This is a genomic window from Arthrobacter sp. S2(2024) (assembly GCF_036662515.1).
Taxonomy (GTDB): domain Bacteria; phylum Actinomycetota; class Actinomycetes; order Actinomycetales; family Micrococcaceae; genus Arthrobacter.
On sequence record NZ_JAYKZI010000003.1, the window covers coordinates 513,020 to 570,690 of the forward strand.

Below are 57,671 nucleotides of genomic sequence, written 5' to 3' on the forward strand. Positions count from 1 at the left end.
CATCGTCTCCCGGGTCGGGCCCGCCAAGGTTCGCTTAGGACCATTATCTGCCCTGCCTTGCCTCGTGGGAGAGCGTTTCCAGCCACGTACGGCGACGGCGCCGCCGGCCCAGTGACACGAACGGTCCTTGATAGCGCCCCCATTCCGGCATTGCCCAATCTGGCCGGCCGGTCCCGGGAATTCGGTTTCGCCGTCGATCAGGGCGTCGACGGCACCTACATGTACCTGATGGACGTCCGCAATGCCCCCGAGTTCGATCCGTCCGTGCACAGTTCCGGCACGAACCAGACCTTCATGCCCAACGGAATGATGGTCGCCCGGGTCATCTTCGGCACCCCGGCTTTCATCTCCCCAGACGCAGCCAGGTCCTGGATGGCTACCGAACAATACAAGCAGCTCAAGGCACTTCTGCTCAGCCTGAAGTACGCGTAGCCGGGATCTGCGGGCCGGCAACCATGCGGAGCGAGCGGCGAGTTTCGCGCCCAGGTTTTTTGGACGCGAGCGTACCTTTTCCGTGAACACAAACGATTAAAAGAGTGCGGACAAAACCGATCCAACCCTCGCAAAGGCCGCATGACAACGGCGCGCCGTGCAACCCGGGAAAGAACACATCGATGACACTCACTGCCGAGGCCATTCACACGCTAGAAGAGATCGCCGTTCGCTTCAGCCCCGACGGCGCCCCGTTGGCCGTCCGATATGACGGCCGCATCTGGGCCGTGGATCCCGACGCCGCCGCCGCGCATTGGTTCGGGCGCGACGGCGGGCGTCACCGCAGCGCGTCGGCCGCCTCCGACGGCGAAGACCCCGCAGCCGTTGAACACTGGCGGCTACAGGTCCGCCTCAGTTCAGACTCCGCATTGAGCACATTCCATCTGCAGCGGAGTCCGCAATCCCCGGATTGGTTTCTTGCCGACATTAGCGATGCATCGTAGAAGCCAGCCATGCATCACAGCCCACAGAGATAATGAGGGAGTCCCCGTCGAGAGGGTACTGGCAGTGACCCCGGGGGCATGCAGGGTTAGCCATCGGGCCTCCAAACTCGTCTATCGCGGATGTCGCCGCGTTGGCTGCGCACGAATGAGGTTTCGTGGTTGGTGGGGAATGGCTAAGGCGTGCCCTGATGGGCTTTGTGTGTATCTCCCGAAGCTGTGCGATGGAGCAGGGTCCACGCCCGCGCAAGCGATAGATCCACACGGGCGACGAGGAGCGCTGTCAGCAACGCTGCGGCAACGTGGGTGTCCAGCATCAAATCCGGAGAGTGCCCGGCAGGGGATGGCGTCGCGGTCAGCTGCCCAGGCTGCAATCTCGTCGCTGCATGCTGATGTTGGGCGGGCGCGCCAACCGAGAAGGTTCCAGAAAGTCGGTCGAAGGCCAGATGCAGAACCTGCTGGGCCACGCCGCAGAGAACGAGCAATAGCCAACTCGGTAGGTTGATCCGGGCGAGCAGCGAAGCGCACATGCTCAGCAGGGCCGTCAGCGCGATCAGCACAGGCACCCCCGGAGGCACGCCACCCGAGACCAGGTGGGCGACCAAGCCCAGTCCCACCGCCGCCGGTCCGACTTCCCAGCCCGGAAACCTCGGACGTCGACGGGATCTTCGCTCATCCATGCTGCTCTCCCTTCCATCGTTGGACGGGTTCTGCTCTACTTCATGGTGCCGCCGTTTCGCACCTGAAGGAAGACTTTCGGGCCGTTCCACGCCTGGGCGGGAGGTCAAAGGACCCCTACCTGTGGCGCTAGGAGATTAGGAATCCGGGCTTCTTCTCACGGGACGGCGTACGGTTGCCACAACCGAGCTGCTCAACCAGCGCTCACCACTGAAATCTGCGGGACCGATCCCGCCGCACGAGGAGGAATTATGAGTGACTTCAAAGGCAAGACCGCGATCGTCACCGGCGGAGGCTCCGGACTTGGGGAAGCAATCAGCAAAGACCTCGCGAAGAACGGTGTCAACGTCGTCGTCGTCGACATCAACCGAGACGCTGCAACGCGTGTGAGCAACGAGATCACCGCCGCTGGCGGCACCGCGGTTCCCTTCCAAGGCAACACTGCCGTCGCCGAGGACAGTAAGAAGGCCGTCGACTTCGCGGTCTCGCGCTATGGTGCCCTCAACTATGCCGTCAACAACGCAGGCATCGGCGGCGCAAATGCTCCTGTCGGAGACCTCGACGTTGAGGACTGGGACCGGGTCATCGCCATCAACCTGAGCGGGGTCCTCTACGGAATGCGCTACCAGGTCCCGGCCATCCTTGCCGCAGGTGCCTCCGAAGGTGCCATCGTGAACATGGCGTCGATCCACGGCGCCGTCGCTGCTCCCGGCAACGCCGCTTACACCGCGGCCAAGCACGGCGTCGTGGGCCTGACCAAGAATGCTGCGGCTGAATACGGAGCCCAGGGATTGCGCGTCAACGCGATCGGCCCCGGCTATATCGATACGCCGCTCTTGGCCGCCGCGCCGAAAGAAGTCCTCAGTGGGCTCGAGGCGAAGCATCCGCTCGGCCGCCTGGGACAGCCCGAAGAGATCGCGAACGTCACCACGTTCCTACTTTCCGACAAGGCCAGTTTCATGACCGGCTCTTACGTACTTGTCGATGGCGGCTACACCGCCGTCTAAGCTGCTGCCAGCCGGCGGCTCGTGGATCAGGGCGTAGTCCGAGTGTGCGACCCGTTCAGTGAGGGTTACCCGATACCTCCGCACACGCATCGGGCGCTCCGAGCCGGTTCACACCCAAAGTCCGTTCTGGCGCGGCGCTTCCCACCCGGCAAAATGTGACACCATTTGCTCCATGGTTCGTAAAGTTGCATATCAAGGAGAGCCCGGCGCCAACTCCAACATCGCCTGCCTACAGATGTTCCCCGACATGGAGCCAGTACCGTGCCCCAGCTTCGAAGATGCTTTCGAACTAGTGAAATCCGGCGACGCGGACCTCGCCATGATTCCGATTGAGAACTCCATCGCCGGGCGCGTTGCGGATATCCATGTGCTCCTGCCTGAATCCGGATTGCAGATTGTGGGCGAACATTTTCTCAGGATCCGATTCCACTTGCTGGGCATACCCGGAAGCACGCTCGAACAGGCGCGAGAAGTGCACAGCCACGTTCATGCCCTCGGCCAGTGCAGGAAGCTGATCCGGTCAATGGGGCTGAAACCAGTTGTTGCCGGCGACACGGCAGGATCCGCACGGGAGGTCCGCGACTGGAATGACGCTTCCAAAGTCTCGCTCGCGCCTCCGCTCGCCGCCCAGATGTACGGGCTGGACGTCTTGGCAGAAGACGTCGAGGACGACGCCACCAACACGACCCGGTTTGTCGCCCTGTCAAGGGAGCGTCGGCAGCAAACCCGCGACGAGTTGCCCGGTCCCGTGATCACGAGCTTCGTCTTCCGGGTCAGGAACGTACCCTCGGCCCTGTACAAAGCCCTGGGTGGTTTCGCGACGAACGGCGTGAACATGACGCGCCTGGAAAGCTACATGGTGGGTAACGAGTTTGCTGCCACCACGTTCATGGCCGACGTTGAAGGGCACCCATCCGACACACCCGTGCGACTCGCGCTCGAGGAGCTGGAGTTCTTCACCGATGAGGTCAGGGTTCTCGGCGTATATGCTGCTGCGCCTTACCGAAGCCTGGGCTTCACCGATTCCGGCAATCCGGGCACAACGCCTGCTGGCAATCCAAAGCCCACTTTGTCGCTTTAGTGGCTATCCCGCGTGCGTGAGCATCGGCAAGACCCACGCGATAATCACCGGAAGTTTGAAAACAGCAGTGACGAAACAGGCCGCGACGGCAAGCGCCCATACCGCCCGCCGTCGTCGGGCCCCCACGACTTCCGTCCTGACAGCGTCGAAGGCCCGCTGAAGAGCGACAGCGTCCCCGGGCCCCGCAGGCTGGCGGTGCCAGGTTCCCGGCAACGCGGCAACGGCGACAATGCGGGCGATCTGCTCCGGAGTGAGGACCGGTCTGCGCCGGTTAAGCCAGCGCAACAGCTGACCATCGCTCAGCACAGTTATGCTCTCGGGCCGTTCCCGGACCGTGATGCCCTTGGGCTCCACGAACACCAGGACACCGGTGACCTCCACCGCCAGACCTGCTGCTGCGGAGAGGAGCTTGGCGGCTCGGGCCGCCTCGTGCATGGCGTTGGGAAGATAGCGCTGTCTCGTGCCGGCCACCATCAGAGTGCGGCCAGCCACCCAGATTCTCTGGTTTGAATGATTCTTGGTGTTCACTGTGTACACCCCTGCCGGCCCGATCAACACATGATCAATGTCTGACGTGCCGGCCCCGGCCGGAACCGCATGAAGGACTGTCCATTCCGGTCCCAGCCGCGCCAGAACCCGAGCCACCGCCAATTCCCCGACGGCGCCCGTGTACCAGGGGCGGCTGTCTGCGGTCAGCGGGTCAAGCCCGAACACGCGCCCCAGCCGGGACCGCGGAGCGTCCCTTTCCCGCACGGCCAAGAGCTCGGCCATCACGGCCTGTCCCGGTACCCGGTCAGTCAGCAGCCCGGGACTGAGCTCGGTGCCTGGACCTTTGCCGGGAACCTCCGGCGGGTCCGGAGGCAGACCTGTACCAGTCGGGAAAGGGTCGGGGATCATGGGCTTTCGCATTGTCGTTGGTACACAGGACCGATCCTAACGGTGCCGGGCGAGAATACAGGCAGCACATTATCGGCGGCCCGACTGATCTGCGGACCGTGCATGGCCGTCGGGGCCTGCAACCTCCTGGACCAAAAGCCCAGGCGGGCCACCACCCGCTACACGCACTCCGGGCGATACCCCGGATCTGCGGGGCCGCTCTGGAGAAGCGCGTTGGAGACGAGAGACCACACGTTCGGGTCGTTGGGAGATTGATCGTGTTCGAATGTGTCGAGCGGGCAGTAGTCCTGCAGAACAAGGTTGGACATTTGCTTGAGCGGCCCAACAAGAGCCTGGCTCGTATAGGGCGTCACGACCTCGTCGTAGCGGGTCGAGATCACTGTGTACGACGGCCCCGGCACGGCGTCGCCGATCGAATTGAGCTCGGTCATGAATGCCGAGCCGGCATGCTGGTCCGCGCAGGCCTGGCACAGGGTGCTCGTTGCGGTCGTGTCGAGAATCATCCCTGCGGGCGACGGCGCGATCAGGCCTTGGGTGCCATGGTTCGACGGCGCAATGCCAACCAAATGGTGCACATACTTGGCGCCGTCGAGGAAGCCGATGTAATAGCGCGGCATCATCCCACCTTGGCTGTGGCCGACGAGATCTACCTGCTTCGCACCGGTTGCGCCGAGAACTGAGCGAACGAACGTCGCAAGCTCAGCCGCGGAGTCCCGAATTGGCCCGCTGGCGGGGACACCGTTGACTACTCCGTAGTTGAGCGAGAAGACGCAGTACCCCTGATTCTTAAGTACGGGCGAGAACAGCGCCCAGTTCTTGTACATCGTCTCGAACGTCCCTGGGACGAGGACTACCGGGTACGGATGCACGCTCGACGGCTTGCACGTCCAGTCATTGGCTCCGGGCGGGTCCGGCGAGATCGAGTCGGCCTGAGCCGCGGGTGCGGCGAAGAGTCCAATCGTGAGCGCCGCAGCGGCGAGGACGGCGGTGAGTCGGAATCGGCGCATGGCCTTGCCTTTCTCCTGGCCGCGAACCCCTATGTCCGCGGCATCCCTAGCTACTTTGGGGTAACTTACCGCCGGGTTGCAATACCGTGCTGCAAACTTGAGAAAACGTGCACCCCGCTGGTCAACCCCGGACCGTATCGAATGCCAGACCAATCACCGACTGATCGTCCCGCCCTGATCCCAATCCTCTGGACGGGTAGGGCCAGCGGCGCCTAGGCTGGTTGTGTTGCCCCGGACCCCGGCAGCGCGTCTTCAGCGCATCCGAGGAGGCAACCACTTGCCCTTGACCAACCAGCCTTCACCGTCCGTGCCCGCGTTGACGATGCCGCCACGACCCACTCCGCCAAGGGCACGGATCAACAAGGTCACGAGCAGCTATGCGGACCTCCTGAAATCCGTCCGGGAAGCGGGTCTGCTCCGGCGGTGCCGACGCTACTACCTCCTCCTGCTGACGATCCTGGCCGTGGTGGGAACGGGGATCTGGGTGGTGTTCTTCATCTTGGGAGACTCCTGGCTTCAGCTGGCCGTGGCAGGCGCCTCCGGCGTCGTCTTCACGCAGTTCGCCTTCCTCGGCCATGAAGCAGCACATCAGCAAGTGTTTGCGTCCCGTTCCGCGAACGAGTGGACTGCACGCCTCATTGCCACCCTGGTGGTAGGCATGAGTTTCGCGTATTGGACCGACAAGCACTCGCGCCACCATGCACGCCCGAACATGGTCAATCATGACCCGGACATCGCACAGGGTGTGGTCATCTTCCACAACGAAGTGCCAAGCAGCCGCGGAAGACTCGGCCGTGCCCTCGGCAAGCACCAAGGCTATTTGCTCTTCCCTTTGCTCTTGTTCCTCGGATGGACGCTGCATATTGACTCGTTGAAGTATTTGCTTCGGCGAGGGCCAGTGAAGTACCGGTGGCTTGAGATCGCCCTGCTGGGTCTGCACTTTGGCGCCTACGTCGGCCTGCTTTTCCTCGTGCTGTCCCCCGCGATCGCCGTCACATTCATCGTGGTACAGGTCGCCGTGTTCGGTCTGTACATGGGAGGAAGCTTCGCGCCGAATCATAAGGGGATGCCGATCTTGTCCGAAAACAGCCGGGTGGACTTCCTGACACGGCAGGTGGTCACGTCCCGCAACATCGCCGGAGGACGATTCGTGACCTTGCTCATGGGCGGGCTTAATCACCAAATAGAACACCACTTGTTCCCCGATATGCCCCGCCCGCACCTGCGAGAGGTCCGTCAGCTCGTCAAGGCGCACTGCGATGCCGAGGGGATCGCCTACACCGAAACGGGGCTGCTGCACTCGTACGCAATCGTGGTTCGCTACCTTAATACGGTAGGACTCGCGGCAGCGGATCCGTTCACCTGTCCCGTGGCCGGCGAATACCGGCGATAACCAGCGGCCGGCGGCACAGACCCGTCCGGAAGACCACGATGCTTGCCGCCGTTTCCGGTCCCAGACAGTCCACGCGATGAGTGCCGCAAAGACGATCACTGCCAGCGCGGCGGCTGGGTCCAAGGTCAAGGGATGCCCCAGACCATCACGCACCAGCACGGCGATGCTAGGTCCGGGCAAGAAGCCTGGTCAACAGGAACCGCAAACGGCGCAGCGGCCGGGGTTCCAGCAAAAGAGATTGCCTCTCGCCGCGAAAGGCGGCGGGACCTACTGTGGAGCTATGGACGCCACAGCAGCTCACGCTTTTGCGATTCCGCCGGTATCAGTCCACCGCCCCACGACTGCCGTTGAAGACGTCATTACCCTCGTGGCCGGCGTTTGGCTCCTCACCGGAACCTATGTTGACGGCTGGGCGCACAACAACCTCCGCGACCTCGAGACGTTCTTCACTCCGTGGCACGCGATCCTCTACTCGGGCTTCGCGGCGTGCGCCCTCTGGATCGCCGCCCTGACCTGGCGCCGCCACGCACCCGGCACACGGTGGACCGAAGCCATCCCCGCCGGGTATGGGGCCGCCGCAGCCGGGGTCGTCCTCTTCCTGATCTCCGGGATGGCGGACTTCGCCTGGCATTCGGTGTTCGGCATCGAGCAGGGCCTCAAGGCGCTATTCAGCCCGTCCCATCTGGGGCTCGCCACGGGAGGCTTCCTCATCCTCGGCGCGCCGTTCTCCTCGGCATGGCACTCACCCGAACGGTCATGGCCGCGGCTGATACCAGCCGTCGCGAGCGCCATGCTCTCCGGCATGGTCGCGGCATTCATCCTGCAGGAATTCACGGTCTTCGCCCGTCACGGGCTCATCCAGACGTACATCTCCGCTCCCGGGGCGGAGCCCGCGGTGACGGTGCCGACGTCGTCGTCCATCATCGTGTCCTTGGGATCGTTCTTTGTCTCAACGGCTGTGCTTTTCGTGCCCGTCCTTTTGCTTTCGCTACGATGGCGCCTGCACGCCGCCGTGCCCGCGGCCATGGTGCTGCTGCCCTCGGTGGCCCTGCAGATCATGGTCGCGCTGCGTGACGCCTGGCTCGTTCCGGCGGCCGTCGCCGGAGCCGTCCTCGTTGGATTGCTGTGGGCCATGGTGCGACCCCGCCCGACCAGCCACGCGCGGCTAATGATCGCGACAGGCCTCTCCCCCGTCGTGTTCTGGGCCCCGTACTTCGCCGGTGTGGCGGTCCACGACGGGGCACTGAGCTTCTCCCCTGAAATCTGGGGCGGGACACTCGCCTGGACCGGACTGGAAATGCTCGCCCTCGCCGCGCTTACCCTCAAGATAGAAGCCACAGCGGGAACCATCCAGGCGTTACCGACTCACTGATTTGTCAGCCGTGCCGATCATTGCGCAGGGCTGATGTCCCTCACTGCCTGAGGTCGAGGGCTTCGAGTAATCGGTTCACTGAGCCGCCGAGGTTCCAGTCCGTAGCGAGACGCTCGAGTTCAATGCGCGAGTCCCCGACGACGGGGCGCAGCAGCGCTCCCGCCTCGTCGAGCGTGGGCAGTGCGAGGTCGCGCACGACGTTCACAACAACGGGCGCAACAGCCAGATAATCGGCGGAAGCGGCGAGTTTCGTCCTTACAGGCGCGGACAGCCCGCTGCCTGGATCCCTCGCTGCAGCGAGCAACTGGTCGAGCGTGCCGTACGTCGCGAGCAACGACGCGGCCGTCTTTTCACCGATCCCGCCCACACCCGGCAGCCCGTCCGATGCGTCGCCGCGTAGCGTCGCGAAATCGGCGTACTGCTCGGGCAGCACTCGATATTTGCCCACGACGACGGCATCCGTCACGACCTCAAGGTTCTTCATGCCCCTCGCCGTGTAGATGACGCGCACCTGGCGGGCATCATCGACCACCTGGAACAGATCCCGGTCGCCCGTCACGACGTCGACGGGAACCCCGGCGTGGCTCGCGTAGCTGCCGATGACGTCGTCGGCTTCATGGGAGGCAGCCCCGACGACGGCGATCCCCGCAAGGCGGAGGACCTGCCGGATCATGGGAACCTGCAGCTGGAGCGCATCCGGTACCACTTCGACGTCGGGCGCACCCTCGACCGCCTCCGCCACCCGATGCGACTTGTACGTCGGGATGAGATCCACGCGCCACTGCGGGCGCCAGTCTTCGTCCCAGCACGCAACCAGCTGTGTCGCCCCATAGTCGGTGGCGAGCCGCGCGATCATGTCCAGCAGACCGCGAACGGCGTTTACCGGGGTGCCATCGGCGCGGCGGATCGAATCGGGCACGCCGAAGAAGGCGCGAAAGTAGAGCGAGGCCGTATCAAGGAGCATCAGGCGGTGAGGCATAACCGATCCTTACATCCACAAGCGGCAAAGGGCAGGTGCTTTCCAGTTTCCCGGAGAAGCACCTGCCCTTGTAGCGACGTGTTACTTCTTGGCGCGGCGGCGAATCACCGCTGTGGATGCCGCGCTCGCGGCCAAAGCGCCTGCGCCGACCAGCGACCACAGGATCAGGTTGGACTCTGCAACAGTGTTGGCCTCGCCACTTGCTGTGCCAGCGGCGGTAACGCTGGAAACAGCAGCAAGTCCGGAATTGCCCTTGCCGTTGCCGCCGCCATGGTTGCCGCCCCCGTTATTGTTGCCTCCGCCGTTGCCGGAATTCACAACCACGGCTGCCCAGCGCCTGTTGCCGGACGTGGCGCCGACAGCGCCGATCATGTAGTTGCCGCCGTCGGTGAAGGTAATGGGCGTTGAGAAAGCGCCGGTGCCGTCAGCAATCACGCTGAAGTTGGACGGAGCGGGCCTCCCGCCGTCCGAAGCCTTCTTGCCGCCGGTTCGCTCGAACGTGATGTTGACTGTTTCGCCGGCGATGTAGCCGCTACCGGAGAAAGTGATGGATCCGCCGCGAGATATGGTTCCGTCAGAAACGGTTCCGTACTCATTGCCCGGCGCCGGGTAGGTGGTGGATGCTACGGCCGGCGCGGTGCCGGCCAGTACGATTGTTCCTGCAAGTGCAAGCGCTGCAATAGACTTCTTCATTTGTCCCCCCTGAGACGAATTACGGAATTCACGTGAATAGTGGGGAATACAGATCCCCTGCGATTGCGTGCTGAAATCCCAAATGTCTAGCCAGCGACGACGGTATCATCCACAGCTGCTCAGGTCGACAACGTGGTGCGGCAGCCCTTCATTTCTTTCCCTGAGCCGCTATTTGTGACGTGTCGCGCTGGGTGGCGGCCCAGCTGGCGAGGACTTTCAGTGCGTCCTCGGAGGGGGTTCCGGGGTCAGCCGTGTAGACGTTGATGCGCAGTCCCGGGTCTGCGGGAAGTTCCAGCGCTTCGAAGCTCACGTCAAGGTCGCCGACGATCGGGTGGTGAAGGTGTTTGCGGCCGGCGCGGTGGTACTTCACGTCGTGACGGGCCCACCGCGTGCGGAACTCTTCGCTGCGGGTGGAGAGTTCACCGATCAGGTCCGTGAGATCCCTGTCGTACGGGTTTTTTCCGGCGGTGGAGCGCAGGACCGCGACGATGTCGTCCGCTGCGCGTTCCCAATCGGCGAAGAACTCCCGCGCTTTGGGGTTCAGGAAAGTGAAGCGCGCGCTGTTCGGCGGAGTGGCCACCTCTGCCATCATGTCCAGATACAGGGCACGGCCCAGCTCGTTGGCGGCGAGGACATCCCCGCGATCGTTGCGAACCCAAGCCGGCGCTGCTGTAATCGCATCGATGACGCGTTGCACGCTCGGCCGCACTGTCTGCGGGCTGTGCTTGCGCCTCACCCTTGGGGAGGCGGTGGCGGCACGGGCCAGGTCAAAAAGGTGGGCCGTTTCGGCGTCGTCAAGCTTCAACGCACGCGCGAGGGCTTCGAGGACACTGTCCGAGGCGCCGGAGAGGTTTCCGCGCTCAAGGCGTATGTAGTAGTCGATGCTCATCCCGGCGAGCATCGCGACTTCTTCGCGGCGCAGTCCGGTAACGCGCCGGTTGCCGCCGTAGACGGGAAGCCCTGCCTCGTCCGGGGTGATCCTTGCCCGGCGGGAGGTCAGGAACTTCCGCACGTCCTCGCTGTGTGTCATGGCATCCACGCTACGCCGGGTCGATCGGCCAAGGGAGGCACTGGCGTTACCCTGAACGGCCGTGACTCCCGGTCCGTATGGAATCACGGTTGCATGGAGAGCATGAAACCTGAACCCGCAACAGCCTCCCATTTGGGAGCGATCCTCGCGATCATTCTCCTCAGCTACTTCATGATCCTGCTGGACAACTCGGTCATCTTCACTGCCCTGCCGAGCCTGCAGGCGGAGCTGCGGCTCCCTGCTCACCGCGAGCTTCCCGGAAGGCCGTGAACGCACCCGGGCCGTTGCCTTGTACGGCGCTACCGCAGGCATCGGCGCCAGCCTGGGGCTGGTCATCGGCGGGGCGCTGGCACACTGGATCTCCTGGCGGGCTGGATTCTTCGTCAATGTACCTATCGGCGCCGCGATGATCGCACTCGCGCCGCGGTTCATCCCGGAATCAGGCCGGGCCCGCGGCCGCTTCGACGCCTTCGGCGCGCTCAGCGCCACCCTCGGTGTCGGCGCTCTCGTGTTCGGCATCATCAACACGGTCGACGCCGGCTGGAGCTCGCCGGTCACGGTCACGGCCGTCAGCGCCGGCGTCGTGCTCCTGGTCGTGTTCGTGCTGATCGAGCGTAGGGCGGCCCAGCCGATCATGCCGCTGCGGCTGTTCGCGAGCCGCCGCCGAACCGGCGCCTATGTGGCGCGCTTCCTGTACTTGGGCGCGATGATCGGGTTCTTCTTCTTCACCACGCAGTTCCTGCAGGAAGTGCTCGGCTTCGACCCGCTGCAGTCCGGCCTCGGATTCCTGCCCATGACCGCGGTGAACTTCGCCGTCGCGATGGGCATCCCGCGGCTCATGGGCAATTTGCCGGGTTCCATCCCGCTCGTGGCCGGCATCCTGATCACTCTTGCCGGGATGTTCTGGCTCAGCCGGGTCGGTGTCGACTCCGCGTACCTGACCGGGGTTGCCCTGCCGATGGTCCTCATCGGCGCGGGACAGGGGCTCGCGTTTGCGCCCCTGACCTCGTTCGGCATCATCGGAGCCCCCGCGTCCGACGCCGGCGCGGCATCAGGCCTGGTGAACACCTTCCACCAGGTCGGCACTTGCCTGGGGCTTGGAATCGCAGTCGCTGCCGCGGCGACGGTACCGACCACGAGTTCCGCCGTGGCGCACCTGGCCGCCCAGGTCGGCGCCGCCCTCACGACAGGCAGCATTCTCCTGCTCCTCGCCCTGGCCGTTACAGCGGCCCTCATCCTTCCCGCGGACCTGGCCGCCAGCCGCGCCGGGGCCCGCCGGGAAGTTGCGCCGGCGCCGCAACTCGAAGCCGCGCGCTGAATTTCCGGACCACCCGTTTCAAAGGGGGTACTGACGTGCCCTCCCACATCCGCGCACACCTGAATACTGTGAAAGGCATGGACATGGAACTTACTCTCAACAACGGCGTCACAATGCCAGCCCTGGGCCTGGGCGTCTTTCAAAGCGCCCCGGAGCAAACGACGGCGGCAGTCGAGGCCGCGCTGGCCACCGGCTACCGGCACATCGACACCGCCGCCGCGTACGGCAACGAACGGGAAGTCGGCGAAGGCATCCGCCGCTCGGGCCTGGATCGGGCAGAGGTCTTCATCGAGACCAAGGTCTGGGTCAGTGACTATGGCTACGACCGGTCCCTGCATGCCTGGGACAAAGCGACGGGCAAGCTCGGCGTCGACTACCTGGACTTGCTCATCCTGCACCAGCCCGCACCCGACCGGTTCGAGAAGACCATCGCCGCATACAAGGCACTGGAGACCCTGCTTGCCGACGGGCGCGTGCGGGCGATCGGCGTCAGCAACTTCATGCCCCACCACCTGACGCAACTGCTCGACTCGACCGGCGTCGTCCCGGCCGTGAACCAGATCGAACTCCACCCGTACTTCACCCAGCCGGACGTCCAAGCCGCCGACGCCGAACATGGTGTCATCACCCAGGCCTGGTCGCCCATCGGAGGGATCACCTTCTACCCAGGATGGGGAGGCCAGGAGCGGCGGAACGTCATGCAAGACCCGGCAATCGCCACCATCGCACGGACGCACGGCAAGAGTCCGGCCCAGGTCATGCTCCGGTGGCACCTCCAGCAAGGCCGCTCAGCCATCCCGAAATCGACCAACCCGGCACGCATCGCCGAAAACTTCGATGTTTTTGACTTCGAACTTAGTGCCGCCGAACTCGCCGCCATCGACGCGCTCGACACCGGCAACCGCAGCGGCCCGGACCCGGACGAAGCCCGCGAGGAACGCTTCGCCATGGTCATCCCCGAAGCCTAAAACAGAGAGAAGGACCCACAGCTACGGAGCCCACGAACTGACGCCCGGTGCCAGGCGAAGGTGATCGACGTGACCCAGCACAGTGGTAGATACGGCGGCTTCCGAGGCCGCCGAGAAGGGGCCGAACCGCCCCTCAACGGCCCACCGGGTTTCCTCTTCTATCAAATCGGCGTTGATCCGTGCGCCGGTCATGACGCCCTCGGACGCCGCGGTGATCACTTGGGCCATCACATTGGAGACATTGCCCGCTGCATACACGCCCTGGACGGCCGTCGCACCAGTAGCATCGGTCTCGATAAACCGCCCCACCCCCATGGGGTGCACCTGGGTACTTAGTCCGAGTGATTCCAGCAGCGCGGACCTGGCCTCCATCCGTGTACCGACAGCCACGGCCTGTATGTCGAATGAGGAACCCTGGCGGAGCGTGAGACCCGTGAGGACCCCGTTGACAGCGTCCACTGAGGCCACGGCGCCGTCGACGACTGTTACGGACCGGGCACTGAGCTTGTCCCACTCTTCCTCGGTGGGTTCCACGGTGTCATTGAGGAAAAGGGTGATATCAGGGGACCACTGCCTGAACAACAGTGCCTGATGGACGGACATTGCTCCGGTACCCAGCACCCCGATCCTTTTCCCGCGGATTTCCCAGCCATGGCAATAGGGGCAGTGCACAACGCCCTTCCCCCATTGCTCCCGCAGGCCGTCGATGGGAGGCAGCCCGTCCGTCAGGCCAGTGGTGACCAGAAGGCGCCTGCACGAAAACCGGCGGGTATCACTGAGCGTCACCTCGAATCCGTCGGTAGTGCGCCGTGCGGAAACGGCCTCGGCGTCAATGACAGTTCCTCCGTAGGAGAGCACTTCGTTGCGTCCGATCGACAGGAGTTCCCGTGGGTTCATGCCGTCCCGTGAAAGATAGCCATGCACACCCGCCGCAGGTGCATTGCGTGGTGTTCCGGAATCGATCAACAGCACCGAGCGAAGCGCGCGGCTCAGCGTCGTGGCCGCGCTGAGTCCCGCAATGCCGCCCCCGATAATTACGACGTCATGCCGTGTGGTGTCCATACTGATTCGCCCTTCATGGTGTCCTGAAAGTCCGCAGCCAGCGTCCTTGGGTGCTTAGACAAGCTTTCATCTCGTGTGGGAAATCTGGCAAAATCTTTTGCCGTTATGGCAAACTATGGGTATGGCAAATGAGCTTGATGATGTTCTCGGGGCTGTCGGGCCCCGGCTTAGGGCACTCCGCACGGAACGGGATCTCACCCTCGGGGAGGTGTCCTCTGCATCCGGAGTGTCGGTGAGCACCTTGTCCCGGCTCGAATCCGGCCAACGCAGGCCAAACCTCGAAATCCTGCTGCCCCTTGCGAGGTTGTATGGTGTTCCCCTTGATGATCTGGTCGGCGCCCCGCCCACCGGAGATCCGAGAATTCACCTGCGGCCCATCACCCATGGCGGCATGACGGCTGTTCCCCTCACGCGCCGGCCGGGCGGTTTGCAGGCCTTCAAGATGGTGCTCGCAGGTGATGCCCGTGGGTCCGAGCCCGATCCGCGAGTTCACGAAGGCTACGAATGGCTTTACATCCTCAACGGACGGCTGCGCCTGGTGCTGGGCGACAACGACTTTGAACTCCGCGCAGGAGAAGCCGCGGAATTCGACACCCGCACGCCGCACTGGTTCGCCAGCGCCGACGGGAAACCCGTCGAATTCATCAGCTTGTTTGGACAGCAGGGCGAGCGGATGCACGTACGCGCCCGCCCAAAGCCCGCATAGCCCTCAGGCTGCGCGCACCTGCCCTGTGGTGATGGGCGAGGGCCGGAAGCCCTTGACCGCCATCCAGATGCCCAGCGACAACTCCCAAACGAAGATCGGCAAGGTTGCGAGTCCCGACCACACCGAGATCCCTTGGTTGATACCGAACATCGTTGAGAGCGTCGACGAAAGGAGCAGCGGTCCGCCGATCAGTCCAAGGAGGGGAATGATGCGCGGCACGAGCCCCGAACGGTACATCAGGTACCCGAGCAGCAGCCCGCTCACGCCCGGAACCAGGCTCGGGCCGAGAATGAACGTCCAGCCGCGGACCGCCACGAGGGCTTGGCCCACGGGAACCAAGGCAGGGTCCGCGCCGCCGTTCTGGCGCAAAGTGACAACGGCAAGAAGACTGACGACGCCGATCACGATGACCGCCGCTTCAAACATCCGGGCGGTGACGAAGCCCAGCGCAATGCCCTCGTTCTGCCGTTTGACCACAGGAAACAGCGCGACGGCGGTGCCCACCGCGGAAACCGCGTTGACGAGATCGAGGAAGCAGCCAAAGATGACGGTCGAGTCGGCACCCGGGCCCGTGATGTAGTGCGGATCGTTCAGGACGGGAGAAATCAGGAAAAGCGCCGGGATCGAGCTGACGAACGTCACGATGTACAGGATGCCTGCGACCATCGCGGTCTTCCGCAGGGGGTCCATTCGGCCACGATCAGTTGTCGGGGTTTGGGTGGTGGTTTTCATGGTGTGGTCCTTCTTGGGGATGAAGATGCGGGCGTTCGACGCCGGCTGGCTGGTTTGCGTGGTTCCGGTTTGGGTGATTGCCAGGAGCGGTAGCGCCAAGTCGCGGAGCTTTTGCAGCAGACCGTGGAGCGCGGCTTGGTCTACGGTCCGGGTGCGGATGACGGCGGTCCCGTCGTGTTCGTTGGTGACGCTCAGTCCTTCGAACCAAGCGGCCCAGCGGGAATCAAGATGGCCCTTGACGCGGATTTCATACTCGGACGGAGTGTCTTCCCGGCCTACCGATCTCGCGTTCATCGCCCCTCCTTCTGCCTTTGTGGAGTTCAACCGCCTCTGCGGATGACTTCTTTGATGCTTCGAAGGTAGAAGGAGATGTGGTGAGCGGGGATCACCACACCTGGTGATTGATGTGGTGATCTTTTCGCGGCAGGAGCTCCAGCTCCTCGGCCCGCCGGACGGCCGCGCGGCGGCTATTCGCGCCGAGCTTGGCGTAGATGTTCTTGGTGTGTGTCCGGAGGGTGTTCAGGGAAATGAGCAACTCGCGCGCGATCTCCGGGCCGCCCAGCTCCGAGGAAAGAAGCCGAAGCACGTGCAGCTCACGATCACTTAGGGGCTCGATCAAGCGTTGCCGTGCCGGGGTGCTGCGCGTTTCGGTCCCGAACAACTCCAAGAGCCGGCCTACGTAGTCTGAGGCCCTTCCCCGCTTCACGAGCGCATTCAACAAGGTCGCCATCGCCTCACCCTCGTCGACGAACACTGAAACGTAGCCCTCTGGTTCTGCGAGCGCTACCGCGCGTCGCAGCGCCGCCAGCGCCCCGCCGTCGTCCGCTTCTTTCCGGTAGGCAAGTGCCAAAAGCGCCAGAAGCTCGACGACGGTCCCCGTCCTGCCGCCCTCTTCCGCGGCCCGAAGGAGGCGGTCAATCAGGGCGGCGACGTGTCCGGCAGGGTCCTCCGACGGCTCCGCCCTGTCCTGGGCGAGGAGTGCCCTGGCCAAGGTGATGTGCTCGAACTCGTGCAAGTAGGAGAGCTCATCTTCGGCGGAAATGCCATGCTCGCGCGCCCAGCGGAGAGCGTCGGACGTCCTTCCGTGCGAGATCCATATCCGCGCCCGCACGGCCGGGACCGGACGTACCGCGGGAAAGAAGTCGCCGACGTACAGGCGCTCTGCCTCGTCGAGTTGTTCAATCGCGCCGTCCACGTCCCCTTCCGCTTGGAAGACCCGAGCCATCGCGACCCGCGAGCGATATGGGTTTTGGGGCAACGCGGCGTCCTCGCCGAGCCTCTGGTTGGCCAGGAGGTGCTCCCTTGCGGCGTCAAGTTCGCCGCGTTCAAGAAGGAGCATGCTCATTCCTATGTGCATGTCGGCCGTTCCCCGGAGCGTTTGCGCCGGGTGCCTTCCCGCGAGCTCAAGACCCCGCTGATAGATGGCCATTGCGTCGCGGAGCCGGCCTTGGGTAATCCGGATGTCGGCCAAAGCGATGGAGCAACCGAGCATGTCCGAGTGGTGCCCGGCCCTTTCAAGGTTGGAATAGGAATCGGACCACAGGCGGTGCGCTACCTCCAGTTCGCCATTCGTCCAGTGACCGATCGCCAAGAGCCCGGATGCTGCTCCGCGCCCAAGATGATCGTCCTTCCCGACAAGGCCGAGCGCGGTAGCCGCGTGCGTCATTGCCCCGGTGGTGTCCCCGCTTGCAAGCGCCTGCGCGGCACGGTAGATCGCGATCGAACTGGTGAGGTTGCCGCCGTCGCGGCCTTCCGCCGTCGTACCTACCCAATGCTCTGCCTCCTCGAGGCGGGCGTCGACACCGGTGAGCTCGCCGCTCGCGAGGAGCGCCCCCGCGTAGGCGACGCCCAGCCCGGGCCGCGCGTGTATGAGTTCGCCGGGGAGCGCTTCGAGCCAACGGCTTAGCGTGGCTTCCTGGCGGTCCTTGCGCAGGGCAGGGATCGCGAGCTCTATCAGGTCCGCGGCCCGCTCGAAGTCCTGGGCGGCCATTGCGTGGCGGACAGCTTCCGGAATGTCGCCGTTTTGTTCGTGCCAGAGGCTCGCGCGCTCGTGCAGTTCGTGGATGCGGCCTGGCTGCTCGTCCATGAGACGCGCCCGCAGCACGTCGGCGAAGAGGTGGTGATAGCGGTACCACCAGCGTCGGTCGTCGAGCGGAACCACGAACAGGTTCCCCCGATCGAGCGCCTCGAGCATTGCTTTACCGGTGTTTTGGCCGGTCACAGCGTCGCAAAGTTGACCGTTGAGCCGGTTCAGGATGGAGGTCTGCAGCAAGAAATTCCGGACATCGTCGGGCTGGCGCTGGAGTACCTCTTCCGCGAGGTAATCGACGACGTACCGGTCATCACCTGCGAAACCCGCGATGAAGCCGGCAACGTCGCCCCTTCCCTGCATCGAGAGCGCCGCCAATTGGAGCGCGGCGATCCAGCCCTCCGCCCGCCCTTCGAGGGCGGCGATATCCTGCGCGGTGAGACCCAGTCCCATCACGGCGTTGAAGTAGGTGCCAGCTTCCTCCAGGGTGAAGCGGAGATCGGCGGCACGGATCTCGAGGAGCCTGCCGCGTGCCCTGAGTCGCGGGAGCGGCAAGGCTGGATCGGCACGGCTCGCGATGACCAGTTGCAGCTGCGCGGGCAGGTTCTCTACGAGAAAGGCCAGAGCCTCCTGCACGCCCTGATTGTCGATGACATGGTAATCGTCGAGCACCAACGTAAACCTGTCCTGACCACCCTGTAACTCGTTGATCAGGGTGGTCAGGAAGTCTTCAGTGCTCGATTGCGTGGACCGGAGTGCAGCGAGTGCTCTAGCGCCGATTCCGGGAGACGCCTTGTCCAGGGCAGCCACAAGGTAGGTCCAGAAGAGCACGGGATCGTTGTCCCGTTGGTCGAGTGAGAGCCAGGCGTGCGATCGGCCAGTGGCGGGCGAATCTGCCAGCCACTCGGCCAGCACCGTTGTTTTCCCGAAGCCGGCGGGAGCTGAAATGAGGATCAGCGTTTGCTCATCGGCCTGGCCCAGACGGCTGATCAGCCGGGGGCGGGCCACGAGGGCGCTCCGTGGCCCGGGAACGTGAAGTTTGGTCTCGAGCAATGGACCTGCCATCACGGACCTCCCTCGAGAGCCGGTCACTTTGCCTCGGCCCGGTGATCCCAGTGTAGTGCCGGTGAGTTTGCGCCTACCAGGTGTCGGGTGCCGCACCAAACGGCACAACGTCCGGCCTGTCGACCGTGCTGTCGACGTCAATGACCCGATGCTCCCGGCTCGCGCGTGTGATGGCATCCATAACCTCGAGGATGTGGAACGCTACCCGCCCGGAGGCGCGATGTGGGCGGTTTGTCTCGATCGCCCTGGCCATGTCTGCGAGACCATAACCTCGCCCGGCATCCTCATAGCCAGCAGAGGTTGGCGCCTCGCGCCGTTCCGGTTCTTCCCGGGTCATTAATTCGACGGGGTCTGAGAATCGGTTCGGGTCGGGGACGGCGATGGTGCCATCGGTGCCGTAGATCTCGAAGAGCGGAGTCCGGGTGGCCCAGACTTCGAAGCTGACCGTGATTGTGGTGATCACCCCGTTCGCATGTTCGAGGATCGCGCTGACATGGGTGTCGATCTCGACGGGAATCGGCGTGCCGGCCAGCGGTCCGGTCTCGACGGTTCGCGCACGGTTGGACCGAGTGGCCACTCCCGATACGCGGACAACCGGTCCGAAGAACATGACGAGGCTGGTCAGGTAGTAGGGACCCATATCGAATAGCGGGCCGCCTCCGGGTTCGTAGTAGAACAGTGGTGACGGGTGCCAGCGTTCGTGTCCGGGTGCGGACCAGTGAACCTGCGCCGCGACCGGCGTGCCGATGGCACCTTCGTTGAGCAACTGCAGGGCCGTTTGGACGCCGGTGCCGAGGACGGTATCGGGCGCGCTCCCGACTCGAAGCCCCAAAGAGTCGGCGAGCTCCAGCATGGGGAGGGCATCTTCCGGGGACAGCGCAAGGGGCTTCTCGGCAAAGACGTGCTTGCCGGCGCGGAGCGCCCGGGTGCCGACTTCGACGTGCGCTGCGGGGATAGTCAGGTTGATGATTGAGTCGATGCGGTCGTCGGCGAGGAGCTCTTCGACACTCAGGGCTTCGACGCCCTGTTCGGCGGCGACGGAGTGCGCACGTTCTTGGTTGATGTCTGCGACAGCGACGAGCTTGAGACCGGGCAGCTTCGGGAGGCTTTCGAAGTACTGTTCGCTGATCTTTCCGACGCCGATGATTCCGACGGTTAGCGGGACGCCCACAGCAGTCCCCTTTCGATGATGGTTTTGACGTTCGGGTTCTCGAGGATGTCTACGCGGTGACCGGGCGTAGAGACGAAGATGCGGCCCTCGCCCCACTGCCTGGTCCAGATGGCGGGTGAGGTGATTTCGCGGTTCCACGGATCCCAGGGCCGGACGGGTTGGGTGGTGGTCGCGAGCACGTCGTTGTAGTCGTCGTGGAGTACCCAGTACTGCTCAGTGGTCAGCTCGAAGTCGACGATGCCTTCGGTGATGGGGTGCGAGGCTGCAGCTTCGCTCATGTTGATGGTGTGAAGGCGGTAGTTGTCAGCCTGTTCACCGGTCAGCTCTTCGGGGGCTTTGCCGGGGTGCGCAGCGAACTGGCCTCCGATCAACTGCAGATAGTCGGAGTTGTTGCGATAGGAGTCGGCGATGCCGCCATGCCAGCCTGCGAGTCCCGTTCCCGCTTCGACGGCGGATCTGAGACCTTCGAATTCTTCCTTCTCGATCGAGGTCATCGTGTTCGACTGCACGATGAGGTCGACCGAGGGCATGTAGGAGCTGTCGGCATAGACGGCGGGTGATTCCTCCACGCGCACCGTGTAGCCGCGCGCCTCGAGGAACGGGATGAAGAGGTTCGTGGCCTCGACGGGTTGGTGCCCGTCCCAACCGCCGCGCACGACGAGTGCGGTTTTGGTCGTGAATCGTGGATCAGGGGTACTCATGTTTTCCTTGCTGCCGCCATGCGGCACGGTTCGTTGATGCGTTCTTGCGGGCGTCTCTCAGCGGCTGGAAAGCGACCCGCCGATTCCGCCCACCGAAAAGTGCTTGTTGAGGAACGCGAACAGGATGATCGGCGGGAGCATCATCACGACGGCGACCGCCATGACGAGGCCCCAGTTGGTGGCGTTCTGCTGGAAGAAAGATTCCAAGCCGACCGGAAGGGTGTAGTTCGGGTCTGACCGGAGGAACACGACGGCGATGAGGTAGTCGTTCCAGGCCAGGAGGAACGAGAAGATCGCGGTTGAGAGGATGCCTGGCAGGGAGTTCCGGAGGACGATGCGGGTGAACGAACCGAAGATCGAGGCACCGTCTATCCAGGCGGCTTCTTCAAGGGCGATGGGGATGGAGTCGTAGTAGGCGGCCATCATCCAGATGGCGACCGACATCGTGGCACCGACGTAGATGATCACGACGCCAAAGAGGCTGTCAACCAACCCGAGGTTCGCGAACAAGATGAAGAGCGGGATCGCCGAGGTGACGACAGGCAGGGATTGCACGACGAACAGGATGAGCGAATATCCCGACACGAGCCGGTTGCGGGCCCTGGACAGAACGTAACCGGCGGGAGCCGCGACCGCGACGGCGACAACGACCGTGAAGGCGGTGATGACAAGGCTGTTGCCGAGCCAGGTCAGGACGGCCGTCTGCGTGAAGATGTTCCCGAAATTCTCGAAGGTGAGACCTTCTGCGTTGGAGCCGAGTGACGGTGTCAGCGACAGTCCGAAGACGGCGACAATCGGGACCAGCACGACGGCGGTCATGAGCAGGATCAAGATGAAGCGGGGCCACTTGCCTCTCTGGCGGATGTCCTGTGATGTCTGGCGGCCGGCCGGAGTCCCGCTCCTGTCCCGGGGTCCCGTCCGGACGTCTTCTTGGGGAGCACTGGTCGTTATCATTCGACGTTGACCTTTCGGATCTGGCGGTAAAGAACAACCGAGATCACCACGAGGACGAACGTCATCAGGAACGCGATGGCGACGCCGGGCCCGGTCTGGAAGTTCTGGAAGACGGTGAGGTAGGCGAGGAGGACGAGCGACGTCGTCGCATGTGCCGGACCCCCGCCGGTGAGCAGGAAGATCGTCGGGAAGTCGTTGACGCAGAAGATCGTCATCAGAATCCACGACACAAACGTCGTACGCGCAATCAGCGGGAGTGTTATCAGCCGGAACGACTGCCACCCTGTCGCCCCGTCGACCTTCGCCGCTTCGTAGACGTTCGTGTCGACTGAGGCGAGCGCCGAGGACATCATCATCATCATGAACGGGAACGAAATCCACACTTTGAAGAGGCAGACGACCACCTGCGCAAGCACCGGGTCTGCCAGGAAGAGCACGTTTCCGAAGCCTAGACGCTCAGCGATCACCGGAAGCGGGCTCTGGGGTGTTGCAACCAGCCAGTTCCACGACGTCGCGGAGACCACCGTGGGAACGATCCACGGCAGGAGAAGCAGTACCTTGAACAGCCCGCCGGCAGGGATGTGGGTGCGAAGCAGCAGGCTCAGCGCGAGTCCGACGAGCCAGGAGCCGAACACGCCAACAATCGTGAAGACGACGGTGAAGGACGTCGCCGACCAGAACGAGGGCTGGGCGAGGACGTCGCCGAAATTCTTCAATCCGACGAAGGGCCCGGTGTCGAGAAGGGTGCCGTCATGGAGTGCCTGAATCAAGGCATAGACGAGCGGGTAGACGTTGAGGAGCAGGAGGAGGATGAGCGATGGTGCTGCGAATGCTATGAGAGTCCAGGTACGCGGTGTAAACCGTTTCCTGGCCCGACCGGCGGGCGCCGGACCGGGCTTGCGTCCCGCCCCGGCCGGTCCGACCCCACGGCGTGCACGTTTGACGCTCTCGGCGATGCTCGTGGATGTCATGGATCAGTCCTTGATGAGCGACGTCAACGTGGCCTGGAATGTCGTCAGGGCGTCCTTCGGAGCCTTGCCTGAGAGAACGTTCTGGCCGAAGTCGGAGATGGCGGGCGTGCTGTCGACGTAAGAAATGTTCGAGAAAAGGGCGGTTCCGCCGGGCGCTGCCCAGGTCTTGGCGATAGGCTGCCACATCTTGACGATCTTGACTGCGTTTGGGTCCGACTGGAATTCCGGGGTCGCCGCGATTGATTTCAGAACCGGAAGCCCGATGCCGGTGTTCTGGGTCCACAGGGCCTTCATGTTCTGGTAGTAGTAGGTCATGAACGCCTCCGAACCCTTCTGGCTGGGCGTGTTCTTGTACATCATGATGTTGTTCGGGAAATACAGCGCGCCCTTTTTGCCGCTGGCGCTAGTGAGCGGATCGCTGACAAGCAACTTGGATGCTGCCGCTCCCCCGACGTTTGCCGCGAGGTTGGGGACGTCGAAGCCCATGCCGAACTTCTCGGCCTTCCATTGCGAGTTCGCGTTCGTGGCCGTGTAGCTGATGGCTGCCGGGTCCATGTAGCCCTTGCTGATGTTCTCGCGCACGAACTCGAGAGCTTCGATGTTCGCGGCGGTCACCAGGTTCGGCTTGTGCTCTTCGTCGAAGATGCCGCCACCGTTGTTGATCATCAGGCCCACGATCATCTGGAAGGCGTTACCGCCGCTGGCGTTGCCGTTGGCCGCGAACCCGTACACGTCGATCTTCTTGAGAGCGGCTGCGGCGTCGAGGTAGGACTGCCAGTCGGTGGGAGGAGTCGCGCCCGCCTTTTCGAGTAGCTCCTTGTTGTACCAATTCACCCGCATGTCAAGGTTGTACGGAACGGCGACGTATCCGGCGTCGGTCTTCATCGTGTCGAGGACTCCAGGGAGGAAGTCATCGTAGATGCCATCGGATTTCCAGCTCTCGATGAGGCCGTCCGCGGGAGCGATGAAGCCTTGTTTAGCGAACTGGAAAGCCTGGGTTCCGCCGCCCGAAGAGATGGCCGGCCCGGTCTTCGATGCGAGGGCAGACGAGAAGGTCTGGTTGAAGTTTGCCCACTGGATCGCCTGATATGTCGCCGCAGGAAGCCCCGACTCCGGTTTGTAGCCAAGGGTGATCTTGCTGTCGAGCGTGTTGAACGCCGGAGTTCCCCAGGGCATGTTCCAGAACTTCAAGCTGGCGCTTGCCCCACCGCCACCGCCCCCGGTCGAGCAAGCCGCAAGAGCGGCGACGGCCGCGCCGCCTCCGACAAGGCCCAAGAAGCCCCGCCTTGATGTAGTAAGACGTGAAGTCTCCATCGACTTTCCTCCTTGACCCGCCACCGGGTCATCGCAATTTGAAAAGTTGCGCAATTTTCGATTATCGTTTTGCGCAGAGTGAGTATACATATCGCCATTCGGAGATCAAAGGATAATTTTTTTGCGCAAAAACAACAGTCCAGCGGCGGATGGCAAGAACCCGACCTTGGCCGACGTGGCAGCCGCGGCCGGCGTCAGCACACCGACAGTGTCAAAGGTTCTCCGTGGAGCAACAGACGTGTCTTTTGTGACGCGCGAGCGCGTGGTCCGGATCGCACAGGAGATGGGTTACGCGAAGACCAAGCGATCACAAGCTGTGGGCCGGCTGCCCGCGAACGCGCCTCGCCTTGTCGACCTTGTGGTGAGCAACATCGGTGGTTCCTGGCCAAATAGCATCCTCACCGGCGTCGAAGAAGCCGCGGCGGTCGCGGACTGCGACGTGGTCCTCACGATCGCCCGCCCGGACCGCGACTGGGTGGGCCGCCTCCTGCGCCGCCCCTCAACCGGAGCCATCGTCGTCCTGGTCGATCCGACGTCGACGCAGCTGAGCGCACTCGACGCGGCTGGCATACCGGTCGTCCTCATCGACCCGATGAGCCCTGCCCCTCGCAGTGCCGCGAGCGTGGGCGTGGCGAACTGGGAAGGTGGACGGATTGCGGCGGAGCACCTTCTAAGCCTGGGACACAAGCATTTCGGCCTCATCGGAGGGGTGAAGAATCACCTCTACAGTCGGGCGCGCCTCGACGGTTTTCGTTCTGCCCTGTCGGCCATGGACCTGCACGTCGAGCCTCGGTTAATCGGTGCTGCTGATTGGAACCGCGACGAGGCACGCGATTTCGCCGTCGACATCCTGGGCCGGGAGGACAGGCCGACCGCCATCTTCGCGGCATCGGACATGATGGCCCTCGGCGTCTACGACGCGGTGCGCTACCTCGGCCTCGACATCCCCGGGGACGTCAGCGTGGTCGGATTCGATGACGTGCCCGAAGCGACTTGGGCGACACCGCAACTGACGACGGTCAGGCAGCCCATTCAGGAAATGGGAGCCACCGCCTTTCGCATGCTCCTGCGCTTGACGAATCAGCGAGAAGGCATCGACCCAAACACGGACGGGCCAAGGATTGAGCTCGCGACCCGGCTCATCACACGGGGTTCGACCAGTTCGCCCGCGTAACGTCATCTGATTGTCGTGATGAAGGACGCTGAGCTGCGGCTCGATTCCGCCGCGCGGTGGACGTACGGCGGACTCGACCCCAGCCAGCCTCTAATTGATCGGTGCGGGCGGTTGTTCGCCGCTGAGCACGGCGAGGGCGTTGTCGGCGGCGAGCATCGCCATTGCGGTACGCGTCTCCACTGTCGCGGAGCCGAGGTGCGGCACGAGCACCACGTTCTCCAGGTCAAGCAATTCGGGATGGACCTGGGGCTCACGCTCGAAGACGTCCAGCCCGGCACCGGCGATGACGCCCTCGCGGAGCGCGGACGCGAGGGCCGCTTCGTCGACGATCGGTCCGCGCGCGGTGTTGACGAGGAACGCCGAGCTCTTCATTGCCGCGAGTTGTTCGGCGCCGATCAGATGATGCGTGGCGGGCCCGTACGGGCAGTGCAGCGAGACGACGTCGGACACCGTCAGCAACTCGTCGAGGTCGACCCGCCGTGCGCCAAGCTCGGCGGCGATCACCGGATCGAGCTCGCTGCGCGACTGGTAGACGATTTCCATGCCGAAGGCCTTGGCCCGGCGCGCGGTCGCCTGCCCGATGCCGCCCATGCCGACGACGCCGAGGGTCTTGCCCTGCAGGCTGGACCCGAGCAGGAAGAACATCCCCCACTTCCAGGCCTGGCCGGAGCGGATAAGCCTCTCCCCCTCACCCAGCCGGCGGGTCACCATGAGGACGAGGCCCATGGCGATGTCGGCGGTTGCCTCCGTGAGCACCCCTGGCGTGTTGGTGGCCACGATGCCCCGTTCCGTACAGGCAGGGACATCGATGTTGTCATACCCCACGGCCACGTTCGCGACGACCTTGAGCTGCGGGCCGGCGGCGTCGAGCAGCTCGGCGTCGATGCGTTCGGTGAGCAGGCTCACCACGGCGTCTGCCCCGGCCACCCGGTGCAGGAGCTCCTCGCGGCCGATCGACTCCGAACCCGTCCATGCATCGACGTCGTGCTCGGCGCGAAGCTTCTCGATTGCGGTTTCGGGTATGCGTCCCGTGACGACTACCCGGCTCATGCCGTCTCGATCCACTCGCGCAGGAGGCCCAAGCCTTCGCTGATATCCGGCACCTCGATGCCTGAGTAGGCGAGTCGTATGTACTGCCGCTCCTCACCGGGCAGGCGGCGGCCGAAGTGCTCACGCGTGCAGAAGGAGACGCCGGTCTTGTACAGGGCATCGGTGGCAAAGTCTCCGACGGCCGTGTATCCCATGCGCTCCATAGCCTCGGTGACATCGGGGAACAGGTAGAACGTCGATTGCGGCACGGCGACGCGCACGCCCGGGATGGAGTTCACGAGCTCGCAGGCAGTGTCCCGACGCTTCTGCAGGACGTCAAGCATCTGCTGCACGGATTCCTGGGGGCCGCGGAGCGCTTCGACGCCGGCCCACTGCACGTAGTGCGTCGTGCACGACTCATCGTTGGTATTGAGCGTGCTGAGCACCCTGGCGATCTCGAGCGGTGCGACGGCGCAGCCGAGGCGTGAGCCGGTCATCGCGAACTTTTTGCTGAATGTGTACAGGATGACGGTGCGCTCGGCCATGCCCGGAAGAGATGCGATCGAGCTGGAGACGCCCTCATAGCGGGTCTCGAAGTAGGCCTCGTCGGAGAGCACCCACAGGTCGTGCTCCAGGGCGAGCTGTGCGATGGCCTCCCGCTCGCCCGCCGTCGACTCCGCCGAGATGGGGTTCTGCAGGTCGTTGTAGATGATGGCGACAGTGTTCGGAGTGATTGACGCGCGGATCTGGTCGAGGTCGATCGAGAAGCCCGTGCTCGTGGGCACGTAACGGTACGGCACGGCCGTGCCGCCAAGGTACTCGATCTGCGATTCGTAGATCGGGAAGCCGGGGTTCGGGTAGAGCACGTCCTGGCCGGGGTTCATGACCGCCTGCAGGAACTTCGTGATGACGGGCTTGCCGCCCGTCATCACAACGACGTTGTCCGGGGAAAAGTCGATGCCACGGCGCGAGCCAATGTCCTCGGCCAGCGCTTCACGCAGCTGCGGGATGCCGGGGCCGGGGCAGTAGCCCGTGTAGCCGTCCGCGATGGCCCGGTTCATTGCTTCCACGATGTTCCCGGCCGTGGGGATGTTGATGTCACCAAGATGGAAGGGGTACACACGGTTCCCCTTCGCCTTCCAGGCGGCCGCGGCCTGGGCGACGCTGAAGGCGGTTTCGGTGCCCAGGCGTTCGAGCCGGTGCGCGAGTTGCTGCATGCTGTTCACTCCTCGTTGAGTTGGCGATCAATTCTCCGGCGAATTCAGATCAAGTTCAGGACTAATATATCAAACCATGAATTAAGATATACGAACAGTCCCAAGGGGACTAATGATTCTTGTTTACGAGGTAAATCGTCTCTGGCGTACGGTCCACGACGGGCGTAGCGTCGGTTACATCCACACGGGAGCAGCAAAGGTCCACCCGCGCCCCGGGCGGGTCAGAAGTGCATTCGTAAGAAGGAGCCGGCAGTGGCTGGATGGAACGCTGACACGGCGGCTGGACCCCTGGGGTCAGGCACAGTGACTTTGGTTGAAGGATCGTCCTTCTGCATTTCATCGGCCAATGGAGACATCCATCCCGAACTCCCACACGGGGTCTTTCACCTGGATACCCGCATCCTTTCCCGCTGGAACCTAACCATCAACGGCCAGCCCCTCGAACCCTTGGCTGCCGAGACGAAGGAACCGTACCGGGCCCTCTTCGCTGGCCGCCTGCAACTCTCGGATGGGTATGCGGACAGTCCATTGATCGTGGAACGGCTGCGTGAGGTGGGGGCAGGGATCCGGGAACGGATCACCATCCGCAACTACTCGACGAAGCCCGTTGAATGCCAGATTGTGCTGGCCGTCGAAGCGGACTTCGCCGACTTGTTCGAAGTGAAAGAGGCACGAATCCAGCGTCGCTGGGCGGAAACACGCGGTCACGACGGCGACGCCCTGGAAATCCAGGCCAAATGGCACGACGTCCGGAAGGGCGTCGTCGTCAAGGCGGATGGGGCCAAAGCCACACCTGAAGGGCTGATATTTGAGATAGTCGTCCCGCCCTATGGGCAGTGGAGTACTCGATTGAATGTTGTGCCCACGGACAACGGCGCACGCCCCGAGGCCCCATTTGTCCATCCGGCGCCTGGCGAAATGTCTCCGAGTGACCGGCGCCGTCAAGAGTGGGTGGCGAAGATTCCGGCACTGCAGATGGGCAACCGTTCCATCCAGCGGACTCTGCGGCGAAGCTACGACGACTTGGGAGCGCTGAGAATCGAGGACCCTGGCCATCCTGAACGGGTGGTCGTCGCCGCCGGAGCGCCCTGGTTCATGACCCTGTTCGGTCGCGATTCGCTCTGGGCTTCGGAAATGTCGCTTCCAGTGGATCCTTCCCTTGCATTGGGCACTCTGAAGACCCTGGCTGACCGCCAGGGCACCGTCGTGGACGCGATGAGCGAAGAGGAGCCCGGCAAGATCCTCCACGAGGTGAGGCTCGATGTTTCTACCGGCCTGGCGCTGGGTGGCAAATCCGCCTACTACGGAAGCGTCGACGCAACTCCACTGTTCGTGGTGGTCCTGGGGTCCGTCAGCCGCTGGGGTTTTGACAGAGAGACCATCGACGCCCTTCTGCCCAACGCTGACCGCGCCTTGGAGTGGATCCGCGAATACGGGGACCGGGATGGGGACGGTTTTGTCGAGTATAAGCGCCTCAACGATCATGGGTTGGTCAATCAGGGATGGAAGGACTCCTGGGACGGCATCAACTTCGCCGATGGAACCCTGGCGGAACCGCCGATCGCCCTTTGCGAGGTCCAGGCTTACGTCCACGGCGCATACGTGGCGCGCTCCTGGATGGCGTACGACGCCGGCGACCTCGCCTTGGCAGCCGAACTTCGGGACCGGGCCGCGACGCTGAAGCGGCGGTTCAACGAACAGTTCTGGCTGCCGGACAAGGGGTACTACGCCGTCGCGCTGGACCGCGATAAGCGGCCGGTGGATGCCTGCGCTTCCAATATGGGCCACTGCCTCTGGTTCGGCCTTGTGGATGAGGACAAGGCGCCACAAATGGTGGAGCATCTGATGTCCCCGGAGATGTTCAGCGGATGGGGAATACGGACCCTCGCCAGCGACATGCGGGCGTATAACCCTGCCAGCTATCACAACGGATCGGTCTGGCCCCACGACAACGCGCTTATTGTGGCAGGGCTGCTCCGGTATGGGTTTGTGGAAGAGGCACAGCGGATAGCCACTGCACTGCTGGAGGCGGCCGAATACTCCGGCGGGCGGCTGCCCGAGCTGTTCTGCGGCTTCGGCCGCGACCAGTTCGCCGAACCGGTACCCTATCCCACGGCTTGTTCCCCACAGGCCTGGGCCGCCACCACACCGATCCTGCTGGTGACCAGCCTGATGCGCTACGACGCACACATTTCCCAAGGGGGGCTTTGGTTGGACCCTGTGCTGCCGGATTCCTACGGCGAACTTCACATCACGAACGCCCCTATGGGCTCGGGCCGGATCACCATCGACATATCCGGTTCAGCAGCGTCCGTTCAGGGCGTACCGGAAGGCCTGGTACTGCACCGCGGGCAACGGCCGTGGATCAGCGATCTCGTGGAGCAAGCCAAACTGCATCCGGACAAGTAGCGTTCCCACCACGATCACTCCAGCTTGGACATCGGAGGAGGGCGGTCTTCCTACGCAGCAAACAGCGCTGAACGGACCGCCTTTTCGAAGCCGTCTACGTGAAGTCGCGCCAGTTCCGCAGCCCTGGCCTCGTCGCCGTCGATCACGGCGCCAAGAAGGTCGAGGTGTTCATGCACGTGGCGGGAAATATCCGGCAGGCGATCGAGCACCATGCACCAGATCCGTGTCGCCAGGTTGTCGTAGCGGATCAGCACATCTTCGAGGTGGGGATTTGCCGCTGCCGCATAGATCCCCTGATGCACACGGGCATCAAGGCGCAGTGTCTCCACCACGGAGGCGCCGTCGACCTCGAATGACTCGACTGCACGCATCACGGAGCGCAAGTTCTCCCTGGCTGCCGGTGTTGCAACCCGAGCCGCCCGCGCGGCCGCCAGCGGTTCGAGCTGGGCGCGAATCTCCGAAATGAACGCCAGATCGGTCACCTCTACGCGCGTGGCGAAAGTTCCCCTGCGTGGATAGCTAATGACCAGACGGTCCAACTCGAGGCGCTTCAACGCTTCCCTCACAGGAGTGCGCCCGATGCCAAGGTCCCTCGCCAGCACGTCGTCGTTCACCAAGTCACCCGGCTTGATGTCCAGCGTCAGGAGCCTGTCGCGTATCCGCTCGTAGGCCACTTCCGCCAGGGATCTCGGACCGGCGGCATCCACCGCTGCCAGCGCTTCAAATACCACGGTACCGACCTTTCGCGTCCAGCCAAGCGGACTATTGACCTCACTCGAACTCCAGTATACGCTATATCCCAATCTGATATATCAGTTATCGAATCGAAAATATATCTTAAGGAGGAGACATGACGCTCGTGGAGACCACTCCAATAAAAAGCACACTTCCGCAGGCGAGTGCCTCTGAAGACGACGGTTCGCGGAGGTTCGTGCTCACATTGTCGTGCATTGAACGCGCCGGCATCGTCCAGGCGGTCACGACGTTCCTGTTCGAACGGGGATTCAACATCGAAGAGCACCAGCAGTTCGACGACGGACTCCGCCAGACCCTGCACCTGCGCACGGCGTTTTCCGGATCCCCGGAGTACTCACCGGACGCGCTCGAGGAAGAGTTCCGGGCGATCGCCGACCGTTTTGACATGAAGTTCGGATTCCATGACGAGACTAAGCAGCGCGTCCTGGTCATGGTGTCAAAGTTCGGGCACTGCCTGAACGACCTGATTTTCCGCTGGCGTGGGGGCAGCCTGGGCGGGGACCTGGTGCTGGTAGTTTCCAATCACGAAACCCACCGGGCCATGGCCGAGGCTGCCGGGCTTCCATTCGTACACATTCCGGTGACGCCGGACACCAAGGCGGATGCGGAACGGCGCCTTCTCGAACTGGTTGACGAGTACAACATCGATTTGGTGGTTCTCGCCCGCTACATGCAGGTTTTGTCCGACGAGCTGAGCCGCGCCCTGGAGGGCAGGGCGATCAACATCCACCACTCGTTCCTGCCAGGCTTCAAGGGCGCGCGTCCTTACCACCAGGCGTACGACCGCGGCGTCAAGCTGGTGGGTGCCACGGCACACTATGTCACCGCGGATCTTGATGAGGGACCGATCATCGAACAGGAAGTCATCCGCGTAGACCACAGCTATGGGCCGACTGCCCTTTCCACGGTCGGGCAGGACGCCGAAGCACTCGCGCTCTCCCGCGCCGTGCGGTGGCATTGCGAACACCGCGTGCTGTTGAACCAAACCAGCACCGTCGTCTTCCGCTAGCCGACGCCCGACAACAAGCAGCAGTAGCCCAACCACGAGAAATAGCAGGAGAAACCACATGGCATCGACGCCACGCATAGTCATCATCGGAGCTGGGATCGTCGGCACCAACCTGGCAGATGAACTGGTCGCCCGCGGCTGGAACAGCATCACTGTCCTGGACCAGGGACCGTTGAACATGCCCGGGGGCTCCACGTCCCACGCCCCGGGGCTGGTCTTCCAGACCAACGCCTCCAAGACCATGGCAACTTTCGCCAAGTACACGGTCGAAAAGCTCCTGTCGCTGACCGAGGACGGCGTCAGTTGCTTCAACCAGGTGGGCGGCCTGGAAGTTGCCACCACCGAGACCCGGCTCGCCGACCTCAAACGCAAGCTCGGCTACGCCGCATCCTGGGGAATCGAAGGCAGGATCCTTTCCCGCGACGAGTGCAAGGAGCTCTACCCGCTCATCAACGAGGAAGACATCCTTGGAGGCCTCCATGTACCTAGCGACGGGCTGGCCCGCGCCGCCCGCGCAGTCCAATTGCTGATCAAGCGCACTGAGGCAGCCGGGGTGGAGTACCGTGGCTCCACGACCGTGACCGGGATCGAGCAATCCGGGCGCCGGGTCACCGGAGTCCGCACCTCCGACGGTGTCATCCCTGCGGACATCGTTGTCTCCTGCGCAGGCTTCTGGGGCGCCAAGATCGGCGAAATGATCGGCATGTCCGTTCCCCTCCTGCCCTTGGCCCACCAATACGTCACGACAACTCCCGTACCGGCACAGCAGGGCCGGAACGAACTACCCAACGGCGCTTCCTTGCCCATCCTGCGCCACCAGGACCAGGACCTCTACTACCGCGAGCACGGCGACCGCTATGGCATTGGCTCCTACGCCCACCGCCCCATGCCGGTGGACGTCGAGGAACTCGGCAGCTACGCGCCGGACAGCATCAGCGAACACAACATGCCTTCCCGCCTTGACTTCACCCTCGAGGACTTCCTCCCGGCCTGGGAGGCGACCAAGCAGTTGCTTCCGGCGCTGGCGGAAAGCGACATCGAAGATGGCTTCAATGGCATCTTCTCCTTCACCCCCGACGGCGGCCCGCTGGTGGGCGAATCAAAGGAGCTCGATGGTTTCTTCGTCGCCGAAGCCGTGTGGGTCACCCACTCGGCCGGCGTTGCCCGCGCTGTTGCCGAACTGCTGACCACGGGCAAGTCCCGGATCGACCTGGGCGAATGCGACATCCACCGCTTCGAAGACGTCCAGCTCACCCCCGAATACGTCAGCGAAACGTCCCAGCAGAACTTCGTGGAAATCTACGACGTCCTGCACCCGCTCCAGCCCAAGCTCTCCCCCCGCAACCTCCGCGTCAGCCCGTTCCACGCCCGCCACAAGCAACTGGGAGGATTCTTCCTCGAATCCGGCGGCTGGGAACGCCCCTACTGGTTCGAGGCCAACGCCGAACTGCTGAAGGAAATGCCGGCCGAGTGGCAGCCCCCGGCCCGCGATGCCTGGTCCGGAATGTTCAGCTCGCCCATCGCCGCCGCCGAAGCGTGGAAGACCCGCACCGCGGTGGCCATGTACGACATGACACCGCTCAAGCGCCTCGAGGTCTCCGGCCCCGGAGCACTCAAGCTGCTCCAAGAGCTCACCACCGCGGACCTGGACAAAAAGCCAGGTGCAGTGACCTACACCCTCCTGCTGGACCACGCAGGCGGTATCCGAAGCGACATCACGGTGGCCCGCCTGAGCGAAGACAGGTTCCAGCTCGGGGCCAACGGAAACATCGACACCGCCTACTTTGACCGGGCCGCGCGCCACCAGACTGAAAGCGGCTCCGCCAGCGACTGGGTCCAGGTACGTGACACGACGGGCGGCACTTGCTGCATCGGTCTCTGGGGCCCCCTCGCCCGGGACCTCATCAGCACCGTCAGCAGCGACGATTTCTCCAACGACGGTCTCCGTTACTTCCGGGCCAAGAATGTCGTCATCGGCGGAGTCAACGTCACCGCCATGCGCCTTTCATACGTCGGCGAGCTCGGCTGGGAGCTTTACACCAGCGCGGACAACGGCCAGCGCCTCTGGGACGCACTGTGGAAGGCAGGGCAGCCCTTCGGTGTCATCGCGGCGGGCCGGGCCGCCTTCAGCTCGCTCCGGCTTGAAAAGGGCTACCGCTCATGGGGCACCGACATGACCACTGAGCACGACCCCCTCGAAGCAGGCCTCGGATTCGCCGTGAAGATGGCCAAGGACAACTTCGTCGGCAAAGCCGCTCTGGAAGGGCGAACCGAGGAAAACTCCGCCCGCCGCTTGCGCTGCCTGACCGTCGACGACGGACGCAGCGTCGTCCTGGGCAAGGAACCGGTCTTCTATAAGGACCAGGCGGTCGGTTACATCACCAGCGCCGCCTATGGTTACACCGTTGCCAAGCCGATCGCCTACGCGTACCTCCCTTCCGGCGTCTCCTTGGGTGACTCCGTCGAGATCGAGTACTTCGGACGGCGCATCCAGGCAACGGTCACGGCCGATCCGCTGTACGACCCCACGATGACCAGGCTCCGAGGCTAAGACCGGCCCGGCATCCAAAGGCACGCGGCCCGGACTCGTCCTCGCAACCAGAGTCCGGGCCGCCGTCTTTCCGACTCTTCTGCCGCCCCTGCCTAGGAAGACACACAACAGGAAGACCCATGATCAGTTCAGAAACAATCAACAATTACCTCACCAGGCTTGCTTCACGTGAGCCGACCCCCGGCGGAGGCGCGGCCGCTGCGCTTCACGCCGCCCAAGGTGCCGCCCTCGTTGCAATGGTCGCCAGGTACACCACGGGCGCCAAATACGAGCAACACGCCGCATTGGTCTCAAGGATCATCGCGGCCGCGGACGAACTTGTAGACGAAGCCCTGCGACTTGCGGAAGCCGACGAACTAGCCTTCCAAGGGGTCATCGATTCCTACAAGCTGCCCTCAGGGACGGAGGCCTCCAACGAAGCGCGGTCGGCCGCCATCCAAGCTGCCCTCATTCACGCCGCGCAGACCCCGGCACAACTGGTCAAGGTCTCAGGAGCCGTCGTCGAACTGGCCACGGAACTATTCGACGTCGCAAATGCCAACGTGATCAGCGACGTCGCAGCCGCCGCGGATGCCGTCCGCGCAGCTGCCAGCACGGCACGGGTGAACATTGACATCAATATTGTGGCCATCAAGGACGGCGTTACCCGGACCGGGCTTGCCCAGCAGACCGACGGGATCGAAGAGAAGGTCGTCCTGGCGGCAGACGCGCTCGTGAAGCGCGTACGCGAAAGGATCCTCGGTTGAGCGCCACCCTGCTTTCCGGCAAGCCGCTGGCAGCAGTCATCCAGCTGAGAGCCCGGGATGAGGCAATGAAGCTCGAAAACGAAGGAGCGCGCCCGGTCCTCGCGGTGGTGGTGGCAACCGACGACGAGTCCACGCATTGGTACGTCCGCTCCATTGAACGTGCAGCCGACCGCGCGGGCATCGGCTGCCGGATTGTCGACCTTGGCCCTGGCGCCACAGAGCACGTCCTGGCCAGCGTCCTGAAAGACCTCAGCGCGGATCCGTCCGTCAACGGAATCATCCTGCAGACGCCCCTGCCCGCCGGGGTCGGGACGGATGCCCTGGTCAGCCACATCGCACCAGAGAAGGACATCGACGGCGCGAACCCGCTCAGCCTCGGCCGGCTGGCCGTGGGGCAACCCGCCTTCGCACCTGCTACCGCCCGGGCCGTCGTCGAGATCCTCGACCACTACGACATCCCGGTGGCGGGCCGGAACGTCGTCGTCATCGGCCGTTCCGCCGTCGTCGGCAAACCGCTTTCACTGCTCCTCCTGGAACGCGACGCCGCCATCACCGTCTGCCATTCCAAGTCGGGTCCGCTCGAGAGATACACGGAGACTGCCGACGTCGTTGTCGTCGCAGCCGGGCGGACCGGCCTGCTCACGGGCGCCCATGTTTCCTCCCGGTCGCTAGTGATCGACGTCGGCACGAACGTCCTTGCCGACGGATCCCTCGTCGGGGACGTGGACGAAGCCAGCGTGCTGGGCGTCGCGGCAGCACTGACGCCCGTTCCCGGCGGCGTCGGAACGGTGACGACCGCACTGTTGCTTCTGCACACCGCCGAGGCCGCCCGTGAACAGTCGCGCTCTTTGATCCCTGGACCTGTCGGCTGACACAAAGGGCAAAACCATGCCCGGCCGCCGAAGGGAACGGCGCCGGGCATCCGGGACGCTCAGTCTTGCTAGAGGACCGCCCGGATCAGGTTCTCGAAGTCGGTAACGTGCTTGGCGGTCAGGTCTGCAGCCGCTTCTGCCTCGCCATCCGCAATGTATTCAAGCAGCTCCACGTGCTGGGCAATGTGTTCGGAAACCGGCGGGAGCTTCTCCAGTACGAGACTCCAGATACGGGTCGCCAGGTTGTCACAGCGAATCAGGACATCCTCCAGATGCCGGCTGCCAGTCGCCCGGTAGATGCTGCGGTGCACTCGCATGTCCAAGCGCATGAGGTCCCGCTGTGCCAGGTGGCCGGCCAAGAGCTGCCGAACCTCCCGGGCAAGCTCCCTTAGCTCCTGCCGCGTCCGGTCCGATGCCATTCGAGCGGCACGTGCAGATGCCGCAGGCTCCAAAAGCTGACGAATCTCGGAGATTTCGGCAAGGTCCGTAATATCCACGCCCGCGGCAAAGGTTCCCCTGCGTGGATAGGCCACCACCAGGTGGTCGCTTTCCAGCCTCTTCATGGCTTCCCGGATAGGCGTTCTTCCCACACCAAGCCGACGCGAGATCAGGTCATCATTCAAGGGCTCCCCGGGCTTGATATCAAGGACGATCAGCTCATCACACAGCACCCGGTACGCATACTCGGCATAGGACTCGTCATCCTGCCTCGCAGGCACTTCCGACTCCCCCATGACCGATAACTTGCCGCTGCTCTCCACGTCTGATCCTTCCTGTTCGGTGACGGCGCCCTTGACTCACCGGCCCCGTGAACATAGTATCCCTACAACTGATATATCAATATGCGCGGGATAAGAATGTCACGGACTTCCTCCTCCTCACCGCCAGACCTCTCTATCCGGCCAAGATCTGAAGGAAAAGCCCATGGCCTCAAAAGCCCCCCGTGAAAATATCGACGAGTCAAAGCTGACTGTCACCAAGCCCAAGTCGAAGGCCGTGGGCCTCCCGGCCGTCACCAATGCGCTGAAGATCTCCCTCGAGCAGATGGGCCCACTGCGCAGCGTCCAAACATTGCTGGCGGTCAACCAAGTAGACGGGTTCGACTGCATGGGCTGCGCCTGGCCGGAGCACGACAAACGGCATACGGCCGAGTTCTGTGAGAACGGCGCGAAGGCCGTCGCGGAAGAAGCCACACGCCGCCGGGTCACACCTCAGTTCTTCGCCTCGCATTCCATAGCTGAACTGAAGACACGGGACGACTACTGGCTGGGACAGCAGGGGCGTCTGACGCATCCGATGCTCCTGGACGAGGGCGCGACGCACTACAGGCCCGTCGAGTGGGATGATGCCCTGGAGCTGATCGCACAGGAGATCAGGGACATGGACAGCCCGGACCAGGCGGTGTTTTACACCTCCGGCCGCACGTCAAACGAGGCGGCTTTCGCCTACCAGCTCCTCGTGCGCGGTGTCGGGACCAACAACCTTCCGGACTGTTCCAACATGTGCCACGAATCCTCCGGTTCGGCCCTCGTCGAGACCATCGGCATCGGCAAGGGCTCCGTGAGCCTCAAAGACGTGGAAACAGCGTCGCTGATCTTCGTTGCCGGCCAAAATCCAGGCACGAACCACCCGCGCATGCTCAGCTCGCTGGAGAAGGCCAAGAAAAACGGTGCGGTTATCGTGTCCGTGAATCCACTTCCCGAAGCCGGACTGCTCAAATTCGAAAACCCGCAGAACGTGGTTGGCATGATGGTTGGCACCGAGCTGACCGACGACTTCCTGCAGATCAGGGCCGGAGGCGATCAGGCGCTCTTCCAGGGACTGGGCAAATACCTGCTGGAGGCCGAAAGTGCCGGAAGGACCAGCCCGGGCCTGCGCACGGTGTTCGACCATGACTTCATCAGCAAACACACCGTCGGCCTCGATGCCTATGTGAAGCAACTGGAAGACGTGGCATGGGAGGACATCCTCGAAGCGACCGGGCTGACGATGGAACAGATCGAGGCCACCGGTGAGCGTCTCCTGGCTTCGAAAGCAACCATTGTCTGCTGGGCCATGGGCCTCACACAGCACAAGCATTCCGTGCCTACGCTCCGCGACGTCGTCAATGTCCTCCTTCTTCAGGGCAACATCGGCAAGCCCGGGGCCGGAGTCTGCCCCGTCCGCGGGCATTCCAATGTCCAGGGCGACCGCACCATGGGCATTTTCGAGCAAATGCCGGAGAAGTTCCACGACAGGCTGGACCAAGAGTTCCAATTCCTCTCCCCCCGGGCCCACGGCTACGATACCGTCGCAGCCATCAGGGCGATGCGGGACGGCAAGGTCCGGGTTTTCATCGGGATGGGCGGCAACTTTGTGCGGGCGGCCCCCGACTCTGAGACCACGGAGCAATCGCTGGCCAGCACTCGCCTTACGGTCCAGATCTCCACTAAATTGAACCATTCCCACCTGGCAACGGGGCGGCGCGCCCTGATCCTTCCCACGCTCGGACGCACCGAGAGGGACACGCAGCGGACAGGTGATCAAAGGGTAACGGTGGAGGATTCCATGAGTGCCGTCCACGCGTCCCGTGGACGCCTCAAGCCCGCAAGTGAGCACTTGATGTCCGAAGTGGCGATCGTCTGCAACCTGGCCCACCGGCTCTTCACGGACAGCGACGGCCACCCCCTGCCGAACACCCCGAAGGCCGCCTGGCTCGCGCTCAGGGACGACTATTCACTGATCAGGAAACACATCGAAGCGGTACTCGACGGCTTCGAAAATTTTGAGGAGAAGGTCCAGAACCCGGGAGGCTTCGTTCTCCCCCACCGGCCCCGGGATGCCCGGGAATTCGACACCGCTTCCGGCAAGGCCCACTTTACGGCGAACCACTTGGAGTACCTCCGCGTCCCGGAGGGCCGCCTCATCCTCCAGACGCTGCGCTCCCACGACCAGTACAACACCACCATCTACGGCAAGGACGACCGCTACCGCGGCATTCACGGCGGCCGCCGGGTGGTCCTCGTGAACGAATCCGATGTGTCCGAACTTGGTTTCGAGGACGGCGACATGGTTCACCTGGTATCCGAATTCCGGGGTACCGAGCGACGGGCGGAGAATTTCCGCATCGTTTCCTATTCGACGCCAAAGGGCTGCGCAGCCGCCTACTACCCGGAGACCAACGTCCTCGTACCGCTGGACTCGGTAGCCGACATCAGCGGAACCCCGACGTCAAAGTCAGTCATTGTCCGCCTCGAGCCGGCAGGCGCAGGCAGCCATGGGTGACAGCCGGGGCGCGGTTGCGGTGTCCTCCCCAGGGGTTGACCGTCCGCGGGTGGAACGGGCCGTCCGGGAATTCCTCCTGGCCGTAGGCGAAGACCCGGACAGGCCCGGCCTGGTTGAGACCCCCGCGCGCGTCGCCCGCGCAGCGGCGGAAATGTACGGCGGCCTCCACGAAGACCCCCTCGCCGTGCTGGACAAGACGTTTGACCTTGGCCATGAAGAACTCGTCATCGTCAAGGACATACCCTTTTACTCGACCTGCGAGCATCACCTGGTCCCGTTCCACGGCGTAGCCCACGTCGGATACATCCCCTCCCCGGATGGATTCGTCACGGGGCTGAGCAAGCTCGCCCGACTGGTGGACACCTTCGCTCGAAGGCCCCAAGTTCAGGAGCGGCTCACGACGCAGGTGGTTGATGCCCTGGTCACTTCGCTTCGACCCCTCGGTGCGATCGTCGTCGTCGAGTGTGAACACCTGTGCATGTCCATGCGGGGCGTCAGAAAACCAGGGTCAAAGACCATCACCTCCGCGGTGCGGGGCGAGCTCCGGCTGCCGGCCGCCCGCGCAGAAGCACTGAGCCTCATACTCGGCCGCTGAAAAACCTCTGGACATGACCCGTTCGGCTCACGTAACATATTTCTGATATATCTTTAATCTAAGATCGACATATCAGCGTGGTTGCCTCTCTCATCCCCTGAACCGGTCTTGGGGAATCGCGTTTCCCGTAAGCGGTGCTTCGGTTGCCTGAATGCCTGGGGAGGTAAGCGCCGGAGCACCGCTTACGGGCAACGGGCAACCGTTGGCAACTGTTTCAGCGAACGCCGACCACTGAATCAAAACACCATGAAATGGCCCTTAGGAGTGTCCATGTCAGGAAACAGAGCAGTCGCATACAAGGAACCTGGCGTAGTCGAGATCATTGACACCGACTACCCGACGTTCGAGCTCAAGGACGGCCCCGGCGTCAACCCCGCCAATGTCGGCCGGAAGGTGCCCCACGGAGCGGTCCTGCGCACCGTGACCACAAACATCTGCGGCTCCGACCAGCACATGGTGCGCGGCCGCACCACCGCACCGCGGGACCTGGTCCTCGGTCATGAGATCACCGGCGAAGTGGTGGAAGTTGGCCCGGATGTGGAATTCATCAAGGTCGGCGACATCGTATCGGTGCCTTTCAACATCTCCTGTGGCCGCTGCCGGAACTGCAAGGAACGCAAGACCGGCATCTGCCTGAACGTCAACCCGGACCGGCCAGGCAGCGCCTACGGCTACGTCGACATGGGCGGATGGGTCGGAGGCCAGGCCGATTATGTTCTGGTGCCTTATGCGGACTGGAACTTGCTGAGGTTCCCGGACCGGGACCAGGCCTTGGAGAAGATCATGGACTTGACCATGCTCTCGGACATTTTCCCCACCGGCTTCCACGGAGCAGTCACGGCCGGGGTCGGTGTCGGCTCTACCGTCTATATTGCTGGCGCGGGCCCGGTCGGCCTGGCGGCCGCCGCCGGCGCGCAACTGCTCGGCGCAGCAGTGGTCATTGTCGGTGACATCAACGAAGACCGCCTCGTCCAGGCCAGGTCATTCGGTTGCGAAACCGTCAATGTCTCCAAGGGTGACCCCAAGGACCAAATCGAGCAGATCCTCGGCGTGCCCGAAGTGGACTGCGGCGTGGACGCCGTCGGATTCGAAGCCCGCGGACACGGCAAGGACGCCTCGCACGAAGCGCCGGCCACAGTGCTGAATTCCCTCATGGACATCACGGCCGCCGGAGGCGCCCTGGGCATCCCTGGCCTGTACGTCACCGGCGATCCAGGTGGAATCGACGACGCCGCCCAGCATGGTTCCCTCTCACTCTCCCTCGGCACGGGATGGGCCAAATCCCTGTCCTTCACCACAGGCCAGTGCCCCGTGATGAAGTACAACCGGCAACTGATGATGGCGATCCTGCACGACAAAGTCCAGATCGCCAAAGCCGTCAACGCCAAGGCCATCGCGTTGGAGGACGCACCCCGCGGGTACGCCGAGTTCGATGCGGGAGCCGCCACGAAGTACGTGCTGAACCCCAACGGTTACGTCAAGGCCTAGGCGCCGCGTTTTACGGGCCGGGCCTGGTCTGGCTCGTTTGCTCCCCGAAGGGACGGCGTTAAGGGCCAAGAAGGTGCCTTAACGCCGTTCCCGGGGAGCAGCATCCCATTCGGAAAGCCTTCAGATAAGGGGCAAGGCTTGCCTGCTCACGATTTAATCGATCGCGGCGGTGAACAGCGTCGGCCTTCGGGTCGACCGGCCGTCGGGAAGTCCGCGACGAGCTGGTCTGAGGCCCGCCGATTGGCATTCGAATGTGCCGCCCCCATCCCGGCGCTGCCCGTGCCCCTGGCGAAAAGCATCGGACGCACGCTTGCCCGGGCCGTCACAACGAGCCAAGACCTACCGCACTACGCGTCCTCGGCCATGGACGGCTGGGCCGTCAGCGGCAGCGGACCCTGGACCTTGGTGAAACCGGGGCAACCGCTGGCACCGCACCGTGCCAGCCCCATAGCCACCGGCGGACTGGTGCCTACCGGTACCGACGCCGTATTACGCCGTGAAAGTGGCCGGACAAGCGATGACATGGCGGGCGTGCCCGCTCTGACCCTCGGCTCCGAAGCAAGGCCCGGCGAACCGCGAAGCGGCCAGCATGTCCGCCAGGCAGGCGAGGAAGCCGCTGCAGGCGAAATGCTGATCGCCGCAGGCACCGTGCTCAATCCCGCCCATATCGCCCTTGCCGCGATCGCCGGCCACGACGAGCTGCACGTCTTTGGCAAGCCACGAGTCACGATCCTGTTGACGGGCGCGGAAGTGGTGACCTCCGGGCTGCCCGGGCCGGGTCAGGTCAGGGACGCCTTCGGCCCGCAACTGGGCACGGTGCTGGCAATGCTGGGAGGCGTCCCGGCGGGACAGCGAAGAATCGGGGACTCATATCACGAGTGGCTCGCCGCCCTCAGCGATACGGGCAGCCGCCCGGTGGAGCGGCCCGACGTCGTCATCACCACAGGCGGAACCGGCCGCTCCGGAACGGACCACTTCCGCAACGCGATAGCCGCGCTAGGCGGGCGGCTGCTGCTCGACGGCATCGCCATGCGTCCCGGACATCCCGCAGTGCTGGCCGAGCTGCCGGACGGGCGCTTCGTCGTCGGACTGCCAGGAAACCCGCTGGCCGCCATGATGGCGCTGATGACCATTGGGGCACCACTGATCGCGGCACTAGGACACCGTCCGCTCTCCAACCTCAGCCGGGTAACCTCCGGTACCGCGATTGACCCTGACCCGGGCCGCACCCGCCTCATGCCCTTCCGCTTTAGCAATGGGCTGGCATTCCCGGCCCATCACACTGGCCCGGGAATGATGAGGGGACTCGCATGGGCCGATGGTGTCCTGGCTGTGCCTCCCAGCGGCGCGCGGGCAGGGGACCTGGTTCCCGCCCTGCCGCTCCCGTGGACCCAAACGCTGACCGCCGGATCGGCGGGAAGCCACCCGTTCAATGCCTCTGTGCTTCCGGTCTAGGATTTAGAGAAACAAGGGGGAAGTTCCAGCCTCTTGTTTCGCCGCAGAAAGACGTAGGTATGGCTCATGGCCACGATTGACTTTGACTCCGAAAAAGGCGGAAACGGGCAGCCCGGTGGTGTGCAATCCGTTGACCGTGCCCTCCAGATCCTCGAAATCCTTTCCCGTGACGGACACGCCGGCGTGAGCGAAATCGCCGAGGAAATCGGCATCCACAAATCCTCGGTCTCTCGACTGCTGGGCTCGTTGGTGAACAGGGAGATGGTCCACCAGAACAGCGACCGGGGAAAGTACCAGCTGGGCTTTGGCATCCTGCGGCTTGCCAGCTCGATTCCCGGCCGGCTCAGCTTGGTCCGCGAGGCCCGGCCAGTGTTGGAGAGTCTTGCGGAGGAGTTCAAGGAGACGGTGAACCTCGCTGTCCTGCGCTCGAACTATGCCGTAAACGTGGATCAGGCCATGGGACCGTCGTCGTTGGCCACCTATGACTGGGTGGGCGGTTTGACGCCGCTCCATGCCACCTCGAGCGGGAAGGTTTTATTGGCTGCACTGTCCGCCGACGAACGGGACCGCATCCTGACGGAAGCCGGGTTTCATGCCAGGACTCCCCGCACTATCACCAATCGGGAAGACCTCGAGAAGCAGCTGATCGATGTGGCCCACGACGGTTATGCGGAGACGCGCGAGGAACTGGAAATCGGCCTGAACGCGATTGCGGTTCCGATCTACAACCACTTGGGAACCGTCATCGGAGCAGTCAGCATCTCCGGACCCGCGTTCCGCTTTGACCCGCAGAAGATCCCTGGACTTATTGACGCACTTCGTCAGGCCGGAATCCGGATCAGCGTGCAAATGGGCTACACGCACCGATGACCCCGGGCACTGGGGCGCCGGGTCATCAGTAAAGGGTCAGGGGCCCAGGAGGACGAAATAACGTCTCCGACTTTTCGTGACAGCCAAGCACTGCGGATGCATCATCAATAAAGGGGGTAGTGATGGCGGAAAGAGCAGAAGAGCATGAGCACGCACACTGCGATAGAAGAGACCCCCGGCTCCAACGCGACTGAGTCCGCGCTCAAGGTCGATGGACTATGGAAGATCTTCGGCCAGAAGTCTGACGAGATCATCGGCACCCCAGCCGAGCACCTCTCGCGCAAGGAGCTCCAAAGCAAGACCGGCTGCGTCGCGGCCGTCAGGAACGTCTCGTTCGCGGTGGCCCCTGGGGAGGTCTTCGTGGTCATGGGACTCTCCGGCTCCGGCAAATCGACTCTCGTACGCCTGCTCACCCGACTGATCGAGCCGACGGCGGGAAGCGTCACGATCGGCGGCGAAGACGTTATCCGCGCGAGCAAGGCCCGCCTCCGGGCTATGCGCCGGAACCACATGGCGATGGTGTTCCAGCAGTTCGGCTTGCTCCCGCACCGCAAGGTGATCGACAACGTCGCCTACGGCCTCGAAGTCCGCGGGGAGGGCAAGTCCCAGCGCCGCGCCCGAGCCCAGGACATGGTCGACCTCGTCGGCCTGACCGGGTACGAGAATTCGTTCCCCGACCAGCTCTCCGGCGGCATGCAGCAGCGCGTCGGCCTTGCCCGGGCACTCGCCGTGGACCCGCAGGTCCTGCTCTTCGACGAGCCGTTCTCCGCCCTTGACCCGCTCATCCGCCGCGACATGCAGAACGAGGTCCGCCGCCTGCACGAGGAGGTGGGGAAGACGATGGTCTTCATCACCCACGACCTCCAGGAGGCCCTCAAACTCGGTGACCGCATCCTCATCATGCGCGATGGCGAGGTCGTCCAGATCGGAACCCCGGCCGACATCGTAGCCAACCCCGCTGACGACTACGTGCGCGACTTCATCTCGGATGTCCCCCGCTCCCATGTGCTCACGCTGCGCTATGTGGTGCGGCCCCCGCGCGAACGCGAGGCCCTCGACGGGCCGGTGATGCAGGCCGACCGCATCGTGCGCGAAGCCGCGCGGCAGGTCCTCCACTCGGAGCTCCCCGTTAGGGTTTTCGACGGCGAGGAATTCCTCGGCATCGTCGACGACGAGGATATCCTCCGCGTCGTCGTCGCCGAAGAGCCATCCCCGACTTCCCACCAAGGCGGTGCCGGGTGAGCATCGCCACAGTGCGGGCCAACCGTCGACGACGGTCCGGGGGCGCGCGTTCCAACTCACCTGGAGGACGAACCCCTGCCACCCCGTCCGGAGGTCCTGCTGTCCTGGGATTCTGCCGACGTCATTGGCGCCCGGTCTCGCTCGTGGGCATTGGTGTCGTCTGGCTCGGACTCTGGGCCACGCTCAAGGGCGTGGACACCCTCGAGTTGGGCGGCGCAGACAAGACGGACTTCCAACTCTGGCTGAACAGCGTCCGCGACGCCTTTGACAGCGCCCGCACCAACTCCTTCGTGTTCCAGCACATCGTCCAGCCGGTCACGGACGGAATCAATGGGCTCGTTACCTTTCTCCAAGGCATCTTCAGCCAGGCCTCGGACGGACGCCCGGTGCCGGAGATCGGCTGGCTCGGCGTCGTCGCGCTCCTCGCCTGGCTGGCCTTGGCGTTCGCCGGCGTGCGCTCGATGCTCCTCGTCGGCGTGTGCGTGTTGCTCTTCGGGTTCTTCGGCTACTGGGCACAAAGCATCGACACGCTCATCGTCACGTTTTTCGCAGTCGGCATCTGCACAGTCGCGGGACTCCCGCTAGGCATTGTCATGGCCCGAAGCCGCCGAGTCTCGGCCGCGGTCTCACCCTTGCTCGACCTCATGCAGACCCTGCCGTCGTTCGCCTACCTGGCACCGCTCGCACTCGTCTTCGGCATCGGCCCGGCGGCCGCGATTGTCACGACCATCATCTACTCGCTGCCCCCGCTGGTGCGCATCACCGAGCACGGCATCCGAGGGGTCTCACCGGCCACGCTCGAGGCCGTCGCGTCCATGGGCAGCACCCCCTGGCAGGCCCTCGTGAAGGTGCAACTTCCCATGGCCCGGCGCACTATCGTGGTCGGCATCAACCAGTGCACAATGGCGGCGCTCTCGATGGCCACCATAGCCGCGCTCATCAATGGCCCGGGACTGGGCACTCCGGTGCTCCAGGCGCTCCAGTCGCTCGACGTCGGCTCGGCGTTCGTCTCCGGCCTTGCCATCGTGCTCATGGCGATCATGCTCGACCGCACCACGACGAGGGCCTCCGAACGCTCAGGCATCGAAGCCCGCATGCAGCGCGGGTCCGGAGTGGGACAGACCGGCACATTCGGGGGCCGGCAGATGCGTCGGACCACTATCATCGCCAGCGCTGTCGTCGCCGCCGTGGCCATCTATCTCTCGCACATCTATCTTGCACTCTCGAAGTTCCCGGCTTCGCCCGACCTCGGCACCCCACTGGCGAAGGCCGTCTCAGCCGCGACCGACTGGACGGTCGGCACGTTCTCAGGCTTCACGGAATGGCTCAAGGACACCGTTACCGCACTTCTCGTCGACCCACTCCAGTCGGTGCTCGCGCAGTCGCCGTGGTGGGCCATGGCGCTCGCGCTGCTCGGAATCGCGTTCGTGCTCGCCGGCCGGCGGGCCGCCACAGTCACGATCGTGTGCGAAGCCGTGATCCTCGGAAGCGGGCTGTGGAATGAGAGCATGAAGACGCTCGCGACCACGCTAGTAGCCGCGTTCGTTGTGATCATCGTCGCTGTCTGCCTGGGCGTCTGGATGGGTCGGAGCAAGCCCGCCGACTCGGTTATCCGACCCGTGCTCGACGCCTTCCAGACCATCCCGTCCTTCGTGTACCTGGTACCGGCCCTCGCCCTCTTCGGTCCCACACGATTCACGGCGATCGCCGCCGCGTTCGCTTACGGTGTGCCCATCGCGACGAAACTGGTTGCCGACGGGGTCCGAGGTGTCTCGCCGGTTGCCGTGGAGGCCGCGGAATCACTCGGAACAACGTCGTGGCAGATGATCGCGAAGGTCCAGCTCCCCATGGCCCGCGCGGCAGTAGTCCTCGCCGCCAACCAGGGCTTGCTTTACGTCCTGTCCATGGTCGTCGTCGGCGGACTCGTCGGCGGCGGAGGACTTGGCTATCTCGTAGTCGCCGGATTCTCCCAGAGCCAGCTCTTCGGAAAGGGTCTTGCCGCCGGCATCGCCATCACCGCGCTCGGAGTCATGCTCGACCGGATCACCCAACACGCCACTGCCCGCTTCGGCAGCACCCGATAGAGGAAAGAGCCGTGAAGAAATCACTGACGGAGCGTGGCCCAAAGATGGGGAAGGGAACGTCTGCCGCAATTGTCCTCACCGCGGTCCTCGCGCTCACGGCCTGCGCCGGGGATATCCCTAGCGCAACCCCGCCAAGCGGAAAGAGTGGATGCGGAGCATTCAACGTCGCCGTAAACCCTTGGGTCGGGTACGAGGCGGACGCCTACGTCGTAGGGACCGTTGCCAGGGAAAAGCTCGGCTGCACCGTAAATTACAAGACCCTCAAGGAAGAGGTGTCATGGCAGGGCTTCGGCAGCGGCGAGGTGGACACCGTCCTTGAGAACTGGGGCCACCCCGAGCTCGCGGACAAGTACATCAAGAAGCAAAAGACTGCGGTCGACGCCGGGCCGACCGGTAACACCGGCGTAATCGGCTGGTACGTGCCGCCGTGGATGGCCAAGCAGTACCCGGACATCACGGACTCCAAGAACCTCAACAAGTACGCTGACTTGTTCAAGACCTCCGAGTCCGGAGGACAGGGCCAACTCCTCGACGGTGACCCCTCCTTTGTCACCAACGACGCAGCCCTCGTGAAGAACCTCGGCCTCAACTTCAAGGTTGTGTACGCGGGCAGTGAACCGGCGCTCATCCAGGCCTTCCGGCAAGCGGAGCAGAACAAGACCCCGCTGATCGGCTACTTCTACGAGCCCCAGTGGTTCATCGCAGAGGTCCCGCTCGTCAAAGTCAACCTCCCGGCCCACACGCCCGGCTGCGACGCCGACGCGGCCAAGGTCGCGTGCGATTACCCCAAGTACGAGCTCAACAAGGTCGTCTCCACCAAGTTCGCCAACTCCGGCAGCCCCGCGTATTCCCTCGTCAAAAGATTCACGTGGACGAACCAGGACCAGGACACGGTTGCCGGGTACATCGCCAAGGACAACATGAGCCCGGATTCCGCCGCGCAGAAATGGATCGACGCGAACTCGGACAAGGTCGCCGCCTGGCTCAAGTAGGTTCGTTGTTCCCAAGGACCATCGGCCGCAGCCGAAGGACTATACGCAACAAGAGCCACGATAAGCAACATATTTGCGCAACATCCTTGACAATCACTGTGATCTAACGCACTCTGTTGCTTATGGCGAATTCTGTTGTTCCATGCGGAACGACTAGGAATTGGCGCCTACCGGTATTTGCGAGTCCCTTCCCAAATGAAGGGAGAGGTGCTTCATGCCCAAGGCCTGCGAGGGAAGCACTACGCCTATCCGCCGGGCGAACCGAACCTGTCACAAGGTGCCGGCCGACGGCCACATATGAGCCAATTGCAACATTGAGCAAAAGGAACCGTTATGACCCAGAAACCGAAGCTCCTTAGACACAGGCGGCTAGAGGTGTCCGACGTCAACGTCGTCAACCAGCCGATGCTCAAGAAGGCACTCGGCGGTACGATCGTCGGCAACACCATGGAATGGTACGACGTCGGCGTGTTCGGCTACCTGATAACCACCATGGGCCCCGTCTTCCTCCCGGAAGCTGACAGGTCCGTCCAAACCTTATTCCTGCTCGGCACCTTCGCCGCAACATTCATCGCCCGCCCGCTGGGCGGTGTCATCTTCGGTTGGCTCGGCGACAAGATTGGCCGCCAGAAGGTGCTGGCGGCGACGCTCCTGCTGATGGCGGCAAGTACCTTCGCCGTCGGACTCCTTCCCGGATACGCTCAGATCGGCGTATGGGCAGCCGCCCTGTTGGTGATCCTGAAACTCGTCCAGGGCTTTTCCACCGGCGGCGAGTACGCAGGCGCCACTACCTTCGTCTGCGAATACGCCCCCGATAAGCGGCGCGGCTTCTTCGCGAGCTTCCTGGACATGGGCTCGTATCTCGGCTTCGCGTTGGGAGCTGCGATCGTGTCCGTGCTGCAACTGTCTCTGGGCCAAGCGGCCATGGAGGAATGGGGCTGGAGGCTGCCCTTCCTGATCGCCGGGCCGCTCGGTGCGATCGCCGTCTACTTCCGGAACAAGATCGAGGAATCCCCCCAGTTCCAGGCAACCCTCGACGCCCAGCAAGCACTTTCTGCAGATGCTGCCGCAGCCGACAAAGCCGTGGCCAAGGGACCCCTGCCCATCATCAAGGCTTACTGGCGCCAAATTATCCTCGCCATGATCCTTGCCGCCGCTGCCAACACCGTAGGTTATGTCTTGACGTCCTACATGCCGACGTACCTGACCGAATCCAAAGGCTACGACCCCATCCACGGCACGCTGCTAACCATTCCCGTGATGGTGATAATGGCAGCCTGCATTCCGCTGACCGGGAAACTGTCCGACCGCATCGGCCGCCGCCCCGTCCTCTGGATCGGTGCCGGAAGCACCATCGTGTTCGCTATCCCGGCATTCCTGCTGATCGGCGTCGGTAATGTCTGGTCCACGCTCGCTGGCCTTGCCCTTGTCGCCTTCCCCGTGACGTTCTATGTCGCAAACCTCGCCTCGGCGCTTCCCGCGCAGTTCCCGACGTCGGGCCGCTATAGCAGCATGGGCATTGCCTACAACTTCTCCATGGCGCTTTTCGGCGGCACAACGCCATTCATCGTCCAAGGCCTGATCGAGGCTACGCACAATGACATGGCCCCGGCCTACTACCTCATGGGCACTTCCATCATCGGTGCGATCGGCATCTACTTCCTGCGCGAATCCGCCCGGCGGCCGCTGCCCGGCTCCATGCCGAGCGTTGATACTGAGGCCGAGGCCCGCGAGCTGGTCGCTACCCAGGACAACAACCCGCTGATCGACCTGGACGGAATGCCGTTCCTGGAGGATCATGCGTTCGAAAATACGGCCAGAGCCTCACTGCGATGATTTTCGAGGACCTAACTAATGCCCCAAAGCTCGCCAAACGGCGCCCAAAGAAGGAATCCACAATGAATCAATCCCTGCCGAAGGAAAACGTGCTTCGCATCTCAGGCGCCGGCGCCGATCCGATAATCGTCAACTTCGAAGGTTCCGAACCCGTCACGGTCCGGCTACAAATCGACGCCAAGTGCAACTGCCAAGACGACGGTGGCGCCAGCCGGCCGGGTTCCTACGCCTACAGTGATCCGCGGGGCCGAACCAAGCCAAGCGACGTTATCGATGCTCCATCGCGGCCGGAAAACATGGGTGTTTAGCTGAACATGCCACAGCCGCGGAGCGGAAACGGTCACGCGGCGCCCCCGATGATGAGACGGCCCTTCCTGGACGAGGCCCCGGCCGGCGTCGATGCCGCGTGCCCTTCGGCAAGGAATCGCGGCCATCCGATTTTAGAGATCGTCTTCGGGCCGGGCGGTGAGGATCCGATTGGCGCTGACCCGCAGGATGCCGAGCGACTCCTTGATCAGGGGCGATGCAATGCTGCCACTGCGCACCGCAGCGACAATGCGCCGCGATGGCTTCCCCTTGCCAGTAATGCGCAGTCGAACCACGTTTTCGGCACTATGCAGGGGGGCGAGTCGCGGCAGCAGGCCCACGCCCAGCCCCGCACCAACGAAGGCGATCTGCGTTTCCCATTCCACGGCCTCATGGGCAATCCGCGGCGTCACCCCGACTGCCGTGAACGCCGCGGTGAACAGGGAATGGTAGGTGGATCCGGCAGCCTCGGTGATCCAGGGTTCCGACGCCAGCTCTTCGAGCGTGACCTTTTCCCGCGATGCCAACGGATGGCTGGAAGGAATGATCACGTCCAATGGATCGTCGAGCAGAACGGTCTGCTCGAAGCGCGGATCGTCCTCAACATAAGTGTCGGACTGCATGGCGACGATGACCGCGATGTCGATCCGCTCGGCAACCAACAAGTCGAAGCAGCGGGCCGGGTTAGCCTCCAGCACCTGCACCTCCAGCGACGGGTGTGTTGAGCGCAAGGTGGCGGCCAGCGGCGCGAGCAACTGGGCGGCCGCGGTGGAGAATCCGCCGAGTCCAAAACGCGCGGGTATCTGCTCGCCGGCCTCCATGGCCGTAGCGCGCAGGTTCTCCCATTCGGCAATGAGGGTATCCGACCCAGCCACGAGAAAACGGCCTGTGGCGGTCAGCCGCACACCCCGGCCGTCCTTCGTCAGCAGCTGCATTCCAAGCACGCGCTGGAACTCCCGTAATTGCGCGGAGACGGCGGAGGGAGAATAGCCCGTGAGCTCTGCGGTTGCGCCAATGGTGCCGCACTGGGCAAACACCCGAAGTGTTATGAGCCGTGGATCGATCATGCATCTATTGTGCACTGTTATCTCCACAATCCTGCGCTTTTGTTGCAGATCGATCGGCTCTAATCTCATGAATAAAACGTTCGACAACGGCGATTGCACCCACCAACGCCGGTCTCGATGGTTCGCCCCCTACCTAGCCCTCCCGGGAGGAAACACATGTCTGCTCCAGTGAACGCGCCCCTCAATTCACGCCGAAAACTCGCTTTGTCATTGCCTGCCGAACAGTTGGCGGAAATCACCGAGTTGTTCGAGTTCCGGCGCGTGGGGTATTCCCTCAACGCCCCCTTCTACACCGATCCGACGATTTTCAAGATCGACATGGAGGCCATTTTTGGCCAGCACTGGATCTATGCCGCCAGCATCGCCGAACTGCCGGAGCCGGGCGACTACGTCACCGTCGACTACGGGCCCTACTCCCTGATCGTGCTGCGCAACGACGACGGCGGCGTGAAAGTCCTGCACAACGTGTGCCGCCACCGCGGCGCCCGCGTCCTGACCGAGCCCGCGGGGTCAACGGGAAACCTCGTGTGCGGCTATCACTCCTGGACCTACTCTCCCGAAGGTAATTTGATCCATGCCTCGGCGCCGGGGGAAACCAAGTTCGACAAGGGCTGTTTCGGCCTCAAGCGCGCCCACAGCCGCATGGTCGCCGGACTCATCTTCGTCTGCATTGCCGACGAACCGCCAACCGACTTCGACGAAACCTCAAAGATCTTCGAGCCCTACCTCGCGCCGCACGATCTGTCGAAGACTAAAGTCGCCTACCAGCAGAACATCATCGAGGAGGGCAACTGGAAGCTCGTCATGGAGAACAACCGTGAGTGCTACCACTGCGACGGCCACCCCGAGCTTGCCTGTTCCCTCTTTCCCACCTGGGGTCTGACGGAGGGCCTGATCCCGGCCCATCTCGAAGAGGTGTGGGACCGCAACAAGGAAGCACAGTCCTCGCTCGAGGAGCGTTGCCGCCGCTATGGCCTTCCCTACGAGGTGGTCGAGGAGCTCGACACCCGCATCGCGGGAATCCGTATCTCACGTGAATCGCTCGACGGAGAGGGCGAATCGTTCTCGGCCGACGGGCGCAGGCTCTCCAAGAAGCTGCTCGGCGACTTGCGGGACTTCCGCCTTGGCCGCTGCTCGATGCACCTGCAGCCCAACAGCTGGTTCCACTTCCAGAGCGACCACGTCATCACGTTCGCCGTCTTCCCCATCAACGAACACCAGACACTGGTACGCACCACCTGGCTGGTGGCTGACGACGCCGAGGAAGGCGTCGACTACGACCTGGAGAAGCTCACCTACACCTGGAAGCAGACCAATCTGCAGGACAAGGAGTTCGTGGAACTATGCCAGAAGGGCGCCGGCAGCCCCGCCTACGAACCCGGCCCGTACATGAAGAGCGAATACCAGGTGGAGGCGTTCATCAACTGGTACGTGCAGCGCGTGCAGGAGCACTTGGCATGATCGAACTCCGCACTGAGACGGCCGTCCAGGAACCACAGCGCATTCGCGGTCTTGAGATGCCGTGGAACAGGGTCATGGGCAGCACCGAGGGACCCGCAAGCGCCGCCCGCGCATTGGGCCCCTGGCATCCGCAGGAGTTCTTGGCCGAATGCGTCGAGACCGTTCCCGAGGTGGGCGGCATGATGACCTTCGTGTTTCGCCGCTGCGATGGTGCGCCGCTGGCGTTCCGTCCGGGCCAGTACGTGAACGTCGCCTTTCCCGTGAAGGGCGCGGACCAGGACGCGGTGGACCGCAGCTACTCGCTGTCCAGTTCGCCCACCAAGCCGTGGACCTTCGACATCACAGTCAAATGCGACCCCACGGGACAGGTCTCGCCGTGGGTGCACCAGAACGTCAAACCCGGCACCGTCCTCGACATGCTCGGACCAGTCGGGGCATTCCACCTGCCCGACGCCGACCGGCGGGCACGGTACCTGTTCCTGGCCGCCGGCGCTGGCATCACCCCCATCATGTCGATGGTGCGGACCATCCACTCGCTGCCCGGACAAGCCGATGTCGTGGTGCTCTACCACGGGGCGGCGGCCGGAGACTTTGCCTTCCACCAGGAGCTGGCCTACATCGCCTCCGTGGACTCGCGGGTCAAGGTCTTCTACTCCCTGGGCGACCGCAGCAAACCCGAGGGCTGGGAAGGGCTCACCGGAAGGCTCACGGCGGCCATGCTCGACGAGGTGGCTCCCGACGCCAACGGCCGCCAAGTCTACGCCTGCGGCCCCGAGGGTTACCTGAACACAGCCACCGAGCTCCTCAAGAAGGTCGGCGTCGACGACACCTCCATCTACATGGAATTCTTCTCGGGAGATCGCCAGACGCTCCTTGAATACCAGGCGGAGCTCGCGTTTGCGGTGGACATTGCGGAGGAAATCGCCGAGGAAATCGCCGATTCCGCCGAGGACTACTACGAAAGCCAGCCCACCGCGTTCGGGCTCTACGAGCCGGGCTACGACGCCGATGGAACCCTGCAGGCCACGGGCCTGCCGCTGGAAACCGTCGACCCTGACGTTCCCGGTCCCGAAGCCCCCGACGGCAGTCCGGACGTGGGACCGCAGGCCGGGTCCTCCGATGCCTCGAGCTTCGACACGGTCGGAACGGGAAGCCTCACCCTGTCCTTCATGCGCACCGGCATTAACGTGCGCATCGACCCCTCCGAACACATCCTCGAGGTGGCGCAGCGTGCCGGCGTCAGGATCGGAGCGAACTGCAAAGAGGGCATGTGCGGCTCCTGCAAGGTCGTCAAGCTCTCCGGGGAGGTCGAGATGAACCACCAGGGCGGCATTCGGGCACGGGAAATCGAGGCAGGCAAGTTCCTGCCCTGCTGCTCCACAGCACGAACCGATTTGGTGATCGATGCCTAGCAGCTTCCAGCTGCCGGGCCTCACGGAAGACCCGGTGCTCCTAGGGGTCCAGTTCGCCCGCCCGCGTCCACCCGAGGGCCTCGTACCGGTCCGCCGCCGCGGCGTCCACGGGCGCATAGACGACATCCGCGCCTTCGACGAACGCTTCCTCCGCCAGGCGGGCCAGAATCACAGCCTCGTGATCGAGCGCCACAGAGTCGCCGTCCACTGCGCGCACCGGGCCCACCACAGCGAATCCATCGCCGAACGCCACCCGGCCCCGCGCCAGAGGGCGGTCGAAGCGTGTCAACTCCACGACGTCGTAATCCTCCAAGGGCGCCTCGAACACCCCGAACTCGGACTCCAGCGGCAGCGCGCTGTTGACCTCGCCCGGCGGGGCGGTCATCAGGACGCCGGCGGGAAGTGTTTCCTCGCCTGCATTGAGCCGCGCCCATAGGGGCTGCCAGTCGTGTGTCGTTTCCGGTGCGCTCATGCACCAACCCTATCGTCGTCCCTGACTGCCGGTACATGCGGAATAGCTTGGCTTTCCGGGGTTTACCAGCGTGAATGGACCATCTCGCGGAAGTACGTGTCGTAGATTTCCCTGACGCTGTTCTCGAAGTCCGGACCCAGGTGGTCCAGTATCTGGATGGAGGCGGCGTTGGAGCGGGCTTGTTCGGGGCTTCGGGCACCTGGTATGACGGTGCTGACGCCGTCTTGTGCCGCGATCCAGGCGATGGCCGCTTGGGCTGTAGTTGCTCCGGACGGGACAAGCTTTTTGAATTCTTCCACCGCTTTGAGGCCTTGTTCAAAGTCAACTCCGGAGAAGGTCTCTCCGACGTCGAATGCTGCACCGTCCCGGTTGTATTTCCGGTGGTCATTTTCGGCAAAGACTGGGTCCTTGGAATACTTGCCCGAGAGCAGGCCGGAGGCCAGAGGGACCCTGGCGATGATGCCGACTCCGGCGTTCTTCGCCGCAGGCAGGACGCCCTCCAAGGGTTTGAGTCGGAAGGCGTTCAGAATGATCTGGACGGTGGCCGTGCCGTGTTCGATGGCTTCGAGTGCTTCATCGGTCCGCTCGACGCTGACGCCGTAGTCCTTGATTGCGCCTTCACTGACGAGCGTCTCCAGCGCATCGTAGACTTCCGGCCGGCTGTAGACCGGGGTCGGTGGGCAGTGCAACTGCACCAGGTCCAGGCAATCCGTCCGGAGGTTCCGCCGGGAACGGTCGACCCACTGCCGGAAGTTGGCCAGTGTGTAGTTCTCCGGTTTCTGTTCCAGGCGCCGCCCGATTTTGGTGGCTACCGTGATGTCCAGTCCGGGGTTGGCAGCGAGGTACGCCCCTATGGTTTGCTCGCTCCGCCCGTCGCCGTAGACATCGGCGGTATCGAAGAAGGTCACCCCGGAATCCACTGCGGCTTCCAGGATGTCGTTGGCTTCCTTCGGGTCCACGTTGCCCCAGTCTGCACCGAGCTGCCATGTGCCCAGCCCCACAACGGAGACGGACCGCCCCGTCTTGCCCAATACTCGCTGCTTCATCCTTCGACTGTAACCACGGCACAACAGCCCCGTCCGCATGGAGGGGGGCCAGTTGATCCTAGGACCGGAAGGGCCAGCCACGCCTGGTCAAAAGATGCTGCCGGACGATCTCGGGCTCTCCCGATTCCTCACCCGCCACCCGGGAAGCATAAGCACCAAGTGGCAGGGGACGGCCGGACGCCCCCGTCACACAGCTCAGGTGATGATGACGTTCTGGATGCTCTTTCCAGGTTTTTGAGGTCGACCACGCCGACCATCGCGTCCAAGTGTCGCAGCGGCACGGTGGCCCATGTTCGGTTAGCGGCGGAGTTTGACGGTCTGCGTCTGGCCGCCGAGTCCGGCAGTGTCGAGCGTGAGGGTTGAGCGGCCCTCGGCATCAGCGCCGAGGGTCGCCCCGGAGCCTTCCAGCACTGTGGACCATGTTCCTTCGGGCAGCGTCAATGTGATGCTGGATGCCTTCTGCGTGGGCTCGCTGACCGCCAGACTGAGCACATTTCCGTGCCTGGAGTAGACAACGCACGCGGGACCCGAGGCACCAAGGTCCCCCGCTGTTCCGGCCTTCCAAAAGGTTGCCGCCGTAGTCTTCTCGCTCTTGAACTCCACGGACTGGGCGGTGGCATCGTTCCGGATCACCGTGTGGTTGTCGCCTTGTGCGATCTGCCTGATTTGGGCGACCGATGCGCCTGGAGCCACCACGTAGGCGTAGCTGCCCGGTGCATCGCCTGCGCCGTGGTCAATGTAGACGGTGGCGAAGTTGCGCTGCTGGACGGTGGTGCTGCCGGCAAGGAGATTGACCGCCGACCAGCTTCCGGAGCGGCTTTCGCGGAGGACCGTGAGCGGTGAGGCGTCGAGGACGGCATAGCCGCCGAACCCTTCCAAATGGACCCAACGATCGTCGTCAAGAACCACTGCGCTGCCGGCCGATTCGGCGATGCTGCCCGACGCCGTCGTGAGGGCGTTGTTTCCTTCGTGAAGATTGCGGTGGTCCACAATGCTCTCCACGCGGGCGCCGCTCCTGGTGCTGATGTCGGCGCCGAGGCATACCGCCAGGTCCCCGCTGATGAACCAGGACTTCCTGGCCGACAAGCCGGTGCCACCGGGACCCACAAGATGCTGCCCGACGGCGGCCACCTCGCCCAGGGCCGCGGAGCCCGTCCACTCGTTTGCAGGGCGGGCTGCACCCCATTCGCCCTCCACCTTGTCCGGCAAGGGCGTGGTGTCCACGGTGGTGCCGGGCAGCCGGTTGTAGTTGGCGGTGGCCCAATAGGCGTCGTCGTATTGGCCCAGGTCGGCCGTATAGAAATGTGTCATGCCGGAACCCGTGTGGTATCCGCGGTTGTTTTCGCCGTTGCCGCATTCGTACCAGGCAATGCGGTTACTTGACATGGATAAGGACAGTGCCCAGCCGCTCCCCCGGTGGATGGTACGGTCCATGGCAGGGAAGAGCCGGTGCCCCGCAGTCTCGGCGACGGGCGCAATACCGCTGGCCTGGAGTTCCTTGACAAGGGCAGTTCTTGGCACGCTGGCCCCTGCAAGAATCGGGCGGCAGGTGTTGCGGGTGATCCATCCGGCGCACAGGCCCCGCCATCTTCCGGCGGTAGCGGGATCCATGGCGCGTGCCAGGAGGAGAATGGCTTCGATCGCGGAAGCCCCGAGGTCGTAGCCGGTGTTGGCCTCTCGGCTAATTGAGCGGCCACGCACGGCATCCGCCATGGCTCCGTTGATGATGAACGGCGCGTACGAACCCTCGACTGCGTCGAGGAAGATGCTGCGGCTTGGATCGGAGATTTCAGAGGCCGTGCCGCCAAGGAGCGCGAACAGCTTGGACAATCCAGTGAGCAGCACTACCCCGTACGAACCTGTGTATGCGGTGGTGCTGTGCTGGATGAAGGAGCCGTCCCTGAAGAATCCGTCTCCGCTAGTGACGTATTGCCACACTTGGCTCAGTCCCGTGATGGCGTGCTGAAGCTTTGCGGTATCTTCCCCGGCCAAGGAGCGGATGATGATTGCTTGGCTGAGGTCGACGCGGTTGGCTCCCACGGACGTGACCTTGGCTCTTGGTGCCATGAACTGCTGCCACGGGTCTGGCACGAAGTGGTCGATGGCTGCGCAGTTGGCAGCGATCTCGGCGGCGGTCAGTTCGCCGTGAATCAGGACCAATGTATCGGCCAAGGCCCTTGTCACACCGATTTCCCAGTTCCACCAGTTCCCGGATTCTACTTTCGTATCGTTGTAGGCAACGGCATGCGCGTCCGCCA

At 63.6% G+C, this 57,671-nt stretch carries 50 protein-coding genes (1 of these 50 cut by a window edge); 28 read left to right on the plus strand and 22 right to left on the minus strand.

The genetic code is table 11. The features are described 5' to 3' along the window. The first annotated feature begins 111 nt into the window (after positions 1–111). Both VLA65_RS08950 and VLA65_RS08955 read left to right on the plus strand, forming a co-directional pair. Positions 112–432, plus strand: a complete 321-nt coding sequence (locus VLA65_RS08950) for a hypothetical protein (RefSeq protein ID WP_148667588.1) — start codon at positions 112–114, stop codon at positions 430–432. A 182-nt stretch (positions 433–614) separates the two neighbouring features. Further along, positions 615–935 (plus strand): hypothetical protein, encoded by a 321-nt coding sequence (locus VLA65_RS08955; protein WP_332602282.1) that lies wholly within the window; start codon positions 615–617, stop codon positions 933–935. A 173-nt stretch (positions 936–1,108) separates the two neighbouring features. On the opposite strand, the gene VLA65_RS08960 is transcribed toward VLA65_RS08955, so the two are convergent. After that, positions 1,109–1,612 (minus strand): hypothetical protein, encoded by a 504-nt coding sequence (locus VLA65_RS08960; protein ID WP_332602283.1) that lies wholly within the window; start codon positions 1,610–1,612, stop codon positions 1,109–1,111. 249 nt (positions 1,613–1,861) lie between these two features. Here VLA65_RS08960 and VLA65_RS08965 point away from each other — a divergent pair, with 249 nt between their 5' ends. Together VLA65_RS08965 and VLA65_RS08970 are read left to right on the plus strand one after the other, a co-directional pair. Then, the gene (locus tag VLA65_RS08965; protein ID WP_059388957.1) at positions 1,862–2,617 is read left to right on the plus strand and encodes an SDR family NAD(P)-dependent oxidoreductase; all 756 of its coding nucleotides are present in this window, start codon (positions 1,862–1,864) and stop codon (positions 2,615–2,617) included. A gap of 172 nt (positions 2,618–2,789) precedes the next feature. Then, positions 2,790–3,698 (plus strand): prephenate dehydratase, encoded by a 909-nt coding sequence (locus VLA65_RS08970; protein WP_332602284.1) that lies wholly within the window; start codon positions 2,790–2,792, stop codon positions 3,696–3,698. Positions 3,699–3,701: 3 nt separating this feature from the next. On the opposite strand, the gene VLA65_RS08975 is transcribed toward VLA65_RS08970, so the two are convergent. Next, entirely contained in the window at positions 3,702–4,595 is an 894-nt protein-coding gene (locus VLA65_RS08975; RefSeq protein WP_332602285.1) for a nuclease-related domain-containing protein, read from the minus strand. Between the two features lie 158 nt (positions 4,596–4,753). After that, on the minus strand, positions 4,754–5,602 hold the full coding sequence (locus tag VLA65_RS08980; protein WP_284989154.1) for an esterase/lipase family protein: 849 nt from the start codon (positions 5,600–5,602) through the stop codon (positions 4,754–4,756). Positions 5,603–5,885: 283 nt separating this feature from the next. Here VLA65_RS08980 and VLA65_RS08985 point away from each other — a divergent pair, with 283 nt between their 5' ends. Continuing rightward, complete coding sequence (locus VLA65_RS08985) at positions 5,886–6,995, plus strand: fatty acid desaturase family protein (protein WP_332602286.1); 1,110 nt, start codon at positions 5,886–5,888, stop codon at positions 6,993–6,995. 280 nt (positions 6,996–7,275) lie between these two features. Next, positions 7,276–8,367, plus strand: a complete 1,092-nt coding sequence (locus tag VLA65_RS08990) for a hypothetical protein (protein ID WP_332602287.1) — start codon at positions 7,276–7,278, stop codon at positions 8,365–8,367. 40 nt (positions 8,368–8,407) lie between these two features. Here the strand turns inward: VLA65_RS08990 and VLA65_RS08995 are convergent, their stop codons facing one another. The 3 genes from VLA65_RS08995 to VLA65_RS09005 all read right to left on the minus strand — a co-directional run bounded on the left by VLA65_RS08995 (position 8,408) and on the right by VLA65_RS09005 (position 11,069). Further along, on the minus strand, positions 8,408–9,346 hold the full coding sequence (locus VLA65_RS08995; RefSeq protein ID WP_332602288.1) for a 5'-3' exonuclease: 939 nt from the start codon (positions 9,344–9,346) through the stop codon (positions 8,408–8,410). Between the two features lie 81 nt (positions 9,347–9,427). Further along, positions 9,428–10,039, minus strand: coding sequence for a hypothetical protein (locus VLA65_RS09000; protein ID WP_332602289.1), 612 nt, complete (start codon positions 10,037–10,039; stop codon positions 9,428–9,430). A 148-nt stretch (positions 10,040–10,187) separates the two neighbouring features. Beyond that, positions 10,188–11,069 carry a helix-turn-helix transcriptional regulator gene (locus VLA65_RS09005; RefSeq protein ID WP_332602290.1) on the minus strand — a complete coding sequence of 294 codons (882 nt, stop codon included), beginning with the start codon at positions 11,067–11,069 and terminating at the stop codon, positions 10,188–10,190. A gap of 102 nt (positions 11,070–11,171) precedes the next feature. On the opposite strand from VLA65_RS09005, the gene VLA65_RS09010 reads away from it, so the two are divergent. The 3 genes from VLA65_RS09010 to VLA65_RS09020 all read left to right on the plus strand — a co-directional run bounded on the left by VLA65_RS09010 (position 11,172) and on the right by VLA65_RS09020 (position 13,355). Then, positions 11,172–11,339 carry a hypothetical protein gene (locus tag VLA65_RS09010; RefSeq protein WP_307053749.1) on the plus strand — a complete coding sequence of 56 codons (168 nt, stop codon included), beginning with the start codon at positions 11,172–11,174 and terminating at the stop codon, positions 11,337–11,339. A gap of 19 nt (positions 11,340–11,358) precedes the next feature. Next, on the plus strand, positions 11,359–12,387 hold the full coding sequence (locus VLA65_RS09015) for an MFS transporter (protein ID WP_332602291.1): 1,029 nt from the start codon (positions 11,359–11,361) through the stop codon (positions 12,385–12,387). Positions 12,388–12,470: 83 nt separating this feature from the next. Next, a complete protein-coding gene (locus tag VLA65_RS09020) occupies positions 12,471–13,355 on the plus strand; it encodes an aldo/keto reductase (protein ID WP_332602292.1) in 885 nt (294 codons plus the stop codon). Between the two features lie 21 nt (positions 13,356–13,376). Here VLA65_RS09020 and VLA65_RS09025 read toward each other — a convergent pair whose 3' ends face one another. Beyond that, positions 13,377–14,417, minus strand: a complete 1,041-nt coding sequence (locus tag VLA65_RS09025) for an NAD(P)/FAD-dependent oxidoreductase (RefSeq protein ID WP_332602293.1) — start codon at positions 14,415–14,417, stop codon at positions 13,377–13,379. 121 nt (positions 14,418–14,538) lie between these two features. Here VLA65_RS09025 and VLA65_RS09030 point away from each other — a divergent pair, with 121 nt between their 5' ends. Then, positions 14,539–15,123, plus strand: a complete 585-nt coding sequence (locus tag VLA65_RS09030; protein ID WP_059388964.1) for a helix-turn-helix domain-containing protein — start codon at positions 14,539–14,541, stop codon at positions 15,121–15,123. Positions 15,124–15,126: 3 nt separating this feature from the next. On the opposite strand, the gene VLA65_RS09035 is transcribed toward VLA65_RS09030, so the two are convergent. The 7 genes from VLA65_RS09035 to VLA65_RS09065 all read right to left on the minus strand — a co-directional run bounded on the left by VLA65_RS09035 (position 15,127) and on the right by VLA65_RS09065 (position 24,021). Next, on the minus strand, positions 15,127–16,149 hold the full coding sequence (locus tag VLA65_RS09035) for a DUF4386 domain-containing protein (RefSeq protein WP_332602294.1): 1,023 nt from the start codon (positions 16,147–16,149) through the stop codon (positions 15,127–15,129). 91 nt (positions 16,150–16,240) lie between these two features. Continuing rightward, positions 16,241–18,949: a LuxR C-terminal-related transcriptional regulator gene (locus VLA65_RS09040; RefSeq protein ID WP_332602295.1), complete on the minus strand. Its 2,709-nt coding sequence runs from the start codon at positions 18,947–18,949 to the stop codon at positions 16,241–16,243. A gap of 73 nt (positions 18,950–19,022) precedes the next feature. Next, positions 19,023–20,120, minus strand: a complete 1,098-nt coding sequence (locus VLA65_RS09045; protein ID WP_332602296.1) for a Gfo/Idh/MocA family protein — start codon at positions 20,118–20,120, stop codon at positions 19,023–19,025. Beyond that, positions 20,105–20,821, minus strand: a complete 717-nt coding sequence (locus VLA65_RS09050; protein WP_332602297.1) for a ThuA domain-containing protein — start codon at positions 20,819–20,821, stop codon at positions 20,105–20,107. Before VLA65_RS09050 ends, VLA65_RS09045 begins: the two co-directional genes overlap by 16 nt. A gap of 57 nt (positions 20,822–20,878) precedes the next feature. Continuing rightward, complete coding sequence (locus tag VLA65_RS09055; protein ID WP_059388967.1) at positions 20,879–21,775, minus strand: carbohydrate ABC transporter permease; 897 nt, start codon at positions 21,773–21,775, stop codon at positions 20,879–20,881. Continuing rightward, a complete protein-coding gene (locus VLA65_RS09060; protein ID WP_332602298.1) occupies positions 21,772–22,746 on the minus strand; it encodes a carbohydrate ABC transporter permease in 975 nt (324 codons plus the stop codon). Before VLA65_RS09060 ends, VLA65_RS09055 begins: the two co-directional genes overlap by 4 nt. A 3-nt stretch (positions 22,747–22,749) precedes the next feature. After that, positions 22,750–24,021 (minus strand): ABC transporter substrate-binding protein, encoded by a 1,272-nt coding sequence (locus VLA65_RS09065; RefSeq protein ID WP_332602299.1) that lies wholly within the window; start codon positions 24,019–24,021, stop codon positions 22,750–22,752. Positions 24,022–24,181: 160 nt separating this feature from the next. On the opposite strand from VLA65_RS09065, the gene VLA65_RS09070 reads away from it, so the two are divergent. After that, positions 24,182–25,234, plus strand: coding sequence for a LacI family DNA-binding transcriptional regulator (locus VLA65_RS09070; protein ID WP_284989172.1), 1,053 nt, complete (start codon positions 24,182–24,184; stop codon positions 25,232–25,234). A 90-nt stretch (positions 25,235–25,324) separates the two neighbouring features. Here the strand turns inward: VLA65_RS09070 and VLA65_RS09075 are convergent, their stop codons facing one another. Continuing rightward, entirely contained in the window at positions 25,325–26,284 is a 960-nt protein-coding gene (locus tag VLA65_RS09075) for a 2-hydroxyacid dehydrogenase (protein WP_332602300.1), read from the minus strand. Continuing rightward, positions 26,281–27,480 carry a pyridoxal phosphate-dependent aminotransferase gene (locus tag VLA65_RS09080; protein WP_332602301.1) on the minus strand — a complete coding sequence of 400 codons (1,200 nt, stop codon included), beginning with the start codon at positions 27,478–27,480 and terminating at the stop codon, positions 26,281–26,283. The genes VLA65_RS09075 and VLA65_RS09080 overlap by 4 nt, the downstream gene beginning before the upstream one ends. A gap of 252 nt (positions 27,481–27,732) precedes the next feature. Between VLA65_RS09080 and VLA65_RS09085 the strand changes: the two genes are divergently transcribed. Next, positions 27,733–29,889, plus strand: a complete 2,157-nt coding sequence (locus tag VLA65_RS09085) for an amylo-alpha-1,6-glucosidase (RefSeq protein WP_307053740.1) — start codon at positions 27,733–27,735, stop codon at positions 29,887–29,889. A 50-nt stretch (positions 29,890–29,939) separates the two neighbouring features. Here the strand turns inward: VLA65_RS09085 and VLA65_RS09090 are convergent, their stop codons facing one another. Then, positions 29,940–30,620, minus strand: a complete 681-nt coding sequence (locus VLA65_RS09090) for a GntR family transcriptional regulator (RefSeq protein ID WP_332602302.1) — start codon at positions 30,618–30,620, stop codon at positions 29,940–29,942. A gap of 119 nt (positions 30,621–30,739) precedes the next feature. Between VLA65_RS09090 and purU the strand changes: the two genes are divergently transcribed. The 4 genes from purU (at position 30,740) to VLA65_RS09110 (ending at position 35,823) form a co-directional block, all read left to right on the plus strand. Further along, positions 30,740–31,654, plus strand: coding sequence for a formyltetrahydrofolate deformylase (gene purU, locus VLA65_RS09095; RefSeq protein WP_059388975.1), 915 nt, complete (start codon positions 30,740–30,742; stop codon positions 31,652–31,654). A gap of 58 nt (positions 31,655–31,712) precedes the next feature. Further along, positions 31,713–34,205, plus strand: a complete 2,493-nt coding sequence (locus tag VLA65_RS09100) for a GcvT family protein (protein ID WP_332602303.1) — start codon at positions 31,713–31,715, stop codon at positions 34,203–34,205. A gap of 119 nt (positions 34,206–34,324) precedes the next feature. Further along, positions 34,325–34,951, plus strand: coding sequence for a cyclodeaminase/cyclohydrolase family protein (locus VLA65_RS09105; protein WP_332602304.1), 627 nt, complete (start codon positions 34,325–34,327; stop codon positions 34,949–34,951). Further along, positions 34,948–35,823, plus strand: coding sequence for a bifunctional 5,10-methylenetetrahydrofolate dehydrogenase/5,10-methenyltetrahydrofolate cyclohydrolase (locus VLA65_RS09110; RefSeq protein WP_332602305.1), 876 nt, complete (start codon positions 34,948–34,950; stop codon positions 35,821–35,823). The genes VLA65_RS09105 and VLA65_RS09110 overlap by 4 nt, the downstream gene beginning before the upstream one ends. 68 nt (positions 35,824–35,891) lie before the next feature. On the opposite strand, the gene VLA65_RS09115 is transcribed toward VLA65_RS09110, so the two are convergent. Beyond that, positions 35,892–36,557 carry a GntR family transcriptional regulator gene (locus tag VLA65_RS09115; protein WP_284989180.1) on the minus strand — a complete coding sequence of 222 codons (666 nt, stop codon included), beginning with the start codon at positions 36,555–36,557 and terminating at the stop codon, positions 35,892–35,894. 190 nt (positions 36,558–36,747) lie between these two features. Here VLA65_RS09115 and VLA65_RS09120 point away from each other — a divergent pair, with 190 nt between their 5' ends. The 10 genes from VLA65_RS09120 (at position 36,748) to VLA65_RS09165 (ending at position 49,957) form a co-directional block, all read left to right on the plus strand. After that, complete coding sequence (locus tag VLA65_RS09120; protein ID WP_332602306.1) at positions 36,748–39,087, plus strand: FdhF/YdeP family oxidoreductase; 2,340 nt, start codon at positions 36,748–36,750, stop codon at positions 39,085–39,087. Next, positions 39,080–39,682 (plus strand): GTP cyclohydrolase I FolE, encoded by a 603-nt coding sequence (folE, locus tag VLA65_RS09125; RefSeq protein WP_306960244.1) that lies wholly within the window; start codon positions 39,080–39,082, stop codon positions 39,680–39,682. Before VLA65_RS09120 ends, folE begins: the two co-directional genes overlap by 8 nt. A 270-nt stretch (positions 39,683–39,952) precedes the next feature. After that, entirely contained in the window at positions 39,953–41,170 is a 1,218-nt protein-coding gene (fdhA, locus tag VLA65_RS09130) for a formaldehyde dehydrogenase, glutathione-independent (protein ID WP_332602307.1), read from the plus strand. Positions 41,171–41,326: 156 nt separating this feature from the next. Further along, entirely contained in the window at positions 41,327–42,625 is a 1,299-nt protein-coding gene (locus VLA65_RS09135; RefSeq protein WP_332602345.1) for a molybdopterin molybdotransferase MoeA, read from the plus strand. 66 nt (positions 42,626–42,691) lie between these two features. After that, the gene (locus VLA65_RS09140) at positions 42,692–43,495 is read left to right on the plus strand and encodes an IclR family transcriptional regulator (protein WP_307053732.1); all 804 of its coding nucleotides are present in this window, start codon (positions 42,692–42,694) and stop codon (positions 43,493–43,495) included. Positions 43,496–43,639: 144 nt separating this feature from the next. Further along, the gene (locus VLA65_RS09145; protein ID WP_332602308.1) at positions 43,640–44,737 is read left to right on the plus strand and encodes a quaternary amine ABC transporter ATP-binding protein; all 1,098 of its coding nucleotides are present in this window, start codon (positions 43,640–43,642) and stop codon (positions 44,735–44,737) included. Next, complete coding sequence (locus tag VLA65_RS09150; RefSeq protein WP_332602309.1) at positions 44,734–46,821, plus strand: ABC transporter permease; 2,088 nt, start codon at positions 44,734–44,736, stop codon at positions 46,819–46,821. The genes VLA65_RS09145 and VLA65_RS09150 overlap by 4 nt, the downstream gene beginning before the upstream one ends. 11 nt (positions 46,822–46,832) lie before the next feature. Next, a complete protein-coding gene (locus VLA65_RS09155) occupies positions 46,833–47,813 on the plus strand; it encodes an ABC transporter substrate-binding protein (protein WP_332602310.1) in 981 nt (326 codons plus the stop codon). A gap of 333 nt (positions 47,814–48,146) precedes the next feature. Next, entirely contained in the window at positions 48,147–49,649 is a 1,503-nt protein-coding gene (locus VLA65_RS09160; protein ID WP_307053728.1) for an MFS transporter, read from the plus strand. A gap of 62 nt (positions 49,650–49,711) precedes the next feature. After that, positions 49,712–49,957: a hypothetical protein gene (locus tag VLA65_RS09165; protein WP_332602311.1), complete on the plus strand. Its 246-nt coding sequence runs from the start codon at positions 49,712–49,714 to the stop codon at positions 49,955–49,957. Between the two features lie 132 nt (positions 49,958–50,089). On the opposite strand, the gene VLA65_RS09170 is transcribed toward VLA65_RS09165, so the two are convergent. Further along, positions 50,090–51,022 (minus strand): LysR family transcriptional regulator, encoded by a 933-nt coding sequence (locus VLA65_RS09170; protein WP_284989190.1) that lies wholly within the window; start codon positions 51,020–51,022, stop codon positions 50,090–50,092. Between the two features lie 156 nt (positions 51,023–51,178). On the opposite strand from VLA65_RS09170, the gene VLA65_RS09175 reads away from it, so the two are divergent. Next, positions 51,179–52,483 carry an aromatic ring-hydroxylating oxygenase subunit alpha gene (locus tag VLA65_RS09175; RefSeq protein WP_332602312.1) on the plus strand — a complete coding sequence of 435 codons (1,305 nt, stop codon included), beginning with the start codon at positions 51,179–51,181 and terminating at the stop codon, positions 52,481–52,483. Beyond that, the gene (locus VLA65_RS09180) at positions 52,480–53,895 is read left to right on the plus strand and encodes a ferredoxin reductase (RefSeq protein ID WP_306960121.1); all 1,416 of its coding nucleotides are present in this window, start codon (positions 52,480–52,482) and stop codon (positions 53,893–53,895) included. Before VLA65_RS09175 ends, VLA65_RS09180 begins: the two co-directional genes overlap by 4 nt. Before the next feature lie 40 nt (positions 53,896–53,935). Here VLA65_RS09180 and VLA65_RS09185 read toward each other — a convergent pair whose 3' ends face one another. The 3 genes from VLA65_RS09185 to VLA65_RS09195 all read right to left on the minus strand — a co-directional run. Beyond that, a complete protein-coding gene (locus tag VLA65_RS09185; protein WP_332602313.1) occupies positions 53,936–54,367 on the minus strand; it encodes a hypothetical protein in 432 nt (143 codons plus the stop codon). A 62-nt stretch (positions 54,368–54,429) separates the two neighbouring features. Next, positions 54,430–55,413 (minus strand): aldo/keto reductase, encoded by a 984-nt coding sequence (locus tag VLA65_RS09190; RefSeq protein WP_332602314.1) that lies wholly within the window; start codon positions 55,411–55,413, stop codon positions 54,430–54,432. A 297-nt stretch (positions 55,414–55,710) separates the two neighbouring features. After that, a protein-coding gene (locus tag VLA65_RS09195) for a polysaccharide lyase 8 family protein (protein ID WP_332602315.1) crosses the window boundary here: on the minus strand, positions 55,711–57,671 show its 3' portion. Its footprint extends 418 nt past the window's final position; the window shows 1,961 of its 2,379 coding nt (coding positions 419–2,379); the start codon falls outside the window, past its right edge — the gene reads right to left on this strand; its stop codon occupies positions 55,711–55,713.

Bases quoted from the DNA above. Each gene is read 5' to 3' on its own strand.
- VLA65_RS08955 (WP_332602282.1), top strand. From the start codon at position 615: ATGACACTCACTGCCGAGGCCATTCACACGCTAGAAGAGATCGCCGTT.
- VLA65_RS08960 (WP_332602283.1), bottom strand. From the start codon at position 1,612: ATGGATGAGCGAAGATCCCGTCGACGTCCGAGGTTTCCGGGCTGGGAA.
- VLA65_RS08965 (WP_059388957.1), top strand. From the start codon at position 1,862: ATGAGTGACTTCAAAGGCAAGACCGCGATCGTCACCGGCGGAGGCTCC.
- VLA65_RS08970 (WP_332602284.1), top strand. From the start codon at position 2,790: ATGGTTCGTAAAGTTGCATATCAAGGAGAGCCCGGCGCCAACTCCAAC.
- VLA65_RS08975 (WP_332602285.1), bottom strand. From the start codon at position 4,595: ATGATCCCCGACCCTTTCCCGACTGGTACAGGTCTGCCTCCGGACCCG.
- VLA65_RS08980 (WP_284989154.1), bottom strand. From the start codon at position 5,602: ATGCGCCGATTCCGACTCACCGCCGTCCTCGCCGCTGCGGCGCTCACG.
- VLA65_RS08990 (WP_332602287.1), top strand. From the start codon at position 7,276: ATGGACGCCACAGCAGCTCACGCTTTTGCGATTCCGCCGGTATCAGTC.
- VLA65_RS08995 (WP_332602288.1), bottom strand. From the start codon at position 9,346: ATGCCTCACCGCCTGATGCTCCTTGATACGGCCTCGCTCTACTTTCGC.
- VLA65_RS09000 (WP_332602289.1), bottom strand. From the start codon at position 10,039: ATGAAGAAGTCTATTGCAGCGCTTGCACTTGCAGGAACAATCGTACTG.
- VLA65_RS09005 (WP_332602290.1), bottom strand. From the start codon at position 11,069: ATGACACACAGCGAGGACGTGCGGAAGTTCCTGACCTCCCGCCGGGCA.
- VLA65_RS09010 (WP_307053749.1), top strand. From the start codon at position 11,172: ATGAAACCTGAACCCGCAACAGCCTCCCATTTGGGAGCGATCCTCGCG.
- VLA65_RS09020 (WP_332602292.1), top strand. From the start codon at position 12,471: ATGGAACTTACTCTCAACAACGGCGTCACAATGCCAGCCCTGGGCCTG.
- VLA65_RS09025 (WP_332602293.1), bottom strand. From the start codon at position 14,417: ATGGACACCACACGGCATGACGTCGTAATTATCGGGGGCGGCATTGCG.
- VLA65_RS09030 (WP_059388964.1), top strand. From the start codon at position 14,539: ATGGCAAATGAGCTTGATGATGTTCTCGGGGCTGTCGGGCCCCGGCTT.
- VLA65_RS09035 (WP_332602294.1), bottom strand. From the start codon at position 16,149: ATGAACGCGAGATCGGTAGGCCGGGAAGACACTCCGTCCGAGTATGAA.
- VLA65_RS09040 (WP_332602295.1), bottom strand. From the start codon at position 18,949: ATGGCAGGTCCATTGCTCGAGACCAAACTTCACGTTCCCGGGCCACGG.
- VLA65_RS09050 (WP_332602297.1), bottom strand. From the start codon at position 20,821: ATGAGTACCCCTGATCCACGATTCACGACCAAAACCGCACTCGTCGTG.
- VLA65_RS09055 (WP_059388967.1), bottom strand. From the start codon at position 21,775: ATGATAACGACCAGTGCTCCCCAAGAAGACGTCCGGACGGGACCCCGG.
- VLA65_RS09060 (WP_332602298.1), bottom strand. From the start codon at position 22,746: ATGACATCCACGAGCATCGCCGAGAGCGTCAAACGTGCACGCCGTGGG.
- VLA65_RS09075 (WP_332602300.1), bottom strand. From the start codon at position 26,284: ATGAGCCGGGTAGTCGTCACGGGACGCATACCCGAAACCGCAATCGAG.
- VLA65_RS09080 (WP_332602301.1), bottom strand. From the start codon at position 27,480: ATGCAGCAACTCGCGCACCGGCTCGAACGCCTGGGCACCGAAACCGCC.
- purU (WP_059388975.1), top strand. From the start codon at position 30,740: ATGACGCTCGTGGAGACCACTCCAATAAAAAGCACACTTCCGCAGGCG.
- VLA65_RS09100 (WP_332602303.1), top strand. From the start codon at position 31,713: ATGGCATCGACGCCACGCATAGTCATCATCGGAGCTGGGATCGTCGGC.
- VLA65_RS09105 (WP_332602304.1), top strand. From the start codon at position 34,325: ATGATCAGTTCAGAAACAATCAACAATTACCTCACCAGGCTTGCTTCA.
- VLA65_RS09115 (WP_284989180.1), bottom strand. From the start codon at position 36,557: ATGGGGGAGTCGGAAGTGCCTGCGAGGCAGGATGACGAGTCCTATGCC.
- VLA65_RS09120 (WP_332602306.1), top strand. From the start codon at position 36,748: ATGGCCTCAAAAGCCCCCCGTGAAAATATCGACGAGTCAAAGCTGACT.
- folE (WP_306960244.1), top strand. From the start codon at position 39,080: ATGGGTGACAGCCGGGGCGCGGTTGCGGTGTCCTCCCCAGGGGTTGAC.
- fdhA (WP_332602307.1), top strand. From the start codon at position 39,953: ATGTCAGGAAACAGAGCAGTCGCATACAAGGAACCTGGCGTAGTCGAG.
- VLA65_RS09140 (WP_307053732.1), top strand. From the start codon at position 42,692: ATGGCCACGATTGACTTTGACTCCGAAAAAGGCGGAAACGGGCAGCCC.
- VLA65_RS09145 (WP_332602308.1), top strand. From the start codon at position 43,640: ATGAGCACGCACACTGCGATAGAAGAGACCCCCGGCTCCAACGCGACT.
- VLA65_RS09160 (WP_307053728.1), top strand. From the start codon at position 48,147: ATGACCCAGAAACCGAAGCTCCTTAGACACAGGCGGCTAGAGGTGTCC.
- VLA65_RS09165 (WP_332602311.1), top strand. From the start codon at position 49,712: ATGAATCAATCCCTGCCGAAGGAAAACGTGCTTCGCATCTCAGGCGCC.
- VLA65_RS09170 (WP_284989190.1), bottom strand. From the start codon at position 51,022: ATGATCGATCCACGGCTCATAACACTTCGGGTGTTTGCCCAGTGCGGC.
- VLA65_RS09175 (WP_332602312.1), top strand. From the start codon at position 51,179: ATGTCTGCTCCAGTGAACGCGCCCCTCAATTCACGCCGAAAACTCGCT.
- VLA65_RS09180 (WP_306960121.1), top strand. From the start codon at position 52,480: ATGATCGAACTCCGCACTGAGACGGCCGTCCAGGAACCACAGCGCATT.
- VLA65_RS09185 (WP_332602313.1), bottom strand. From the start codon at position 54,367: ATGAGCGCACCGGAAACGACACACGACTGGCAGCCCCTATGGGCGCGG.
- VLA65_RS09190 (WP_332602314.1), bottom strand. From the start codon at position 55,413: ATGAAGCAGCGAGTATTGGGCAAGACGGGGCGGTCCGTCTCCGTTGTG.